This window comes from Paenibacillus sp. FSL H8-0457 (assembly GCF_038051935.1).
Taxonomy (GTDB): domain Bacteria; phylum Bacillota; class Bacilli; order Paenibacillales; family Paenibacillaceae; genus Paenibacillus_AQ; species Paenibacillus_AQ lautus_A.
In genome coordinates, this window is the sequence record NZ_CP150293.1 from 620,916 (window position 1) to 678,586 (window position 57,671).

At 52.9% G+C, this 57,671-nt stretch carries 55 protein-coding genes (2 of these 55 cut by a window edge); 42 read left to right on the forward strand and 13 right to left on the reverse strand.

Annotated elements, in window-relative coordinates:
* The 9 genes from MHI43_RS02685 to MHI43_RS02725 form a co-directional block, all read left to right on the forward strand.
* Positions 1-1,971, forward strand: the 3' portion of a protein-coding gene (locus MHI43_RS02685) for an AraC family transcriptional regulator (protein WP_012818724.1). 270 nt of this gene lie to the left of the window's left edge; only the last 1,971 of its 2,241 coding nucleotides appear in the window; its start codon lies off the left edge, out of view; it ends in the stop codon at positions 1,969-1,971.
* 20 nt (positions 1,972-1,991) lie between these two features.
* The gene (locus MHI43_RS02690; RefSeq protein WP_012818725.1) at positions 1,992-3,017 is read left to right on the forward strand and encodes a zinc-binding alcohol dehydrogenase; all 1,026 of its coding nucleotides are present in this window, start codon (positions 1,992-1,994) and stop codon (positions 3,015-3,017) included.
* A gap of 28 nt (positions 3,018-3,045) precedes the next feature.
* Positions 3,046-4,620: an FAD-dependent oxidoreductase gene (locus tag MHI43_RS02695; RefSeq protein WP_012818726.1), complete on the forward strand. Its 1,575-nt coding sequence runs from the start codon at positions 3,046-3,048 to the stop codon at positions 4,618-4,620.
* Between the two features lie 356 nt (positions 4,621-4,976).
* Positions 4,977-6,200, forward strand: coding sequence for a glycosyl hydrolase family 8 (locus tag MHI43_RS02700; protein WP_012818727.1), 1,224 nt, complete (start codon positions 4,977-4,979; stop codon positions 6,198-6,200).
* A gap of 274 nt (positions 6,201-6,474) precedes the next feature.
* Positions 6,475-8,880: a LamG-like jellyroll fold domain-containing protein gene (locus MHI43_RS02705; protein ID WP_036664705.1), complete on the forward strand. Its 2,406-nt coding sequence runs from the start codon at positions 6,475-6,477 to the stop codon at positions 8,878-8,880.
* Between the two features lie 34 nt (positions 8,881-8,914).
* Entirely contained in the window at positions 8,915-9,082 is a 168-nt protein-coding gene (locus MHI43_RS02710; RefSeq protein WP_341283218.1) for a sugar ABC transporter permease, read from the forward strand.
* A 390-nt stretch (positions 9,083-9,472) separates the two neighbouring features.
* On the forward strand, positions 9,473-9,877 hold the full coding sequence (locus MHI43_RS02715; RefSeq protein WP_012818730.1) for a DoxX family protein: 405 nt from the start codon (positions 9,473-9,475) through the stop codon (positions 9,875-9,877).
* 21 nt (positions 9,878-9,898) lie between these two features.
* Entirely contained in the window at positions 9,899-10,525 is a 627-nt protein-coding gene (locus tag MHI43_RS02720; RefSeq protein ID WP_012818731.1) for a nitroreductase family protein, read from the forward strand.
* A gap of 62 nt (positions 10,526-10,587) precedes the next feature.
* Positions 10,588-11,796 carry a hypothetical protein gene (locus tag MHI43_RS02725; protein WP_012818732.1) on the forward strand — a complete coding sequence of 403 codons (1,209 nt, stop codon included), beginning with the start codon at positions 10,588-10,590 and terminating at the stop codon, positions 11,794-11,796.
* A gap of 88 nt (positions 11,797-11,884) precedes the next feature.
* On the opposite strand, the gene MHI43_RS02730 is transcribed toward MHI43_RS02725, so the two are convergent.
* The 6 genes from MHI43_RS02730 to MHI43_RS02755 form a co-directional block, all read right to left on the reverse strand.
* Positions 11,885-12,319, reverse strand: coding sequence for a DUF6376 family protein (locus MHI43_RS02730; RefSeq protein ID WP_012818733.1), 435 nt, complete (start codon positions 12,317-12,319; stop codon positions 11,885-11,887).
* A 136-nt stretch (positions 12,320-12,455) separates the two neighbouring features.
* On the reverse strand, positions 12,456-12,953 hold the full coding sequence (locus MHI43_RS02735) for a hypothetical protein (RefSeq protein WP_012818734.1): 498 nt from the start codon (positions 12,951-12,953) through the stop codon (positions 12,456-12,458).
* A gap of 267 nt (positions 12,954-13,220) precedes the next feature.
* Positions 13,221-13,871 carry an amino acid ABC transporter permease gene (locus tag MHI43_RS02740; RefSeq protein ID WP_009595092.1) on the reverse strand — a complete coding sequence of 217 codons (651 nt, stop codon included), beginning with the start codon at positions 13,869-13,871 and terminating at the stop codon, positions 13,221-13,223.
* 43 nt (positions 13,872-13,914) lie between these two features.
* Positions 13,915-14,568 carry an amino acid ABC transporter permease gene (locus tag MHI43_RS02745; protein ID WP_036664979.1) on the reverse strand — a complete coding sequence of 218 codons (654 nt, stop codon included), beginning with the start codon at positions 14,566-14,568 and terminating at the stop codon, positions 13,915-13,917.
* A 141-nt stretch (positions 14,569-14,709) separates the two neighbouring features.
* Positions 14,710-15,519, reverse strand: coding sequence for an ABC transporter substrate-binding protein (locus MHI43_RS02750; RefSeq protein ID WP_009595086.1), 810 nt, complete (start codon positions 15,517-15,519; stop codon positions 14,710-14,712).
* 116 nt (positions 15,520-15,635) lie between these two features.
* Positions 15,636-16,409: an amino acid ABC transporter ATP-binding protein gene (locus tag MHI43_RS02755; protein ID WP_049788662.1), complete on the reverse strand. Its 774-nt coding sequence runs from the start codon at positions 16,407-16,409 to the stop codon at positions 15,636-15,638.
* A 147-nt stretch (positions 16,410-16,556) separates the two neighbouring features.
* On the opposite strand from MHI43_RS02755, the gene MHI43_RS02760 reads away from it, so the two are divergent.
* From MHI43_RS02760 to MHI43_RS02810, 11 genes are all read left to right on the forward strand, one after another.
* On the forward strand, positions 16,557-17,738 hold the full coding sequence (locus tag MHI43_RS02760; protein WP_012818736.1) for an acyltransferase: 1,182 nt from the start codon (positions 16,557-16,559) through the stop codon (positions 17,736-17,738).
* Between the two features lie 225 nt (positions 17,739-17,963).
* Positions 17,964-19,604: a cellulase family glycosylhydrolase gene (locus MHI43_RS02765; RefSeq protein WP_012818737.1), complete on the forward strand. Its 1,641-nt coding sequence runs from the start codon at positions 17,964-17,966 to the stop codon at positions 19,602-19,604.
* A gap of 28 nt (positions 19,605-19,632) precedes the next feature.
* The gene (locus MHI43_RS02770) at positions 19,633-20,097 is read left to right on the forward strand and encodes a pyridoxamine 5'-phosphate oxidase family protein (RefSeq protein ID WP_012818738.1); all 465 of its coding nucleotides are present in this window, start codon (positions 19,633-19,635) and stop codon (positions 20,095-20,097) included.
* A 305-nt stretch (positions 20,098-20,402) separates the two neighbouring features.
* A complete protein-coding gene (cspD, locus tag MHI43_RS02775) occupies positions 20,403-20,603 on the forward strand; it encodes a cold-shock protein CspD (RefSeq protein ID WP_006207896.1) in 201 nt (66 codons plus the stop codon).
* Between the two features lie 96 nt (positions 20,604-20,699).
* Complete coding sequence (locus MHI43_RS02780; RefSeq protein WP_012818739.1) at positions 20,700-20,936, forward strand: cold-shock protein; 237 nt, start codon at positions 20,700-20,702, stop codon at positions 20,934-20,936.
* A 188-nt stretch (positions 20,937-21,124) separates the two neighbouring features.
* Positions 21,125-21,298: a hypothetical protein gene (locus MHI43_RS02785; RefSeq protein ID WP_009591843.1), complete on the forward strand. Its 174-nt coding sequence runs from the start codon at positions 21,125-21,127 to the stop codon at positions 21,296-21,298.
* 336 nt (positions 21,299-21,634) lie between these two features.
* Positions 21,635-22,630 carry an ABC transporter permease subunit gene (locus tag MHI43_RS02790; RefSeq protein ID WP_012818741.1) on the forward strand — a complete coding sequence of 332 codons (996 nt, stop codon included), beginning with the start codon at positions 21,635-21,637 and terminating at the stop codon, positions 22,628-22,630.
* A gap of 22 nt (positions 22,631-22,652) precedes the next feature.
* Positions 22,653-23,534, forward strand: coding sequence for a carbohydrate ABC transporter permease (locus tag MHI43_RS02795; protein ID WP_012818742.1), 882 nt, complete (start codon positions 22,653-22,655; stop codon positions 23,532-23,534).
* Between the two features lie 140 nt (positions 23,535-23,674).
* The gene (locus MHI43_RS02800) at positions 23,675-25,339 is read left to right on the forward strand and encodes an extracellular solute-binding protein (protein WP_012818743.1); all 1,665 of its coding nucleotides are present in this window, start codon (positions 23,675-23,677) and stop codon (positions 25,337-25,339) included.
* A gap of 105 nt (positions 25,340-25,444) precedes the next feature.
* The gene (locus MHI43_RS02805; RefSeq protein ID WP_012818744.1) at positions 25,445-27,448 is read left to right on the forward strand and encodes a sensor histidine kinase; all 2,004 of its coding nucleotides are present in this window, start codon (positions 25,445-25,447) and stop codon (positions 27,446-27,448) included.
* The gene (locus tag MHI43_RS02810) at positions 27,423-29,006 is read left to right on the forward strand and encodes a response regulator (protein WP_012818745.1); all 1,584 of its coding nucleotides are present in this window, start codon (positions 27,423-27,425) and stop codon (positions 29,004-29,006) included. The genes MHI43_RS02805 and MHI43_RS02810 overlap by 26 nt, the downstream gene beginning before the upstream one ends.
* 146 nt (positions 29,007-29,152) lie before the next feature.
* On the opposite strand, the gene MHI43_RS02815 is transcribed toward MHI43_RS02810, so the two are convergent.
* Entirely contained in the window at positions 29,153-29,920 is a 768-nt protein-coding gene (locus tag MHI43_RS02815) for a metalloregulator ArsR/SmtB family transcription factor (protein ID WP_012818746.1), read from the reverse strand.
* Between the two features lie 264 nt (positions 29,921-30,184).
* Here MHI43_RS02815 and MHI43_RS02820 point away from each other — a divergent pair, with 264 nt between their 5' ends.
* The 5 genes from MHI43_RS02820 to MHI43_RS02840 all read left to right on the forward strand — a co-directional run bounded on the left by MHI43_RS02820 (position 30,185) and on the right by MHI43_RS02840 (position 33,586).
* Complete coding sequence (locus MHI43_RS02820) at positions 30,185-30,736, forward strand: NADPH-dependent FMN reductase (protein ID WP_012818747.1); 552 nt, start codon at positions 30,185-30,187, stop codon at positions 30,734-30,736.
* 127 nt (positions 30,737-30,863) lie between these two features.
* Entirely contained in the window at positions 30,864-32,060 is a 1,197-nt protein-coding gene (locus MHI43_RS02825; RefSeq protein WP_012818748.1) for an SGNH/GDSL hydrolase family protein, read from the forward strand.
* A 50-nt stretch (positions 32,061-32,110) separates the two neighbouring features.
* Positions 32,111-32,458 (forward strand): ester cyclase, encoded by a 348-nt coding sequence (locus tag MHI43_RS02830; RefSeq protein WP_012818749.1) that lies wholly within the window; start codon positions 32,111-32,113, stop codon positions 32,456-32,458.
* A 59-nt stretch (positions 32,459-32,517) separates the two neighbouring features.
* Positions 32,518-32,919, forward strand: coding sequence for an ester cyclase (locus MHI43_RS02835; RefSeq protein WP_036664974.1), 402 nt, complete (start codon positions 32,518-32,520; stop codon positions 32,917-32,919).
* Between the two features lie 115 nt (positions 32,920-33,034).
* Positions 33,035-33,586, forward strand: coding sequence for a hypothetical protein (locus tag MHI43_RS02840; protein ID WP_036664704.1), 552 nt, complete (start codon positions 33,035-33,037; stop codon positions 33,584-33,586).
* A gap of 134 nt (positions 33,587-33,720) precedes the next feature.
* Here MHI43_RS02840 and MHI43_RS02845 read toward each other — a convergent pair whose 3' ends face one another.
* Together MHI43_RS02845 and MHI43_RS02850 are read right to left on the reverse strand one after the other, a co-directional pair.
* Positions 33,721-33,873 carry a hypothetical protein gene (locus MHI43_RS02845; protein ID WP_009591875.1) on the reverse strand — a complete coding sequence of 51 codons (153 nt, stop codon included), beginning with the start codon at positions 33,871-33,873 and terminating at the stop codon, positions 33,721-33,723.
* Between the two features lie 187 nt (positions 33,874-34,060).
* The gene (locus MHI43_RS02850; RefSeq protein ID WP_012818752.1) at positions 34,061-34,930 is read right to left on the reverse strand and encodes an AraC family transcriptional regulator; all 870 of its coding nucleotides are present in this window, start codon (positions 34,928-34,930) and stop codon (positions 34,061-34,063) included.
* Positions 34,931-35,086: 156 nt separating this feature from the next.
* Here MHI43_RS02850 and MHI43_RS02855 point away from each other — a divergent pair, with 156 nt between their 5' ends.
* The 14 genes from MHI43_RS02855 to MHI43_RS02920 all read left to right on the forward strand — a co-directional run bounded on the left by MHI43_RS02855 (position 35,087) and on the right by MHI43_RS02920 (position 51,621).
* Positions 35,087-36,478, forward strand: coding sequence for an MATE family efflux transporter (locus tag MHI43_RS02855; RefSeq protein WP_012818753.1), 1,392 nt, complete (start codon positions 35,087-35,089; stop codon positions 36,476-36,478).
* A 154-nt stretch (positions 36,479-36,632) separates the two neighbouring features.
* Entirely contained in the window at positions 36,633-37,175 is a 543-nt protein-coding gene (locus MHI43_RS02860) for a sigma-70 family RNA polymerase sigma factor (protein WP_012818754.1), read from the forward strand.
* Complete coding sequence (locus MHI43_RS02865; protein ID WP_036664703.1) at positions 37,165-37,980, forward strand: hypothetical protein; 816 nt, start codon at positions 37,165-37,167, stop codon at positions 37,978-37,980. Before MHI43_RS02860 ends, MHI43_RS02865 begins: the two co-directional genes overlap by 11 nt.
* A 6-nt stretch (positions 37,981-37,986) precedes the next feature.
* Complete coding sequence (locus MHI43_RS02870; protein WP_012818756.1) at positions 37,987-38,625, forward strand: hypothetical protein; 639 nt, start codon at positions 37,987-37,989, stop codon at positions 38,623-38,625.
* 386 nt (positions 38,626-39,011) lie between these two features.
* Complete coding sequence (locus tag MHI43_RS02875) at positions 39,012-40,232, forward strand: asparaginase (RefSeq protein ID WP_012818757.1); 1,221 nt, start codon at positions 39,012-39,014, stop codon at positions 40,230-40,232.
* 355 nt (positions 40,233-40,587) lie between these two features.
* Positions 40,588-41,589: a LacI family DNA-binding transcriptional regulator gene (locus MHI43_RS02880; RefSeq protein ID WP_341283219.1), complete on the forward strand. Its 1,002-nt coding sequence runs from the start codon at positions 40,588-40,590 to the stop codon at positions 41,587-41,589.
* 332 nt (positions 41,590-41,921) lie between these two features.
* Positions 41,922-43,235: a sugar ABC transporter substrate-binding protein gene (locus MHI43_RS02885; RefSeq protein ID WP_012818759.1), complete on the forward strand. Its 1,314-nt coding sequence runs from the start codon at positions 41,922-41,924 to the stop codon at positions 43,233-43,235.
* Positions 43,236-43,316: 81 nt separating this feature from the next.
* Entirely contained in the window at positions 43,317-44,198 is an 882-nt protein-coding gene (locus tag MHI43_RS02890; protein ID WP_036664701.1) for a sugar ABC transporter permease, read from the forward strand.
* Positions 44,191-45,021, forward strand: coding sequence for a carbohydrate ABC transporter permease (locus tag MHI43_RS02895; protein WP_009591862.1), 831 nt, complete (start codon positions 44,191-44,193; stop codon positions 45,019-45,021). The genes MHI43_RS02890 and MHI43_RS02895 overlap by 8 nt, the downstream gene beginning before the upstream one ends.
* A gap of 16 nt (positions 45,022-45,037) precedes the next feature.
* Complete coding sequence (locus MHI43_RS02900; RefSeq protein ID WP_036664699.1) at positions 45,038-46,279, forward strand: Gfo/Idh/MocA family oxidoreductase; 1,242 nt, start codon at positions 45,038-45,040, stop codon at positions 46,277-46,279.
* Complete coding sequence (locus MHI43_RS02905; protein WP_036664697.1) at positions 46,276-48,396, forward strand: acetylxylan esterase; 2,121 nt, start codon at positions 46,276-46,278, stop codon at positions 48,394-48,396. The genes MHI43_RS02900 and MHI43_RS02905 overlap by 4 nt, the downstream gene beginning before the upstream one ends.
* The gene (locus tag MHI43_RS02910; RefSeq protein ID WP_036664696.1) at positions 48,389-49,663 is read left to right on the forward strand and encodes a Gfo/Idh/MocA family oxidoreductase; all 1,275 of its coding nucleotides are present in this window, start codon (positions 48,389-48,391) and stop codon (positions 49,661-49,663) included. The genes MHI43_RS02905 and MHI43_RS02910 overlap by 8 nt, the downstream gene beginning before the upstream one ends.
* A gap of 46 nt (positions 49,664-49,709) precedes the next feature.
* On the forward strand, positions 49,710-50,447 hold the full coding sequence (locus tag MHI43_RS02915; protein WP_036664695.1) for a glucosamine-6-phosphate deaminase: 738 nt from the start codon (positions 49,710-49,712) through the stop codon (positions 50,445-50,447).
* 16 nt (positions 50,448-50,463) lie between these two features.
* Positions 50,464-51,621, forward strand: a complete 1,158-nt coding sequence (locus MHI43_RS02920) for an amidohydrolase family protein (RefSeq protein ID WP_341283220.1) — start codon at positions 50,464-50,466, stop codon at positions 51,619-51,621.
* A 76-nt stretch (positions 51,622-51,697) separates the two neighbouring features.
* Here MHI43_RS02920 and MHI43_RS02925 read toward each other — a convergent pair whose 3' ends face one another.
* A complete protein-coding gene (locus tag MHI43_RS02925) occupies positions 51,698-53,698 on the reverse strand; it encodes a S9 family peptidase (RefSeq protein WP_036664693.1) in 2,001 nt (666 codons plus the stop codon).
* Positions 53,699-54,026: 328 nt separating this feature from the next.
* Here MHI43_RS02925 and MHI43_RS02930 point away from each other — a divergent pair, with 328 nt between their 5' ends.
* Positions 54,027-54,611: a nitroreductase gene (locus MHI43_RS02930; protein WP_036664692.1), complete on the forward strand. Its 585-nt coding sequence runs from the start codon at positions 54,027-54,029 to the stop codon at positions 54,609-54,611.
* Positions 54,612-54,711: 100 nt separating this feature from the next.
* Positions 54,712-55,083 carry a hypothetical protein gene (locus MHI43_RS02935; protein ID WP_012818768.1) on the forward strand — a complete coding sequence of 124 codons (372 nt, stop codon included), beginning with the start codon at positions 54,712-54,714 and terminating at the stop codon, positions 55,081-55,083.
* 101 nt (positions 55,084-55,184) lie between these two features.
* On the opposite strand, the gene MHI43_RS02940 is transcribed toward MHI43_RS02935, so the two are convergent.
* A complete protein-coding gene (locus MHI43_RS02940; protein ID WP_036664690.1) occupies positions 55,185-55,376 on the reverse strand; it encodes a hypothetical protein in 192 nt (63 codons plus the stop codon).
* 217 nt (positions 55,377-55,593) lie between these two features.
* Here MHI43_RS02940 and MHI43_RS02945 point away from each other — a divergent pair, with 217 nt between their 5' ends.
* On the forward strand, positions 55,594-56,424 hold the full coding sequence (locus MHI43_RS02945) for an aldo/keto reductase (RefSeq protein ID WP_009594154.1): 831 nt from the start codon (positions 55,594-55,596) through the stop codon (positions 56,422-56,424).
* A 99-nt stretch (positions 56,425-56,523) separates the two neighbouring features.
* Here the strand turns inward: MHI43_RS02945 and MHI43_RS02950 are convergent, their stop codons facing one another.
* Entirely contained in the window at positions 56,524-57,102 is a 579-nt protein-coding gene (locus MHI43_RS02950) for a PadR family transcriptional regulator (RefSeq protein WP_036664688.1), read from the reverse strand.
* Between the two features lie 4 nt (positions 57,103-57,106).
* Positions 57,107-57,671 carry the end of an MDR family MFS transporter gene (locus MHI43_RS02955; RefSeq protein WP_012818771.1) on the reverse strand. It continues 962 nt past the right edge of the window, so only the last 565 of its 1,527 coding nucleotides appear in the window; its start codon lies off the right edge, out of view; the stop codon is at positions 57,107-57,109.

Genomic DNA, 57,671 nt, shown 5'->3' on the forward strand with positions numbered 1-57,671 from the left:
AAAGTCATCACTCTGCAGGACAGCGTCACCAGCATCGTATCCAACGTGGATATCGTGGAAGATGTGGTCATTTCGTTCGACAATCACGATTTGGCCATTACGACACGCGGAACCAGCAATCTGGACGCATTGTTTGACAGGCGGTATAAATCCCAGAAGTTCAACTCGATGTTCTGGAAGACGTTTACCCGATCGGAGCACGAGCTTACGGTTTTTCCAGCGGAGGTTTATGCGGATCAGAGCAGCGGGTACGGCCGGAACCTGATGATTGCCGTAGACGGCAACAAGGTCAGAATGTCGAACAAAAACCTGATGATCCTGATTAACGTGAACCGGCTGCTTAAGGGGGTCGATTTGAATTCCATGATTCCCGGGGCCTCGCTTATCGTGCTGGATGCGAACCGGAACGTCATCTTGAGCACCGAGAAGGATCTGGATCTGGTGGGCATTCTGAACGACGTGTACTTTAACCCGTCGCAGGAAGCCTCCCTCACGCATGACGATTTTGAGTACAATTTCTACAAATCGGACTATAACGGATTTATATATATCAATAAAATGCCGTACAAGTTTCAAAATATCGATTCTGTCACCGATGCCAATACGTGGATTATGTACGGGGCGATTGCGTTAAACGTCATTCTGTCGGTGCTGCTCAGCATTTATCTGTACCGGCCGGTGAAGAACATCGTGCAGCTGCTCGGGGGCAGTTCTCTTCGAGGGAATGATTTCGTGAAAATCCAGAGCGGCATCGTCAAGGTGCAGCGGGAGAACGAATCCCTCAAGAAGCAGATGGATCTGGTGGATGAGGATATCCGCCGAAGCGTGTTCCTGCAAACGCTGGACGGCCATCACCATTCGCGCGAGCAGGAAATGCAGATGCAGAAGCACTACACGCATTTCTTCCAGTGCCGGCATTTCATGATGGCGGCCGTGTATTTGCAGCCTGCAGGCAAGGGGGCAACCAAGTCGGATTTTGTCCTGGAAGAGCTGACGTCTCAGATCCGGGGCGGCCTGGAGGAGCGCTATGGACATGTGGTGGTTTATCATGTCGAAGAGCTGAAATTCCTAGCGTTAATCGGTCTGGATCAGCCGTCCGAGCGCAAGCAGCTGGTCAGGAAATTCGAGGAGTATATTAGGCGGTGCAACGAGGATTATCATGATACGTTCACGGTGTGGGGCTGCGTTAGCCGCACGTACGAATCCAAAATCAGCAATTGCTCCGAAGCATACCGGAATATTAAGGATGGGCGGTTGTACCGGAATGTGAATGCGGACACGGACATGGTCGATGCGGAGCAGATTCGGTACGTCCCGGATATTTATTATCCGCTTCAGAAGATCGAGAAGCTGAGCAATTGCATGCTAAGCGGCAAGGTGGATGAGGGACTGCAGATCGTGAGCGATATTTTCCAGCAGAATGCGGATCTTCGCATCCATCACCATCAGATGGTGCATATTGCGAAGAGCATGTTCTTCCTCGTCATGAAGCAGGCGGATTCGCCGTCCGTTGACCGCAACGAGCTGTTCCGGCTGGAGAGTGATTTCATCCGCAAGGTCGATCAAGCCTTCACCTATGAAGAGATTCAGAAGGCGCTGATGGAAGTAATGCGCGTGGTGGCCAATACGCGGAACCACGATCCGCGAAGCAAGCTGAATCCCGCATTCATCTCCCAATACATCGAACTGCATTACATGGAGAACCTCTATTTGGACCATATGGCCGAAGTGCTGGACACCAGCTCGAAATACTTCTCCAATTATTTCAAGAAAACATTCGGCGTCAATTATGTGGAGTACTTGAACAAAGTCCGATTATCGCATGCGCGTGAATATCTGCGGAACACGGACCTCAGCATTGCCGAAATCGGAGAGAAAACGGGGTACTCGAACTCTTCCACATTTACGACGACCTTTAAGAAATACAGCGGCGTCTCGCCGAGCGAATATCGGAAAGCATCAGGAAAATAAGGTGGAGCAGGAGGGTCCATATGAAGGCTGTTGCCACGATTCATGGAAACGTGATCGTTGATCATATCGAGAGGCCGGCGGAATTGCCGGCAGGTCATGTGCGGATTCGCACCGAATACTCGGCGGTCAGTCCGGGTACGGAAATGATCTTTATACGAAAGGCTTCGGATCAAAAAGTCATTATGGGTTACAGCGCGGTGGGGATCGTCGAAGACTTGGGTGAAGGCGTGAAGGGGCTTGCCGTCGGTCAACGGGTGGCCTGTTATGGAGCACCATACGTGCGCCATGCCCAGTGGCTTACCGTGCCTTCGAACCTGACGGCCATCGTCCCGGACGGGGTGGATCCGCAGGAAGCCGCTTTTGCGGGGCTGGGAGCGATTGCGATCCATGCCCTGCGGGTTGCGGATCTGCGCTTCGGCGAATCGGCCGTGGTGGTCGGGCTGGGCATCCTGGGACAGATCATTGCCCAGATCGCGCATGCGGCGGCTTGCCCCGTTGCGGGATTTGACCTGAACCCGGAGCGGGTGCAGGGGATGAGGCAGCATATTGCCTATGCTTATGATAACCGGGAGCAGCTTGAGGAGCAGGTCGGGCGGATGACGGGCGGACATGGAGCCGACAGCGTCATCCTGTGCGCAAGCGGTCCCGGTGAAGAGCTTATCAACGCGTCCATGGGATGGATTCGGGATAAGGGGAAAATCGTCATCGTCGGCGATTTGTCTACAACCTACTCCAGAGGGCTGATGTTTGGCAAGGAAGCGCAGGTGCTCATATCACGGGCCGGCGGTCCGGGCCGGTACGACGCAAGCTATGAACTCAACAATACGGATTATCCGATCGGCTTTGTGCGCTGGACGGAAGGGCGCAACATTGCGGAATATATTCGTTTGCTGGCCGAAGGGAGAATCTCGATCAAACCGCTGATCTCGCATGTGGTTCCCGTAGATGAGGCGGGCAAGGCTTATGAGCGGTACGGCCCCGGGTCAACGACGCTCGGAACGATATTTAAATACGATCATGAGACGGTTGGTGCCAAAGCCGAATAGAATACAGCGATATCGAGGTGCGGTGCATATGGAGAATCATATAGAGGCGGATATCATCATTCTGGGCGGAGGACTCGGCGGCTGTGCCGCTGCGCTTGCGGCGGCGAAGGCGGGAAAACGCGTGGTTATGACCGAAGAGAGCGATTGGCTCGGCGGCCAGATTACAAGTCAGGGCGTACCGCCCGACGAGCATCCCTGGATCGAGCAGTTTGGCTGCACAGCCAGCTACCGTGAATTCCGGAATCGGATCCGCGATTATTATAAGGAGTTATTTCCGCTCCGGGCCGAATCGCGGCAAGAGCGTTACCTGAATCCAGGCAGCGCACTGGTCAGCGGCATTGCCCATGAGCCGAGAGCGGCGCTGGCCGTGCTGCAGGGGATGCTGGCACCTTACGTGCACAGCGGAAGGTTAACGATCCTTACGGAGCATGCGCTGATGGAAGCGGAGTCCGGCGGGGATCAGGTAACATCCGTCCGGTTGCGGGACAGCAGATCCGGCGACATCGTCAAGCTGACCGGCGCATTTTTCCTCGATGCTACCGAGGAGGGGGATTTGCTTCCGCTGGCCGGCATCGAATACGTGACGGGTTCCGAGTCGGCGGAAGAGACCGGTGAACCGCATGCTTTATCCGGTCCGGCGGACCGGGCGGACATGCAGGCTTTCACTTGGTGCTTCGCGATGGATTACCGGGAGGGCAAGGATCATACCATCCCGAAGCCGGATCGGTACGATTTCTGGAAGAGCTACCGGGCAGATTTCTGGCCCGATGCCATGCTGAGTTGGACGGGGCTAGTACCGCATACGCTGGAGCCGGTCACCTACAGCTTATTTCCGGATGGCCGATCGTTTTCCCTGTGGAAATACCGGCAGATCCTGAATCCGGAGCATTTCGAAGGCGGGTTGTTTGACAGCAGCGTCACGGTCGTGAACTGGCCGCAGAACGATTATTGGCTCGGCTCCATTATCGATGTCGGCCCGGAAGAGCGGGAACGGCATCTGGAGGAATCCAGGCAGCTGAGTTTGTCCCTGCTCTATTGGATGCAGACGGAAGCCCCGCGGCCCGATGGAGGAAAGGGGTATCCCGGACTCCGGCTTCGGCCGGACGTGATGGGAACGAAAGATGGCTTGGCAAAAGCCCCTTATATCCGTGAATCCCGCCGGATCCGCGCCGAATTTACCGTGAAGGAGCAGCATATTGCCGCCGAATGCCGTCCGGACGGGCGGGCGGAGACGTTCCACGATTCCGTTGGCATCGGCTGCTACCGGATCGATCTGCATCCTAGCACGGGATTGCGGACGTATATCGATATTTCGAGCCTGCCCTTCCAAATTCCGATGGGGAGCCTGATTCCTGTACGGGTAGCCAATGTGCTGGCAGCCTGCAAGAATATCGGCACGACGCATATCACGAATGGGTGTTATCGTCTGCATCCTGTGGAATGGAACATCGGCGAGGCAGCCGGTTTTTTAGCCGCTTACTGCATAGAGCATGGACTGAAGCCGCGGGAAGTACGGAATACCCCGGACCACTTGGAAGCTTTTCAGCGGCGACTGACGGAACAGGGGATCGAACGGTCATGGCCATCCATTCATGTCGTTTGACGTCTTGTCAGAGATAAGGGGAATGCCTACCGAAATAACGATAGCCGTCTTTCCGGGCAGTGGGATACTGCTTGCGGAAAGACGGCTATTCATGCTGGTAGACGAATCATGACCGGCAAACTATTAATTTACAATAATATACAATTCTATTATACTTGTAGTAGATATGGATCCTACCTTTTTGTATATGGAGGCAGTTGCATATCGGACATCAGCTAACTTCGTGGTACTTTACATACGGGCAGTCTCCTCGTTTCCATCGATCATGGGAAGGGTGGTGGTTTATACCGAAACCGGTTTACCAGGCTGTAGCGGTCATGGCTTTCCAATTCGAAAACCAAAGGAGCGAAACGTTGATGAAAGTATTCCGAAATTCGATTATCCGTAAGTCGGCGGCGTTGGTCTGCGCTGTTCTGCTGATCTTGCCGGCCGGGTTGTCCCTGGCGGCCAACAAGCCCTTCCCCCAGCATACGTCCTATACGAGCGGTTCGATTAAGCCGAACAACGTAACGCAGACCGCGATGGACAATGCGGTCAAGAGCAAATGGAACAGCTGGAAAGGGTCTTTTCTGAAGCCGGCTGCAACCGGGCAATATTACGTCAAATACAATTCCGCGGGCGAGACGGTATCCGAGGCTCACGGTTACGGAATGATTTTCACCGTTCTGATGGCGGGATACGACAGTAATGCGCAGTCGTATTTCGATGGGTTATATCGCTATTACAAGGCGCATCCGAGTGATAACAATCCATATCTGATGGCGTGGAAACAGAACAGCAGCTTCCAGAATATAGAGGGGGCCAACTCGGCAACGGACGGCGATATGGATATTGCTTACGCACTCCTGCTTGCGGACAAGCAGTGGGGAAGCAGCGGATCGATCAATTACCTGCAGGCCGCGAAGGATATCATCAATGCCATCATGAGCAATGACGTCAATCAGTCGCAATGGACGCTGCGTTTGGGCGATTGGGCTACCAGCGGCAACTACAATACCGCCACGCGGCCATCGGATTTCATGCTGAACCATATGAAGGCGTTCCGTGCGGCTACCGGCGATGCCCGTTGGGATAACGTCATTAACAAAACCTATACGATCATCAACTCCATCTATAACGGTTACAGCTCCAATACCGGTTTGCTTCCGGATTTCGTTGTCATGTCGGGCGGCAATTATCAGCCAGCGGCAGCGGGATTCCTGGAGGGGGCGAACGACGGAAAATATTACTACAACTCGGCCCGGACTCCATGGCGGATTACGACCGACTATCTGATGACCGGCGATACGCGCGCGCTGAATCAATTGAATAAAATGAACACGTTCATTAAGTCGGCTGCAAACAGCAATCCTGCCAATATCAAGGCAGGGTATAATCTGAACGGGACCGCGCTGGTGACTTATAACAGCGGAGCGTTCTATGCACCATTCGGCGTAAGCGCGATGACTTCGTCCAGTCACCAGAGCTGGCTGAATTCGGTATGGAATTATACGGCGAACGCATCTGCAGAGGGATATTATGAGGAGAGCATCAAGCTGTTCTCGATGATGGTCATGTCGGGAAATTGGTGGACATATTAACGCATAATGCCCTTTAACTTTATATAAATATAAAACAAAAACCTGATCCGTATTGGATCAGGTTTTTTTGGGTATTTCCTACCATTAATTGATTTATGGAGAAAAATATTAAAAATTAGCATTGATATTTCATAAGGCTCAGTGTTAATATCTTATCAAATATAAAATGTTTTATATTATTCTAAATTAAACAGCCAGAGGTATCGCCATAATGGACATCTTGTTTTTTTATTTATGAAAGGGTTTACAAAAAATCGAGGCGAGGGAGAATCGTATGAACAAGAACATGCTGCGTAAGACGGCTGCCGCAGGAATTGCCGCAATGTTAATGGCAGGAGGCTTAAGTACGGCAGGCCAAGGACCTGCGGCTGGCGTTCCTGACGTGTACGCCGAAGCGGCTCCGCTGAAGAAGGGGGAGAAGGCACCGGTATTCCGGGAGGCTTCCGTGCACGATCCGTCCGTGATCAAAACAGGGGATACCTACTATGTGTTCGGTTCCCATCTGGCCGCGGCCAAATCGAAGGACTTGATGAGCTGGGACATGGTCGCGTCCGGGGTCGCGACCGGCAATCCGCTGATTCCGAACGTAACGGAGGAATTGAGAGAAACGCTGGAATGGGCGCAAAGCGACACATTGTGGGCGGCCGACGTGATTCAGCTGGCAGACGGTAAATTCTATATGTACTATAACGCCTGCAAAGGGGATTCCCCGCGATCCGCCATGGGGATCGCCGTTGCCGATCAGATCGAAGGCCCGTATAAGGACACCGGCATCATTCTGAAATCCGGCATGTGGGACGAGATCAGTGAGGATGGAACCATCTATGATGCAACAAAGCACCCGAATGTCGTCGATCCGGATGTGTTCTTCGATAAGAACGGCAAGCTGTGGATGGTATACGGCTCCTATTCCGGCGGCATTTTCATTATGGAGATGGATCCCAAGACCGGAAAACCGCTGCCTTGGCAAGGATACGGGAAGAAGCTGCTGGGAGGCAATCACAGCCGGATCGAAGGGCCTTACATGGTTTATCACCCGGCCACGGACTATTACTACCTATACCTGTCGTACGGGGGGTTGGATGCGGTTGGCGGCTACAATATGCGGGTGGTCCGATCCAAAAATCCGGATGGTCCTTTCTACGATGCGGAGGGCAACGATATGAGAGAGGTGAAGGCTGATCCTTCCCTTCCGCTTTTTGACGACCGTTCGATTGAGCCGTATGGCGTGAAGCTGATGGGGAACTACCTGTTCAAGCGCCTGGTCGGCGATCCGGGAACGGGGATCGGCACCGGGGCCGTGTCGCCTGGCCATAACTCCGTCTATTACGATGAGCGGAGCAAACGAACATTCCTTATTTTTCACAGCCGCTTCCCGCAGCGCGGGGAAGAGCATGAGATCCGGGTGCATGAGTTGTATATGAATCAGGACGGCTGGCCGGTATCGGCTCCATACCGTTATGCAGGCGAGGAGGCCAAGGAGGCTAAGAAAATCACGCCGAAAGATGCGGCCGGAGACTATAAGCTGATCCAACACGGGAAAGATATTTCGTCCGTCGTCAAAGAATCGGTGCCGATCGAGCTTCATAAGAACGGTAAAGTAACAGGTGCAGCAGAGGGCGCATGGAAGATCAGCGGAAAGCGGGATGTGACGCTTACGCTGAATGGAGAGAGTTATAAGGGCGTAATGACTCCGCAATGGGACCCCGAAGCGAAGCGGCAGACGATGACCTTCACGGCCCTTTCGGCGGACGGTACCGCGGTGTGGGGCGCGCGTCAGCTTGATCGCAGCGACAGGGAACTCGTGGATGCCGTGAAGAGAGACCTTTCCCTCGGGGACGTGAGCCAAGTTTTCTACGATTTGGCTTTGCCGTCCGAGGCTTCCGGAGGTGCCGTCATTCGCTGGACCTCCTCTCATCCCGAAGTCATATCGGCGGAGGGAAAGCTGAATCGTCCTGCTGCCGGGGCGGGGGACGCGAGGGTTACGCTGACCGCTCAGATTACGAGCGGTAAAGCAAAGGCTGCCAAAGCGTTTGACGTAACCGTACTGCAGCAGTCCGCAGGGCCGCTTCTGCTGGGCTATCCGTTCAGCGAGAATAAAGAAGGCACGGCGTTCGACGTCTCGGATAACGGATTTCATGGAAAGATCCTTGGCGGAGTCCGGTGGAATGAGAAGAGCCGGCAGGGAGGCGGAATGGACTTTAATGGCTCGGACGGCTATATTGAACTGCCGAATCGGGTCACCGATACAGAGGACTTTACCTTTGCGGCCTGGGTGTATTGGAAGGGAGGAGCACCGTGGCAGCGGGTGCTGGATGCCGGCAGCGGGCTCGCCAGGCATATGTTCCTGACGCCATCCCAACACGCCGGTGTCCTTCAGTTTACGATTCACGGCAACGGCGGAGACCAGAGCCTCCTTGGCAGTGCCCCGCTTCCGGTGAATGCGTGGACGCATGTAGCCGTGACCCTTCAGGGGGATACGGGCAAATTATACGTGAACGGACAGATGGTTGCCTCTGGCGATCACATGAAGCTGAACCCAAGCGGGCTGCTGACAACGGAAGCTTATTTAGGGAAAAGCCGGTTCGCTGCCGATCCTTACTTTAACGGAAGCTTGGATGAGGTGCGGATGTACAGCAAGGCGCTGACCGACAGTGAAATCAAGAAGCTGGCCGAGTAATCGGCCGTCGTCATGAGGCTCCATCGCGGCAGCTGTGAAGACGCTGATGGTCGGGGGAGCCACCCTGATGCAGGATCTCAATCCGAACTTTGCCTACAAAATGGCCGGGGCTACGGTGGCGGCCATACCGATGCTCATCATCTTCATCATGTTCCAGAAATACTTCACGAGCGGCATCTCGATCGGCGCGGTGAAGGAATAATTCACCTGTGCTTGATGGAACGAAAGAAGGGGTCCCCAAAGATTCTTTGGCAGGGGATGCCCTCTTTTGCTGTTATAAGGCATTCCGCTATGTGACAGTGAGATAATAGACATACGAAGCATCCTTGCCGGAAAAATGGCAAGGATGTTTTTTTAGCGCTTATTTTTTAAAAATAACGGTTGACAGGAGAGCCCACATCATATATCTTGATATTAAGTTAAGTGACTATATAAAAGTTAGTCAATTGAAAGGAGTAAGTGAAAGTGCATAAACGTTAGCGAAGTAAAGCAGGTTAATCATTCTACACCTATATATCTTTATACTAAGATATTAATGAACTGGGTCGATGAATTTCTATAAATAATGAACATGAATATGGAGGCGTACAAAATGGCTATAGATATTGGATTGTTGATACTTCGTTTGGTGGTTGGGTTATCGTTCATGGCGCACGGCGCGCAGAAACTGTTTGGTTGGTTTGGCGGTTACGGGCCGAAAGGGACCGGCGGCTGGATGGAATCGGTGGGCATTAAACCCGGCGTCGCGATCGCGGTGTTGTCAGGTCTGATGGAGCTGGTTGGGGGGCTGCTGCTGGCAGCCGGATTTCTCACGGTGCTCGGTGCAGCGCTGATCACGCTGACGATGCTGGGCGCCATCGTGAAGGTGCATGGCCGGAACGGGTATTGGTCCACAGCGAATGGTTACGAGTATAATTTGCTGTTGATCGCAGTAGCCGTTGCATTGGCACTCACGAGTGCAGGCGCATATTCGCTGGATGCGGTAATCTTTAACTAATCATGATGGGGGCGCGCAGATATGAGTGATTTGACGACATTAATTAAGAGCCGGAGATCGGCTAATCTGTTTATGGAAGGGATTGAAATCCCGGATCAGGATTTAAACGATATCTTTAATGAGGTTAAATATGCTCCTTCGGCTTTTAATTTACAGCATACGCACTATGTGGTGGTTAAGGATCCCGATATCAAGCACACAGTTTACGAAGCCGCCAACAAGCAGCATAAGATACTCACCGCGTCGGCCGTCATCGTGGTGCTGGGGAATAAGCAGGCCTACGAGGATATCGGAAGAATGAACGAGGGCTTTCTGAATTTGGGCGTGATCGACAAGCTTGAATATGACATGACGGTTGAATCGGTCACGAACTTTTATGAAGCGGGCGGAGAAAGCTTTATGAGGGATGAAGCCATTCGGAATGCCAGCCTATCCGCGATGTTATTGATGATGGTGGCCAAGGACAAGGGATGGGATACCTGCCCGATGATCGGATTTGATCCCGATGCCCTGCAGAAGGAACTGAACATTCCGGACGCTTATGTGCCCGCCATGCTGATCGCGATCGGCAAGGAGGATGCGCGCAAACCGCGTCCCCGCGGCTACCGCAAGCCGGTACTGGAATTTGTGAGCTATAACCGATTTTAAGGGATGCAAGAGAGGAACAGAAGCTCTCGAACAGGTTTTTAAACCTGGCGGGAGCTTTTTTTATGTCCATGATAAACATTCCACTCCATAATGACGATGATGAATATAAAGAGGTCGGTGTCGGTGTTATGCCGGTTTTTCGTTATATAACGGGGGTGAACGAAATGAAAAGGGGGAAGCAGCCATATCGGCGGAATGGACAGCTCATGGTTCTGGCCGTCATCATGATGATGCTGACAGCTTGCGCGAAGGAGGCGCCGATAGCCGTACAGACAACGCCATCGACTGTCGCCGCACCGGGTGCAGGGGAAGCCGCGAAACCAGCGGAAATGCCGTCGGCGGCTAAGGAGAGTTTGCGTACGGCATTCCCGCAGGAAGATCCGGACCATCGCCAGGTCAAGCAAGAGGCTGAGCAGCCGGAGGGAGAGCCTAATCGCGATCCCGTCGAAGCGGTTCTCGACATGTACGAAGCGCTTCAGGCTAACGATTCCGCTTCGTATTTCCGTCATGCCGACATTCCGAGCGTCCGAATGTCCCCCGCCATGCTGAAGGTGCTGTTCGAAGAGGCGGGCAAACGTGAAGTGAGAGCGGAACGCTTCAAGCTGTTTGATAAAGAAGGGCTGGATGAGGTAAGCAGCCGGTTGTTATCCCTTACGTACGGGAGCCAGGCCGAAATCGTACTGGAGGAGCTCAGCCAGGGCGATCAGAATCTGTGGTTTGTGACGGCGTTCGCGGATGGGCTTAAAGTGGTGGAGCAATCCACGGTTTATCCGGGGGCTTACGAGCTTGGAAGGGAAGCGACGATGGAAGAGCTTATCGCGGTAGAAATCCAGCATACCGCTGAAGACAGGGCATTCTTTGCCGCGAAAGCGAAGCAGCCCGTATGGAACCCGGTGCAGACCGTTTCCTTGCTGTATCAGGCAGCGCAGGCGGAGGATGCAGAAACCTTTCACGCGATGTCGGGCGGGGTCGAGGGATATTTCTCAGGTCAGTATGACCGGGACATGGTGGAATTTACGGAATGGATGAAATCTTTTGAAAGTGTTCAGCATACGCCCATCGAATCGGTTTCGCGCGAGAATATCGCAGACGGTTATAGCCAAGAATACGATGAACGCTTTGGCGACGGTTGGCAGTTCATTGTGGCCTGGGACCCTCGGGATGAAGGAGGTTACCAAGGGACATCCTGGATTATGGCCCCAAGCGAAGACGGGACGCGATATGTCGTAAAGCAGACGCTTACCGCCAATCTGGAATCCTTCTTTAAGTGAGGAACGAAACACATACATAACAAAGCAAACATAGCAGCCCTGCTCCTGAAGAGCAGGGCTGCTATGCTGTCGGCAAGGGATTGCATGATTATGGCTGGAGATTCTGGAGCATATCCATCGTTTCGTTAATTTTATTGACGGTTTGAACGATGTTGGAATTCTGGAAGTCGGTCACTCCGTTCTGGATTTGATCCATGTAACCGTTGATGTCGGTCAGCAGCGTGTCGTTTAATCCGACCAGCTGTTCATGGATCGTCTGCGCAAAGGCAGGGGCCTCGATACCGTTAAACTCCGAGATCCGGGTTTTCATCGCTTCGAGTTGCTCGGTCAGCGTTTCCTTGGCATCCGTATTAGTGGCTGCCTGCTGGGCGAGCTCCGGGATGGACTCGGCAAATTGGGAAGCTTCATTGATAAAGGTTGTTGCTTCCTTCGTATAATCCAAGGAATTGTTCACGCTGTCCACCAAGGAACATCCGGAGAGAACTCCCAGTACAAGTGAAATCAGCAATAATCGTTTGATCATTTCTCCTCCTCCTGTCGTTTATAACGCAGTTCTTTTACGTTGTATACGGATGACATGGAGAATGGTTGTATTTTTTTCGCATGAGCGGGCAGGTACTTTCAGGCAGCTTCGAACAGAACGCCGGTTGCCGGCAGGATTAATATTTCCCCTGCAGGAAACGAATGAGTTCAATCAAACCTGCCAGGATGCCGCCATGCCTTGGGCTTTCGGCTGATGGAGCGGCCTTCTCGGGCTGGATGCCTTCTCCCAGGGAAGTTACGTCAACGGATGAGGAAGGACCCGTATTCCCGCATAGATGGGGTTTGAGCTTTTGCCCGCTTTTGTCGGCGAACACGATATATTCCTTGCCTGTTTCAAAGGATTCCCAGCCATTGGAATATAGGGTGACGGTAGGGGCATCCGATTCTCCCTTCCACCACTCGGAAACCTGGAATACATATTTGCTTTTGGATATATCGGCTTTAGGGTGGGATGAGGCCAACGTGCCCCTGAATACCGCATCCGAGGTTTTTAACTCCTCGGTAACCTTGCGAGGCTCCGCACATGACAAGGCGGATGCCGTGGAGTGATCTGTGCCAAGCCATAGTCCAAGCGTAAGGGAAAGAGCCATCATGGCGAGAAAGGCTTTTTTCATATCGGCGTCTCCTTTCGGGATGATTATGTATTTAGACGAGGAGAGTATCGCCATTGTTGCAGGTGCTAGCCAAAGAATGGCTGGGGGGCGGTAGAGCCTGGTATAGGATGCGCAGGGGGCTGGCTGCTTAAAAAAACGGCAAATACCCCGCAAGCCATAAATGGCTGCGGAGCAGATTGGACGTACACGCTTATGGTGGCAGGGCACCCATTTTGTAACATGATGGTGGCAGCCCATATAGAAAGTTGAGAACGCTTAGAGCAGGGGCTATATCTGCCTTGCTTCCAGCCGCTTGGCGATGATGGACAGCAGATAATTCAGCGTAAAGTACAGCAAGGATGCGAAGACAAGGGCCGGGATGACATAGGAATAGCTGGAACCGCTTAGGATTTGCACGTTGCGCATCAGCTCAGGCAGCGAAATGATCACGGCGAGCGACGTGTCTTTAATGAGCGAGATGAACTGGCTCACCATGGGCGGGGACATCCGGCGCAGCGCCAGCGGAAGAATGACGTGCCGCAGTGTCTGCATATAAGAGAGGCCCGAGGCCCGGGCCGCTTCGATTTGGCCTTTATCCACCGATACGAGGCCGCTGCGTACGATCTCGGCGATCATGGCCCCTTCAAAAATGCTCAGTCCGACAACAGCCGCCCAGAAGGTCGGGATTCGAATCCCGGTCTGGGGCAGCACCATGCCGATGAAGAATATGATCAGCAGCAGCGGCAGATTGCGGATAATATCCACCAAAAAAGCCGTGGTCCTCGACAGGAAGGGGGTCTTCGTATACCTCACGGTCCCGAGCACGGTTCCGATGATGAAGCTGAATATAATGGATAAGCCGGCAACCTGCACCGTGATCCAAAAGCCTTGAAGGAGATATCGCAGGTTTGGCCAGGAGTATGCACCGATAAAATCCATCTCATGCCACCTCCTGTATATTAGGCAAACTTCGAACGTAACATCAATTGCTTCTCGCGAATCGGCGCTCCATATAGTGGACCGCGAGACTGAGCGGAACGGTCAGGAGCAGGTAGAACAGGGCCACAAACGTATAGACGGGTATGCCTTTGAAGGTGCTCAGGTTAATGAGATCGGCATAATACATCAGGTCGAGTCCGGCGATAACGCCCAGGACCGAGGAGTTTTTGACCAGGTTGATCAATTGGTTGCCGATGGCCGGCAGTACGATTTTGACCGCCTGCGGAAGAATGATGTAGCGCATATTCTGGATATAACTCAGCCCGGAGGAGCGAGCCGCTTCCGACTGCCCTGACGGTACCGCCTGAATGCCTGCCCGAATGGCTTCGGCGATGAAGGCAGCCGTATACACCATCAGCCCGAGCGTGCCCGAGGTGAACGGGTCGACCGGTATGCCGAGGGCGGGCAGGCCCAGGAAAAAGAAAAAGACAACCACGAGGAGCGGGATATTGCGGATAAACTCGACATAAATGGTGCCGATCGCCTTCAAGACGCGGAATGGAGCAATCCGCATAATGGCGATGAAGGTGCCCAGCACCAAGCTGCCGATCAGTCCCAGCAGGCTGGCGAGAATGGTCTGGCCCAGGCCGGCCATGAATTGATCCCAATGCTCGACCAGAATGTTGAAATCCCACAAGGTCACAAGGCTTCACCTCCAATGGGGATGATGATCGTTCGGCCGGTCGAATGAAGGCCGGGCCATTCTGGGAGGAGAGCGGGATGGCTCCCGGTTAGGGGCACGCCTCCTTCGGCCCGGCCCGGCCAAGTCTTGCGGCGGTTATTCCGGCTTTACGCCCATCCATTGCTCATACAGTTTGTCGTATTCGCCGCTGTCTTTCAGCTCCTTCAACAGCTCGTTGACGGTCTTCACGAATTCCGGGTTTCCTTTCTTGATCGCCATGCCGTACGGCTCATCGGTAAAGTTGCCGCCGACCAGCTCGAAGCTCGGGTCCTGCTGCTGCATGCCGAGCAGGATGGAATTGTCGGTGGTCAGGGCATCCCCCTGTCCGGCTTTGAGCGCGGTGAAGGCATCCTGATAATTCTCGAATTCGAGAATGACCGCGTCGGGCGCTTTCTCGCGGATATTTTGCGCGGACGTGGAGCCTTTTACCGTGAGCACCTTCGTATCCTTGTTCAGGCTTTCCAGACCCGTGATCGGGCTGCCCTTCTTCACCAGCAGGGATTGGCCGGCCTCAAAATAGACATCGCTGAAATCCACCTGTTCTTTACGTTCCTCCGTAATGGTCATCGTGGCAATAATGATGTCGATGTCCCCGTTCTTCAGCATGTCGATCCGGGTCTTGGAGGTGACCTCCTTCAGCTCGACCTTGGTCTCGTCGCCGAGAATTTTTTTGGCGAGCGCTTTGGCGATGTCGATATCGAAGCCCTCTACATTGCCAGTGGCCGGGTCCTGCAGTCCGAACAGCTTCGTATCATATTTCACGCCGGCCACCAGCTTGCCCCGTTTTTTGATCGCCTCCAGGGTGTCCGTGCTGCCGGACCCCCCGCATCCGGATGCGATCAGCATGATGACGAGCGCCAGCAGGGCCGCGCTCCACCTGAAGGTCCCCGTAAATCTTCTCTTCATATCTTTCGCTTCCCCCTTAAAAAAGTTATTTTCTCTTCATGCGTTTGGCCCCGAAGGAGCAGCATTGGTGAAGTTTCATCTTCGTCCGTACATGCCATATCCGATTTCTTCACCGGCTAGTGATGCAGCAGGCGGCTCAGAAACGCCCGCGCTCTTTCTTCCTTCGGCTGATTGAAGAACTCGGCAGCCGGGGCGTCCTCGATGATCCGGCCTTCGTCCATAAAGACGATCCGGTCCGCGGCTTCGCGCGCGAAGCCCATCTCATGCGTAACGACGGCCATGGTCATGCCTTGGTGGGCGAGCGAGCGCATGACATCGAGCACCTCGCCGATCATCTCCGGGTCAAGCGCGGACGTTGGTTCGTCAAACAGCATGATCTTCGGATTCATCGTCAATCCGCGGGCAATCGCGACCCGCTGCTGCTGCCCGCCCGAGAGCTGGGAAGGGTAACTGTTCGCTTTGTCGGCGATCCCGACCCGCTGCAGGTACGTCATCGCTTTTTCCGTCGCCTCCGCTTTCGACATTCCCAGCACCTTCATGGGCGCGAGAATGATGTTGTCGATCACCTTTTTGTGCGGATACAGGTTAAAGTGCTGGAAGACCATCCCGATATTCCGCCTGAATGTATTGATGTCGATCTTTCTGTCATGCAGCTTGACGCCATTCACGACGAGCTCGCCATCCGTAATGCTTTCAAGCCGATTGATGCAGCGCAGGAGCGTGCTCTTGCCGGAGCCGGAAGGTCCAACGATGACAACGACTTCCCCCTGGGAAATGGTCAGGTCGATTTCTTTCAGAACATGGAAGGTTCCGAAAAATTTGTTGACGCGGCTAAATTCAATCAGTAGAAATCCCCTCCTATTCACTTCGAATTGGACGCCTGCATGCATGTAAGCTATTGTCCTGTTTGGGTGCCAGGCCCTTTTTACACTGGTATGGCAAAGGGAGCTTGTTCCATGCCACTTTTAGGAAAATTTAGTATCCAAGCGGTGGGGAGTGAGATATAATAGGGGGCGTAATCTTATGAAGGAGGCAACATGGAGAAACGTGCAAAATTAACCGAAATCGACCTGGTTCGGGGCTTTGCGATGATGGGTGTGCTGATGGTGCATGCGACGTCGTTCGCCACAGTTCAGATGCGCGGGGACGATTTTTTTGGCTTGTATAACTTCCTGAACATATTTTCGAAGGTTGGAACGACCACCTTCATATTTCTGAGCAGCTTCGTGCTGTTCTATAACTATTATCACCGCCCGTTCAAGGGCCGTGACCTTGGGCGCTTCTTCAAAAACCGGCTGATGTATATCCTGGTGCCGTATGTGCTGTTCTCGGTTTTGTTCTTTACGGTGGCCTGGTATCATCGCGGGGGCGAGTCCGATCTGGCGGCGATGCTGGAGAGCTTCTGGCCCAAGCTGGCGACGGGAAAATCCTACACGCACTTGTATTTCATTTTCATTAACATTCAGTTCTACGTGCTGTTCCCGCTCGTATTGATGCTGCTCAAGCGATTCCGCGGCTTCGCGGCGGTCTGCGTGCTGGTCGGCATTGTACTGCAGTGGTTGTTCTACATCGGCAATGATGCCTGGTGGGACGTAACGAACCGGAACAGCTGGTCGCTGTCGTTTCTGTCGTATTATTTTCTCGGGGCATGGATAGGGATCTACTATGACCGGGTTAAGAACTGGCTGACATCAGCGCAGCAGGCAGCAAGACCGGCGCTGCGCAAGCTGGGCTGGATCTTGCTCTGGGCGGTATGGCTGGGCGCCGCGCTGGTGCATATCGGCCTTCGATACAATCAGCGGCTGCTGGGGACGGAATATCACCCGTTGCTCTACGATGCCTTTTGGAATGTGCATACGTTAACCACCGCCCTGGTTATGCTCCAGGTCGCGCTGCTGTTCGGGAATAAGAGCGCTTGGTGGTTGAACGGGTTCAGACGGCTCGGGGTATATTCCTTCGGCGTTTATCTGGTGCATCCGCTGGTGCTGCTCTTTTACCGGGACTTTCCTCCGCGGACGGAGAACTCCTGGCTGCTGCTCGCGTGGTATGCCGGCGGGCTTGTCAGCGCGGTGGCGGTTTCGTATATAGCGGTCTACGGCATTAGCCGCCTGGGAGGCTGGACCTGGATCTTCTTCGGTAAGCTGCCGGGCAGCTTGCGGAAGGCAAAAGCATCCATTCCTTCGGTTCCAGTCAAGCCAGTGACGGAGGTATCATCCTAATTTTGGAATATGGGAAAGGCGTTATCCTCGATAGGAGGAGAGCGCCTTTTTCGGTTGGCCGGCGGCCGATATTTCAGGATGATTCCCTGATTTTCGGAATGAGGCTTATTGCCCTGCATGACATGTTATATTTTGTTTGATGTTTGGCCTATGGGTGGAATATCGTCGTTGATAGGTACAGGTCAATTACATTCGTTACAGACATGGAAGCGAGGGAATGCCAATATGAATGATAGCGGAAATCCTTTGGTAAGCGGTTTTGTTAAGGCGGACGGCAAACGCGTGGTGAACGGGGACGGGCAGGAAATTCTGCTGCAGGGGGTCGGGCTTGGTAGCTGGCTGCTGCCGGAAGGCTACATGTGGAAGATGCCGGACCAGGGAGACCGCCCGCGGCGCATCGAAGGCATGATCAGGGAGCTGATCGGCGAGGAGAAGGCGGCCGCGTTCTGGAAGACCTATTATGATCGGTATATCTCGGAAGCCGATATCCGGCAGATCGCCGCGGAAGGCTTCAATTCCATCCGGGTGCCGATCAATGCCAGGTTTATCATGGAGGAAGGGCAGCATCCGCCGTTTGCCTATCATGAAGGCCATCTGAGGCTCATCGATCGGGTGATCGATTGGTGCAGGACGTATTCGCTGTATGTTATTCTGGATTTGCATGGCGCGCCCGGCGGGCAGACCGGCGCCAATATCGACGATTCCGAGCGGGATTTGCCGGAGCTGTTCACGGATCGGCTGAACGCGGAGCGGACCGTGGCGCTGTGGCGTATGCTGGCGGAACGATATAAAGACGAGTGGATCGTTGCCGGTTACGACCTGCTTAACGAACCGCTGCCCGACTGGTTCAGCGAGTACAATGACCGGGTGATGCCGCTGTATAAGGAAATCACCGCGGCCATACGCGAAGTGGACAAGCGTCATATGATCATTCTGGAAGGCGTGCACTGGTCTACGGACTGGAGCATATTTGACGATAAATTCGATGATAACCTGATGCTGCAGTTCCATAAATATTGGAACAATCCCGACACGGAGAGCATTCAGAAGTATATCGATCTGCGCGAGGAGTGGAATGTGCCGATCTTCATGGGCGAAGGCGGGGAGAACAACCCGCAGTGGTATACGGGGGCCTTCCGGATGTTCGAGGACCATAACATATCCTGGAACTTCTGGACCTGGAAGAAGATGAACACCCGGAATTCGCCGTTCTCGATCCGCATGCCGGAAGGCTGGGATAAGCTGACGGGTTACCTGGAAGGCGGTGAGAAGCCGTCTCCAGCCGAAGCGGAAGCGATTCTTGGCGAATACCTGGACCGTCTTCCGCTGGAAGCCTGCGATGCCTACCCGAACGTAGCCCGGTCGCTGCTGCGTCGGCTGCCCATTCAGATTCCGGCGGAGTTTTACGGGTATCGGGGCGAGGGCGTTTCGTATCATGTCGAGAAGAAGGCCAGCCAGAATATCGGCTTCCGCATTTCTGACGGCGTTCCGATGCGGATGATGACGGGCAAGGCGGAGAAGCCGAGCTACGCTTCGGAAGGCGGCAAGCCGTGGGCAGAGGATAACCTGGTATGCGTGCAGCTCCGGGAGGGCGATTGGCTTGCTTATGATGCGCTTTGCGCTGGCGCAGGCATCTTTCATCTGGATGTTCGGGCCCTGATTCCGGAGGGTGCGGTGGATATTATGCTGCAGGTCGGGGATCGGGAGCCTGAAGCCATTTCCTTGTCGGGCACGGGCGAAGGACAGTGGCACGTTCATAGGCTGGCCGGGGGGATGCCGATTGAGGAAGGCCCCGTGGATCTGGTGTTCATGGTGAATAAGGGCCGCATCGAGCTGGATTGGCTGGAATTTACCGAAGCGCGTTAAATGGATAAGGTGAAGGAGAGATGGTGCTGTGACGGAACAGGCGGCAATATCAGAAGGATTGTGCCGATGGCTGGACGGCTCCGATCTGGAGTCGAAGCAATACGAAGCGATGCTGCTATTGAGCGTAACGGAAGATGGATGGCCGAATACGGCCATGCTCAGCGTAGGGGAGGTTCTGGCCTTGGACCGGAACCGGCTTCGGATTGCATTATGGCAGGGGACGGTTACGACGGGCAATCTCCTTCGGTCCGGACAGGCTACCTTGGTAGCCATTCATGATGGAGCGGCTCATTATGTTCGGCTGCGCCTCCAGGCGCTTCCCGATCTGCCCGATGCCCGGCATCCGCGGCAGCGTTTCGATGCCGAGGTCGTCGCCGTTCGCGAGGATATCGCGAAGTATGCGGATATTACGTCGGCTATCAGGTTTCAGCTTCACGAGCCGGATCAAGCGTTGGAACGGTGGAAGGAAACGCTTGAGGAATTGCGGAAGTAACGAGGGTTGTTCGTATAATTCCTGCTCCATATATAACTCCCGGGATATGACGGGAGTTATATATGCCTGCTCGTGCTTAATCGGAATGATGCCGAAGAAGACAACTTTAATTTTTCCGCAGAATCTTTTGCTTAGGTATTTGCTATCGTCGTTCAAATGTGTTAAGATATGAATATCGAAATCGACCTGAATTCACATATTGTAGAGGGTTGTCATTTCTGGTAACCTTGTGCAATATGTGAATTTTTTTATTCCGTCTGCGAAGAAAAAAGGTCATGTAAATATATATCAAGGAGGATTCCCCCATGCAAACAGGAACTGTTAAATGGTTTAATGCTGAAAAGGGCTTTGGTTTCATCGAAGTTGAAGGCGGTAACGATGTATTCGTTCACTTCAGCGCGATCCAAGGCGACGGCTTCAAAACGCTTGACGAAGGCCAACGCGTTGAATTCAACATCGTTGAAGGAAACCGTGGACCACAAGCTGAGAACGTTGTTAAATTGTAATTACAATTGAAGACTGCCCTTAATGTGCGACATTAAGGGCAGTTTTCTTTTATACGGCGTTTCTATTTTCTAAGACGAGAATAAGGAGGAGCGTTCATGTATTCGCGTAAAAACTCGATGGAGAGTATTCCTGAGGAAATAACGGAAGTGTGGGCATGCACGAAGGAAGACTGCAAAGGGTGGATGCGGGACGATTTTGCGTTCGACACGGAACCGGTATGCCATTTGTGTCATTCCCCTATGGTCAAGGAAACGAGAAGCCTGCCGCAGCTAGTTAATACCAATAAACAACAGAAATCTCTTGCTAAGGGGATTCAGATCGAGCGCAAATAGCAGCTAATACCTAGAGAAAGCGCTGGGCAAACACTAATTCTTCTTGAAGCTACCTTCGGATTTTATGGTAAATCCGTCTATTTCTGTTTCATTGGAAGGAGAATGGTTAGTAATACGTGTACCCTTACATTCTGGGTCAGAATGATTTCGCAGCATAAGGGACGCAAAATTCAAAGGAGTGAAATGTATTGAACACGCAAACCGAGGTACTGAAGCGTAACATCGACAACATGATCATTCAGGAGAACCAAGGCGGCTTGAACGATCAGGAGAAATTCATCATGCAGAAGCTGATGCGTGAGAAATACCAGCAGGAACACGAAAGCAAACAGGAACAGCGCGAGGAAGACAAAGAGGAATAACGGGGAAACCGTTTGATATACGTTAGAACAAGGATGACATGGAAGCCTTGCCGATCAGAGAATCGGCTTGGGGCAGTAAATCATCCAAGAGAGAAGGCATGAATGGCAGCTACTGAGGCGGCTGCTGTTCATGCCTTTTTTTTGTGTCCCGGTCAGGAATGGGAACGATATTTCGTTTGGGGGGCGCAATTTTCGTTCTTGCCGTTGTTTACCCGAAAAATGAGCCCCTTGATACGAAATCTGAAACCTTACATGCAGACCATGTACGATTTACAATAGAAATATAGAGAATGTAAGGGTTTTCAAAATGATAGGATCAACTTGGAGGTCATAACCATGCAAAATCAACTTCATGCCGACGTTTCCGAAACCGGTGTCGGTCCCTCGATGGAGCCTTCTGTGCAGGATAAGAGGAAGCTTGACAGAAAAAGGTGGCTCAGAAAGCTCTACGGCCAACGACATCTTCAAATTATGGCGCTGCTCGGCGTTGTGTGGATGATCATCTTCAACTACATTCCCATGTACGGTGTCATCATTGCATTCAAAGAATTCAACATCGTCAAATCCATCGGCGAAGCTCCCTGGGTAGGGCTTGCGCATTTTAAGGAATTTTTCTCGGACGAGGACTTTACCAACGTCATGCGGAACACGCTCGGGATCAGCTTGCTGAAGCTGTTCATCGGATTTCCGCTTCCGATTATCTTTGCGCTCTTCCTGAACGAGATCCGGTCGGTTCGCTACAAGCGAACGATCCAGACGATCTCTTATCTGCCTCACTTCTTGTCATGGGTCATCCTGGGCGGCATTCTGATGACCTGGCTTGCGGATATCGGGATCATCAACAATATCTTGCTGGCCCTGCATATTATCGATGAGCCGATCACGTATTTGGCCGAGCCGAAATACTTCTGGGGAATCATTATCACTTCGGATATCTGGAAGGAGCTCGGGTGGTCTGCAATCATCTATCTGGCGGCCATTGCCAGCATTTCGCCGGAAATGTACGAGGCCTCCACGATTGACGGCGCCGGCCGGTTTCAGAAAATGTGGTATATCACGCTGCCAAGCATCAAGTCGACCATATCCATCCTCTTCATCCTTGCGGTCGGCGGTGTGCTGAACTCCAACTTCGATCAGATTTTGGTGCTCCGGAATTCGCTGAACGAAAGCGCGAGCAACGTCATCGATATTTTTGTGTACCACACCGGGATGCAGAACGGACGTTATTCCTACGCGCAAGCCGTCGCATTGTTCAAGTCCGTCATTGCGATCATCCTGCTGTTGATTGCGAACAGGGTGACCAAAAAACTGAACGACACCTCGCTGTTCTAACGAGAAGGGAGAATGATATACCATGCTTAAACGCAGAACCAAAGGCGAAGCCTTCTTTGATATATTCAACAACTTCGGCATGCTGATCGTATGCTTCCTGACGATCTACCCGATCTGGTACGTGCTGGTAAATGCCTTCAATGACGGGCAGGACGCCATGCGCGGAGGAATCTACTGGTGGCCGCGGATGTTCAGCCTCGAGAATTTCAGCGCGGTGTTCCAGAGCTCCGGCATCATGACGGCGATGGGCATTACCGTAGCCAAAACCGTCATTGGTGTGTTCATCCATGTCCTCTTCACCGCCATGGTGGCTTATGCATTCTCGCGGAAGGGTCTGATCGGCGGCAAATTCTATATTTTGCTCGGAACGGTGACGATGTTTTTCACCGGCGGACTAATTCCGACTTATCTGTTGATCAAGGATTTGAATATGCTCGACAGCTTCCTGGTGTACATTATTCCGTTCATGTTCAGTTTCTTCGACCTCATCATTTTCATGACCTTCTTCAGGGAAATTCCGGACGGTCTGGAGGAGGCGGCGAAGATTGACGGGGCTAATGACTGGTCCATCTTCCTCCGGGTTGTGCTGCCGGTATCCATGCCGGTTATCGCGACGATTGCCTTGTTTCATGGGGTGTTCCAGTGGAATGACTATTTCACCGGCGTCATTTATATCAACAATACGGATCTGCAGCCGATCCAGACGTATCTGTATAAAGTCGTCGCACAATCCAGCTCCAATCAGATGATGGCACAGGTTCCGGGCGGCGTTGCCAAGACGGTCACCTCCCAATCGATCAAAATGGCGACCATGGTCGTAACGACGGCGCCGATTGTCTTCGTCTATCCGTTTCTGCAGCGGTACTTCGTCAAAGGGATGATGATTGGCTCCATTAAAGGTTAATTCACAGGATGTTCGTAGATGTTTCCTTCCCATCTCCCGGAGAGAACCGGGGGAGGCGAAATCTTACCGGTAGCTTCTCTTGCCTAATATGGCGGGAGTTCTATATAATCATATTTTTAAATAAGAAAAGGGGTAAACACATGAGCAAGATGCTTAAGCCAAAGAGCCTTCTGTTGTTGATGTTCGCACTGGTCATGGCCTTTACAACAGCATGCTCGTCCGGCGGTGATAATAGCGCGTCGGAAAAAGAGGAAGACAAACCGGCAGAGGAAGTAAAACTGACTCAGGACCAGCCGGGATGGGAAGTCGATACCTCCCCGATTACGTTTGATTGGTACATCAACTTCGCCTGGTTCCCGAACAAATGGGGCGAGGACATTACGTCGCAATACGTAACGAAGAAGACGGGGGTTAACGTCAACTTCATCGTGCCGGCAGGGAACGAAGCCGAGAAGATGAATACGATGATCGCTTCCGGCACACTGCCTGATTTTATTACGCTGGGATGGTATGAAGACGCTGTCAAAAAAATGATCGAAGGCGACCTCGTTCTGCCGCTGAACGAACTGGCCGACCAATACGATCCGTATTTCTATAAAGTAACCGACCCTGCGAAGGTGTCGTGGTACACCAAGGATGACGGCAATATTTACGGTTATCCGAATGCCTCCTCTTCACCGAAGGACTATGAGAAGTTTGGCGATAACATTACCTCCAACCAAACGTTCCTGGTCCGCAAAGACATGTATGAGGCACTCGGAAGCCCGGATATGCGCACGCCGGAAGGTTTCCTGAAAGCGCTTGAGGACGCCAAGAAAATGTTCCCGGACGTGAACGGACAGCCGCTCATTCCGTTTGGATTGCATGATTTCCATGAAAAAGGCAACAGCTCCCTTGAGGGCTACCTGCAGAACTTCCTCGCCATTCCGCAGGATAAAGACGGAAAGCTGTATGACCGCAGCACCGATCCGGAATATGTAAGATGGTTGAAGACGTTTCGGATGGCGAATGAAAAAGGTCTGATGTCCAAGGATATTTTCGTGGATAAACGCCCGCAGATGGAAGAAAAAATCGCACAGGGTCGCTATTTCGCGATGCTGTACCAACGCAGCGATATGGCGAACCAGCAGAACGCGCTGTATGCAAACGATCCGAACTCCGTCTACATCGCAGTGGACGGACCGGCTAACTCCAACCTGGATCAGCCGACCTTGTCGGGTCCTTCGATCTCCGGCTGGACGGTAACCTTGATCTCCAAGAACGTAAAAGACAAAGCGCGTGCCATTCGCTTCCTGGATTACCTGATCTCCGAAGAAGGCCAGCGTGATACCTACTTGGGCGAAAAAGGCGTGACATGGGATACGATTGACGGCAAAGACCAATTCCTGCCTGAGGTTGCAGAGCTGCTGAACAGCGACCGCGGCGCATTCGACAAAAAGTACGGAGCATCCCACACCTTCTGGATGATGATGGATAATAACGTTACGCAGCCTTGGATGCCTGCTGCAGTCGAGCCGTTTAAGCAAATGGAAGACTGGACCCGCGGCAAGACCCAGAGCTTCTCGCAATTCGATCAGCTGGATCCGGATGCCGGCTCTGAGGAAGGCATCATTAACGACAAGGTCATGAGCGAGTGGGGCAAAATTCTGCCGAAGCTGATCTTTGCCAAAACGGATGCCGAATTCGATCAAATCTGGAACGATTACCAAGCGAAACGCGAATCGCTCGGATTCGCGAAGGTTCAGGAATACAGACAGAAAGAATACGAAGAGAACGTCAAGAAGCTTGAGGAATTCTTGAAGTAAGGATTTTCTCTAGAGCGCGAAAAAAACAGAATGCAGGCGCAAGGTACCCTATGATCGATTTTGTCGAAATAGGGTGCCTTTTGTCGCATCACGAGCTAATATAGGATGGTATCCGATCGGCTGTTGCTGCCTTTCCATCCAGGACTCGGTTACGGTTATTTCATGAAACGGGATGTGACAGTCATGATGAAACGAATGGCATCGCTTATACAATCGTTTACCTATTGGATTGGCCGCAGGTCGATGCAGAGCCGTTTGGTTGCTGCCTATATTTTGATTTTGCTGATTCCGAGCATGATCGTGTCGAATTATTTTTTCAAGCAGATTCGGGATACCTATATCAGCGATGCGCTTAACCAGAACTCGTTCCTGCTGGAGATCGAGAAGATGAACATGCTGAACCAGATCGAGGCGATCGAAATGGCCGCACAGCTGGCGATTTCGGACGACGGGATCAAGGATTATCTTCGGATCAATGAAGAGCCCGAGCCGGCATGGCTGATCGATTTGGCATGGGGGCCCTTCAAGGATATACAACGGATCCAAACGAACAATCCGAATATTACGCATCTTCGGTTATACACCAACAACTCGTACGTGACGGAGATGTGGCCGATCATTTTCCATGAGAAACGGATCGCAAGCGAGCCGTGGTTTCCCAAGGTCAAGGAGTTGGATGGCGGGGAGATGTGGGTATTCAACCACCGCGATCCCGATATTCTGCAGCGCTACGCCGCCGACGTGTCCGAAGAGCAGCCGAAGGTGTCCTTGATCCGCCAAGTCCATAACGGGAATTACAGCGGCGTGATTCAGGTGGATATGCTGCTCAAGTATTTTGCTCCGAAGACCTTTGCCGGTATCGTGGATAACAGCTCGCAGATGGTCATCGTGGATCAGGAAGGGAAGCTGTTCATGGATCGAAGCCAATCGTTCATGACCAGTCACGAGGGACTCCGGGACGAGGTGGAGCTTCAATTCGCTAAGCTGAAGCTGCAGACGGGCGACTCCGAGGAGACCATGCATGCCAGGTTCAGCCTGGACGGTTCCTCGTTCCTGCTGATTGCGACGCCGATGGAGCGGCTTCATGCCCACGTGCTGAATGTCGTTTCCCTGGAAGGGGCGCTGAATAACGTATCCAAGGCCCAGGGACAGATTATAGCCGCGAACGTCGTGCTGATCATTCTGTTGTCGATTATTACGTATTACTTAAATTCCATTATCCTGAAGAGCCTGCGTCGTTTAACGGAAACGATGAAGAGAGTCCGCAAGGGAGAGGTTACCGCGGCCATTGCGATCCGGGGCGGCGGCGAGGTGGGCGAACTGGCGCATCATTTTAACAAATTGATCCGCACCATCAATGAACTGATTGCCCAAGGGGTTCGCAAGCAGGCGGTGACCAAGGAGGCGGAGCTGCGCACGCTGCACAGCCAGATCGATTCCCATTTCCTGTACAACACGCTCGAAAATATTAAAATGCTGGCCGAAATCGAGGGACAGCGGACGATTTCGGACGCGCTGACCTCCCTAGGCGGAATGATGCGTTATAACTTCAAATGGTCGGGAGAGTACGTCAAGCTGAGGGATGAGATTCGCCATATCCGCAACTATATCGATGTAATGAATATCCGGTTCGACGAGCCGATCCGACTTGAACTCAACATTCCATCCGAATTCATGGAGCTCGAGGTATTGAAAATGTCGCTGCAGCCCATCGTGGAAAATGCCGTCAAGCATGCCTGGCCGGAGTTCCCGGATCAGGAGAAGCAGATCAAGATCGATGTCATCGCATGGGAAGAGGACCAGATTACGATTAACGTCACGGACAATGGAATCGGGATCGAGCCTTATCGGCTGGGCAGGCTGGGCGAGATTCTGCGAACGGCGGACGACGAGGAGCTCCCTTCGGGAGATTATGGGCGCGGCGGCGTGCAGGCCGGTGGAATCGGGCTTCGAAACGTGCACCAGCGAATCCGGTTGTTCTATGGGAATGAATATGGAATCGAATTGAAGAGCGAAAAGGGGAAGTTTACGCAGGTGACCATGACATTCCCTAAAGTGCTGTTAACAGGAGGAGGCAGTGGACATGAGAAGTCTGATGATCGTGGATGATGAGAAGAATATCCGGTATGGCCTGAAAACGATGATTGAACGGGAGTTCCCGGATCAATACGAGATCCGTTTGGCTGCCCAAGGGCAGGAAGCGCTGGAAGCCTACAACGAACAACCGGCCGATATCGTCATTACGGACATCCGGATGCCGGTCATGGACGGAATACGCCTGATCGAGGCACTGGCCGAACGGGAGGGTCCGCTGGGCGTTAAACCCGTCTTTCTGATTCTTAGCGGGTATGACGATTTTGAATATGCGAAGGCGGCGATCCGGTACCAGGTGAAAGAGTACCTTCTTAAGCCGATTCGACGGGACGAACTGTTCGCTGCCCTCCGAAAGACAGAAGAAGTTTTGATCCGGCAAGCGGACTTGCATGACCGCATGGCGGCCAGTGACGCATATCTTCAACAGCTGCAGACCCATCGGCTGAAGGAACTCCTGGAGCGGCCCCAAGGTGTGAATGGGGAGCCGGAGGCTGCCGCGGCTGAAATCGGATTTGATTCCTTCGTAAAGCCATTTCGGGTAGCGGTGATGAAATACAAATACGAAGACGGCAACTCCATGAACAAAGATGAGCTGAAGCAGCTGATTGATAACATGACGGCTTCGGTGGAAGGGCGGATCAATGCGTGTTTCCTGGACGGTAAGGGGAGGGTCGTGCTCATCGGCAGTCCGGACGGACAATTCGAGAAGCTGGCACGGCAGTTTACCGAGCGGGAGATGGACGGGCTCTTCGTCGGAATTAGCCGGAAAGGCTTCCGGTTCGAGGATATTCGGAGCTGTTACAACCAGGCGCTGACCGCTTTGAGTTATACGTTCATTCACCCCAACGTCAAACTGATGAGCCATGATGACATTCAAGGGGAGCTGAACACGTACCCGGTGCCGGAAGAGAATATCCGCAAGCTCGGCAACATGCTCGGCACGGAACGGGAACGGGAGATCAAGGCGCTGCTGCTGGACATTTTCCATATCGATGACATGCCCCATGTGGCCATCGATTATTTGGAGTTTGTCAGCAAACGGATTAATGAACGGGTGCTGGACGAAGTGTTCCGCGTGTACGGAGACTCCATGGTGGAAGTGTTGAAGCTGTACCGCAAGGTTGGGACGATGGACAATTACCGTCATTTCCATACGTATTTCAGGAATCTGGAGCATCTGCTGCTGCACGTGAACGAATATGTGAAAGGGATCCGTTCCGCCCACAGCGAGCATTCCGAGATCAAGGCAGCGGTCAGCTACATGGAGGAGAATTATCACAGGCCGCTGAACATGGCAATGGTCAGCAATTATGTATCGTTGAATTATTCGTATTTCAGCGAAGCGTTTAAGGCACATACGGGCGAAAATTTCGTGGTTTATCTCAAAAAGCTGCGAATAACGAAAGCCAAGGACCTGCTTCAGGACGGTGACATGAAACTTGCCGACATCGGCAAAGCGGTCGGGTTTGAGAACACCAAGCAATTCTCGCGCGTCTTCAAAGAGCTGGAAGGCATCTCGCCGCATGAATACCGGATCAAGGTGCAGACGGATGCAGGCTTGCAGCAGGAATGATTTCAAAAAAACGCTGGGAGGACCAGTCGCCAAAATGGTATTGTCTATGAAGGGAGAACCTTGTCCGTCAAGCGGCAGGGTTCTCCCTCTTATATGAACCGGGGACTGTTATTTTACATCCGATCCCCTTTTCACGGTTGACGCCACTATTGACTAGTGAGCGTTGAGCCCGTTTCAAGTAAGGTCTTCAATCCCGACAGTACGATCGGCAAGCCTAACTTCAGCGTGTTAGCCGTATGCAGCGCCTGATCAAACTCATCATGGATAACCGTTACCAGGGTTACGCCGTTAAGCTCGGCATGGGGATCGATTTCCCACGTAATGCGCGAGGGCTTTTCGCCGGCAGTATCATCGGTTATTAACATCCTCCAACTCAGAACCAGCTTATGCGGCGGATCTATACTTATTATGGTCCCCTCTGCTTGAACCTTGCCCTCGGGGTTCTTTAGGTTGAATGGCGAACCGATTTCCCAGTTGGATTGGATCGAGCAGTTGTACCAGAACTTTGATGTCTTGGCTGGATCGGTTATGGCGCGCCATACTTGCTCGGGTGCTGCTTTAATAGCAATCTGGTTTACATGACGGGGTTTCTGTTCCATATCCGGTTCACGCTCCAATTCATTTTTAAGGGATGTTAATTCCAGCGCCCAGGGCTCAGCGTATTTGCTGACCCACCGGTCGTATATTTGACGGATCGGCACGGAATTCAGATAATGCAGCTTCTCCCGGCCTACCTTTCTCGTTGTGACAAGGCCGGCTTCCTCCAGTATATGAAGATGCTTCATGACGCCGAATCGGGTCATCGCAAGGGGAACGCACAGCTCGCTTAAACTTTGCCCATCTGATTTATACAGCAGATCCAAGAGAGTTCGCCGGCTGGGATCCGCCAGTGCTTTAAATATTTCATTTTCCAATCGTGACATCTCCTTCTTAACAGCATGCTAAGAAAATTCAAATGGCTATTGACACGTGACCTAATGGTAACGTATTATAAACGTGACAGTATAGTCACATATTATCATACAACGAATCGTTTGTCAGCTTACGGCATTTTGAATGGACGAATGGGGAGGTATGAAAGTGACGAAGCAGCATAGTAAAGAGCATAGTAAACAGCATAGGTCTGGATGATTAAGAATCCATAGTGGTTAAAAAGTACAGGGAGGATGAGGAAACATATGAAAATTGTTATGATCGCGGGCAGTAATCGTCAAGGAGCTACAAGTACGTTATTGCTTCGCTATATCGGGAGGCTGCTGCAAGGTCATCAAATTTCAGCCGCATGTATCGAATTGAATGAATTGGAATTACCGCTTTATTCGCCTGACAACGAGGAACTGAGCCCGAATGTCCAGTATGTATTGGATATAGTCAAAGGTGCGGACGGATTGATCTTCGCGACACCGGAATATCATGGTTCGATTTCAGGGGTGCTCAAAAATGCCCTGGATTACATGAATGTAAGTCATATATCGGGGAAACCGGTGCTTTCCGTGAGCTCTGCAGGCGGACCGGTCGGGGTGAGCTCGCTGACCCATCTTCAGAGTATTATGCGCAACTTGCATGGGGTTAACAGCCCGGAGTGGATTTCTATCGGAGCGGGATCGCAAGGCTTTGATGCGGAGGGTGTTCCATTAGATGCTGGGCTGAGGGAGAGGGTTGATGCTGCTGTAGAGAAGTTTCTCGTTCTGACCCGGTCGCTTTCTGTTGGCGTCATGTCATTACGGTAACAGGACTTCACGGATTTCTAAACTGCGATCCATCCTATGGGTAACTGTGCATTTTACGGATGACTGTATAACGATGCGCCTAATACGTGACCATTTAGTTACGTATTAGGTGGAAAGGAGAATACATGTGAAAGCAATTCAGCCAGGTATAAAGAAGACGGCAGGAACAACTGTAGAGGCAGGCGAACGTTGGTTGGGTTCCTGGTTTGCAAGCCAGACTTACTACGATGCAAGATTCGCCGCCTTCGATACATTGGATAACCAGACGATTCGCATGATCGTACACCCCCATACCGCCGGCTCTACCATACGATTGAAGTTATCCAATCTGTATGGTTCCGAACAGGTAGTATTCGGCAGCGTAAACTTAGCGCTTTCCAATAAAGATGGGTATACGATTCCAGGAAGCGATAGACATGTCACATTCGAACGGATATCAATCATCATCATTCCTGCCGGACGAGAAATCTATACTGATCCCGTGGATCTTAACGTGAGTGGAGCTGTGGATGTAGCCATAAGCATATATGTTCCTCAATCAACTAAAACATCTACTTGGCATTTTTCCCCACCCCAAATCAGCTATATCGCCGATGGGGATCACGCTTCGGATAACAGTGCAGAATTTTTCAAGCAAAAGACCCACTCCTGCTGTTGGGTATCCGGTATGGAGGTATTATCCCAGGGAAGAAATTCACGAGTGATTGTTGCTCTAGGCGACTCGATTACAGAGGGGAGTACGTCTACCGCAGGCTCTAACCACCGGTGGCCAGACTTGTTTTATGATCGTCTTGTCCGGGAAAAGACAGACCGGGAAATTTCAGTCCTTAATTCCGGCATCGTCGGGAATCAGATTCTAAAGAGCGGTCCAGACGTTGGTCTGCCCGTAGCCGGAGAAAATGTGCTTTCGCGTTTAGATCGCGACGTTTTCTCTCACCCTGGAATTACAGACGTGATTTTTTTTGAAGGTATCAACGATATCGGCCTTGGGAATGCGACCGCGAATCAAATCATCGCGGGCATGAAGAAGGTGGCTGTCGAAGCGCATACCAAAGGAGTACGCATATGTATAGGCACCCTCACCCCGTTCGGCAATGCAAATTATTACTCGGAGGAAAGGGAACGAGTTCGCCAAGAAGTGAACCAGTGGATTCGTACTCAACATGTATTCGATGGAATGATTGACTTTGACAAGGCCTTAGCTAATCCCGAAGCTCCAAACGAACTGCTTCCCGCCTATGATTTTGGCGATCATCTGCATCTTAGCGATGCAGGATATAAGGCATTAGCTGATAGTATCCCATTGTCTCTATTTGAGAGATAGGAATCAGCCTGCTTTCCTAATGCAAATAACCAACAAAGGAGATGTTTTTCATGAAGACCATAGAGCAGAACAATATCGAAATGGTGACCGCAAAGATCGAGGAGTTGTGGAATAAAGGGGATATTTATCAGACGGATCAGTTTTTTGCCGAACAGATCGCAGAAGCCTTCGAGGATCAACACTATATGCTAGCTGATACCTTAGCCCAAGGGGAGAAGGTCATAGCAAGAATTGTTATTACAGGAACGCATAATGCCAGCTTTGCAGGAAATCCGCCGACGGGCAAATCCGTTCAGATTACCCAGTTCCGGGAATTTCATATCGTAGATGGCGAAATTACGAATCACAGTGGTTGGTTCGATACAGGGACGCTGCTGCCCCAAATCCAGGCAAAGTAGCTGCGGATGTTAACGGTAAAGCAATCGGAAAACCCAACGAACAAAGGAGATGTTTTATGATGAAAACAATAGAACAGAACAATATGGAAACGGTATCCGCGTTTATCGAGAGTTTCTGGAATCAGAGTGATATGGACAGCACGGATCAATTTTTATCGCCCGGTTATCAAGAGTATTCTTATCAATCCAAAGAAGGCCTGAAACAATTTGCCTTAACCATACTGGGGGCATTTCCAGATAAACACTATACCGTGGAACAGATGATCGCCCAAGGGGATAAGGTATTAGTAAGAATGGGGGTAAAAGGCACGCATACCGGCATGTTTTTTGGAAACTCTCCAACAGGCAATACCATTGATGTGACACTGTACCGTCAATATCGGGTAACCGATGGTAAAATAACCGAACATCGCGGTTGGATCGACATGGTGACGATGTGGCGCCAAATTCGAGGCGGCTAAAGACTCGGCACGATCCAGTCTTATTGACTGGGTCGTTTATTTTGCCCTCAGACTATGATATATTCCATCTCATTTTATCCCTTATATGGTAAAATAGAGGAGTCGGAGGTGCGTTATGACGAATTCAGCGAAATGGATCTGGGTATGGATGGTAGCATTGGTGCTGGCCTGCACCGTGTTTCTGATTGAACATCAGAAGAAAATCGAACAGGGAACGAAAATGACCTTGCAAAGCATTTTGGGCACATCTTTATTTCAAATATGGAGCCATTACACCGACATTCTGGCTCTGAAATCCATGCCCCTTCATGAAGCGCGCCTTGCGGAAGTGCGGCTGAAGCTGGCGGCCATCGAAGCGTATTCCAAGACAGCGGATGAAGCCGTCCGTTCGCAGCTGCTTAACCCCATCGCGGGAAAGTTCCTGACTCTGTCCGACAGCATACGGGAAAGCTATGCGGAGAACGGGGAGTTCTCGGAGGAAGACGTCAAGAAATACGCGATCATCATGAAGGATTCGGAAGCATTGATTTCCCTGATGTACAAGGTGTATTACGATTCGGATTCGTTTGAGGGGGGAGAAGTCAATCTGGACATCTCCGATTACGACGAATTGGTAGCGCTTAACAACCGGTTGAAGCATGATTTGGATGGTTTTGCGATGAAGTAGTTTAGAGTGCCGGAACCCGGAGAAGAAACGATAGTAGACGGAAAAAAGACACCTGATCGGCTTTCCAAGGACATGCCTCGGAATAGCGATGGGGTGTCTTTCCTATATGCAGGATTATGTAATCCCTGTGTTATTTATTGAGCTGCGGTCTCTAATGTGGACAGCGTCATTTCCATTTTGCGGGTGATTTCTTTCTGCCACTTCACGTCTCCAAGCTGGATCGCGAGGTTCAGCAGGTCCAAGTAATCATCCATTTGCAGAGAACAGCGGCGGGAAGTCGTTTTCATAAGTCAATCGGCTCTCCTTTGTATATAAACTCTTCAAGCGAAAAGCGTGTAAACCTGAGTGTAAATACATTCTCAACACATTCTCACTTGTCCGGTAATGATAATCATTATCATGTGGTTAATTCTCATTATAAAGGCTTCCCGCCCAGGTTGCAAGCCACTTTCTTGGATTTCGCGTAAAAATGAATTAATTCATGAAGAACCGCTGCCTGTATTTGCGCGGCGAGATCCCTTCCTGCTTCGTGAAACAGGAGGTGAAGTAGGCCGCATGATTGAAACCGACCTCTTCCGCGACCCGGCTGATGCTGAAATCCGTCTGCATCAGCAGCATCTTGGCCTGTTCGATCCGATAGCGCTGCAAATATTCAACCGGCGAGCAGCCGAATTCCTTCTGCATGCAGCGTGCGATATAGACAGGGTGGAAGTTAATGCGGTCGCCGAGCTCCTGTACCTTGAACTCCTCGCGATAATGCTTCCGCAGATAAGCTGCGGCCCGTTCGGCACAAGCGGAGGAGGGCGAGGAGAGTGGCGTATCCAGTGCGGCGGCCAGCAACTCGATGAGCTCTTGGAACACCACCTGCTGCCGCCACAGGATTTTGGCCTGGTGACCGTACTGAACCAGCGAAGACAGGGTAGCCAGGAGCTCCATGGCCTTTTCCGGCTGAGGCAGGGTGCCGAACTGGGGAATGTTAACGGAAAAATAGTTCGGTGTCATCGCCTTCAGCTCCGGAACTTCCTCTCTTCTAGGCGCTTGGCAAGCCTCGTCCGGGTGCCAATCCCCGGAGGTCTGGAAATGGAGCCAGTAATAATCGGTCTCCTCGGTGCATCCCCTCGTGCCGAAATGATGTGTATCGGGACGCAGGATCAGGAACATGCCGGGTTTGATCTCATAAGGACTTCCGTTCTCGGTGACATACAGCTGTCCCTTCCTAACGACGAGCAGATCAAAGATGCCGATGTTTTTGCGGTTGGGGTGTCCACTGTGAATCGGAGCCCGGGTAAGCCCGCTATTGATGTATTCCGGCAGCGGCGGAACGGTAAAATTCAGGATCGTCATAAGAAAGCCCTTTCGTGGTTCGCGAGGTTTGAATTTTGAAAGTTTTCGTTCGGAAAATGATATTATAACTCCAGTATACCATCTATAATTTGAAAAGGTTAAAGACCGTTTCATCATGAATTGTGTTTAACCCTTACATCATGGGTGGAGGTTGGAATGTTGGATAAAAACACAAACAAATTTACATTATGGGTTCTCGCATGGCCCATATTTATCGAGCTGTTCCTGCAGTTTCTGCTGGGAGCGGTGGATACATTGATGGTGAGCCGGATTTCCGACGATGCGGTGGCCGTGGTCGGCTTCTCCAATCAGCTGTTTCAGGCGATGACGACGCTGTTCATGACGGTCGCCAGCGGTGCCGGCATTCTCATTGCCCAGAAGATCGGGTCGCATCGGACGGGGGATGCCCGAACGATCGGCATCATGGCGGTAAGCGCCACCACCATCATCGGCTTGGCGTGCAGCTTGATATTGTTTGCAATGCCGGAGGCTATCGCCTCGGTGCTGCAGCTGCCGGAGCGTCTGCTTCCGCTTGCGGGAACGTATATCTCCATTGTCGGCGGCGGAATGATATTGATTGCCATGATGGCTACGATGAGCACGGTCATCCGCAATACCGGCAACACGCGCGGGCCGATGTACGTGGCCATCGGGATGAATATCATCCACGTCATTATGAACTATGGGTTTATATTCGGGGCTTTCGGCTTCCCGCAGTGGGGGCTTACCGGCGTTGCGGTTTCGACGGTGGTCAGCCGATTGCTTGCCGTTCTCTTGCTGCTGTACATGTTCCTTCGTTCCTTTGAATACCGAATCAAATGGAAGGAATTCCGGGTGTTCGACCGCCCGCTGTTCGGCGAAATCCTGAAGATCGGATGGCCGCTCGGCATCAATATGTCCTGCTGGGTTTTTACGCAGCTGATCATCTACTCCTTCATTGCAACGCTGGGTGCCGCCGAGCTGGCAGCCCGTACGTACATGAATACGCTGGAGTCCTTCTGCTTCCTGCTAGGCTCGTCGATCGCGATGGCGGCCCAGATCCAGATCGCGCATCTGTTCGGCGCAGGCCGGATCCGGGAGGCATACCGAAGCGCGTACCGCGCACTGGGTATCGGGGCAATTTACGTGGTCGTCAATGCATTCATCCTGTATGTTTTCGGAAAACAGCTACTGGGGCTGTTTACGGACGATAAGACGATCGTTGCGATCGGGGCATCGCTTCTTGGGATGAACCTGATTCTCCAGCCCGGCAAAATGCTCAACATGGCGCTCGGCAACTCGCTCAATGCCGTCGGAGATACCAGGTTCACCATGTACATTTCCCTTGGCTCGATGTGGCTTGTCGCCACCGGGCTGTCCTATGTGCTTGGCATACACATGGGATGGGGTCTTATCGGCATCTACTCCTGCATGATTGCCGACGAGTATTTGCGCGGCGTGTTGTCTTTCTTCCGCTGGCGGGGGCAGAAGCACCTCCGCAAGGCAGAGCAAGTCGAACCGGTGAGCCATCAGGCACACTCAATGGAACCGATCCCGGCGCAAGCTTAATGATTGGTTATAATATAGAAAAAGGATACTTCGGCCGTGCGGCATCGGGGTATCCTTTTTTTTACATACTAAAAAAATAACGTACTCGAAAACTTTTTGCCTGCATGCCGGGGTATTGTAAGTGATTGGCCAAGTGAAAGGAGGCAAGCACGGTTTGGTACACGACCTTATACAACGATTAAAGACGGAGTACAGCGATGAACTGTTTGAACAGCTGTATCGGTTATATGCGGATCGGGCGATTCGAACGGCAGCCGCAGTCACCGGAAGTTCGGCAGGCGCCGCCGACGTGGTCCAGGAAACGTTTATCCGGGTTTACCGCAATCTGGGGTCCTATGATTTGAGCAGGCCCTTTGAGCCGTGGTTCAACCGGATTCTCTATAACGAGTGCAACCGGTATTTGAAGAAACATGCGAAGATGGTGCCTTCGGAAATTTCCGAGGAGAGGGATCTTCCCTCCGAGAGCGACACCTATGAATTTGACCGGCACGGCGAGGTATATGAGCTGGTGCAGCGGCTGGATGATCCGCACCGGATTCCCGTTATTTTGAAATATTTGAATGATGTAGCCGAGAAGGATATCGCGGACATGATGGAGCTGAACGTCAACACGGTGAAGTCCAGGCTGTTCAAAGCGAGAAAGAAATTAAAGGAATGGATGCTGCAGAATAGGGGAGGGAATCAGCATGGGACGTGATCCATGGGATCAAGAGATTGCAGACGGCCTGAAAAAGGGGACGGATGACGCGATGCGACATAAAGACGAGATTTGGATGGCGATCAAGGAGCGGATTCATAGCGAGCAAGCCCAGCAGCCTGCAGAGTCGGAGACTTCCTTTGCGCCGCGGGAGTCGAAAGGACGCCGCCGTTCGGGACGAAGAGCGGCCGGATGGATTGCGGGCACCGCCGCTGCGGCAGCCATCGTGCTGACCGTCAGCTTTCAGACGGCGCCTGTCCAAGCGTTCATTGATCAGGTGAAGGAATGGTTCGCTCCTCAGAAGACGGTTGAACAGGAGCTGGAGGGCATGCCGGAAACAAGCGTGGATCAGCTGCATGAGGGAGCGGATTACGTGATTTATATGGATGAGAGCCGGTTTAAGATGGTTCATGAATCGGGCGTGGACCGCATTGAATTGAAGGAGAAGCCAACAGATGACCGCTATCCGGAGGTGTTCATGGAAATTTCGCAGGAGGGCATTGATCCAAAGAGCGCAGCGGAGCAGCTTCAGAAAGAGCTGCAAACGTATCCGAAGGTCGAGGCGAACCTCGTGGATGAACCGATTCAAGGCTGGGAGGTGCGTGCGGTAGGCGGCACCGGCGGCAAAGAGTGGGATGATCCGGTCATACGGTATTATGTGTTCGATAACGGGCAGGGCGGCAGCTTTGTCGTGAAGCAGCAGTATTTCCTGGAGGCCTCCGAAGGCTTCGGTGCACGCTTCCATAACATGATGAAGGAATTCCATATTACCTCCAATCATAATGGAGAGACAACGAAGGAGTAGTGAGCAATGAACAAGATTAGCATGATATGGGTTGCAGTGGTGGCCGTGCTGGTGATCGGAGGCTGCAGCAACGAAACTCCCCTGGTGGAGAACGAGCCGGTGAACACATCCGTGCAAGGGCTTGAATTAACCAAGCAGCCGCAGCCGGAAGAGAAGAAAGAGGCAACTCCTGCCGGAGAGAGTGACGAGGCTTCAGAAGATCAATCGGTAGCGAAGGTAGCCGATCCGTCGCCGTCTGTTCCGGCCCCTTCCGCGGAAAATGCAACCTCTCAAGCAGACGCTTCAACCTCGAAAGAGCAGGGAGAAGATGTTGTTTCTTCCCTGAAAGAGCTGTCACTGATAAGCAAGACGATGGAAGAAGTCCGGCAACAGCTTGGGGAGGCGAAGACGACGGCTAAAGGCGGGGGATTCACTTCGTGGCAGTATGATCATCCAGGCAAGGAAGGCTACCATTACCCCGAAACCGCCGTTTCGGTAGATGTTCAGGGCCTCGATAGCGGAAGCATGAAGGCGCAGCTCATGATTAGCTTTAACGAGAACAACTTGGTGGACTCTTATTCCATCTATCACGTGGTGGATGGTGAAATTATGGTGTACCGTGTCACCGAAGCAGGGGCTGTGGAGGAACCGGGACAGGCGGATTAAGCAGAAGGCGTTTATACAAGATAATCGCCAGCAAGCGCAATGAATGATAACAAGTGCAAGGGATAGTCCGACCGGAAGGTGATGGACTATCCCTTGTTATTGTTTATAGTTCGGATAGAATCGTTTGCAGATGGCTTCATATGTTAATTTATATAACATTAATTGATTTTATTCTCATGATGTGCTCTTTTTATTTCTGGATTATATTTATTTAAATCTATTAAAAATGGCAAGAAAAGAGGGGTTATCATTCATAAACTATCATTGTTAACGTTTTCTCTACTGCATGTAATATTTGTTATATTAAATAACATTAAATAGAATAACTCTAACGAATACATAGATTTATGTTAGATAATATCACATACACATCAGAGGAGAGTGCCATGATGAAACCGAAGTCGAAACGCCCGTTAGCAGTTTGGAGTACCGCTGCATTTACCGCTTTTGTGATTACTTTATCGCCTGTTGGGACGTATGCGGCACATGCTGCAACGGTAACGGAAGTGAAAGGGACGGTTAGTGCGGTTTCACCCGTGCAAACCCCTGCGGCGCCAGGAAGGAATACGACGGTTCCTCCCCTGTCGGAGGCCTCTAAACAATCGGCGAAGCCGAACGTGCTGGTGGTTGCGACTGGCGGCACTTTGGCGGGCCAATCGACGGATGCTACCAGCTTTCAATCCTATCGGGCAGGAACGCTGAAGATTGAAGATATGGTAGGCGAGCTTCCGAATACGGACAAGATTGCGGATATCAGCACGCTTCAGTTCGGCAACTCCGGGTCGAGCGCCTATACCATGGCCGATTTATACGATCTTTCCCGGACCGTCGACAAGGCGCTGGAGGTGTACGATAGCGTCGTCGTGACAACAGGGACGGATACGATGGAAGAGATTGCGTACTTCCTCGATCTGACGGTGCAAAGCGATAAACCCGTCGTTATCACCGGTTCCATGAGACCTTGGACGGTGATCGGTTCCGATGCCCAAGCGAACTTGTACAACGCCATCAAACTTGCCGGGAGCGGCCGCACGGAATCCTTCGGCACGGTGCTGATGCTGAATGACACGATTCATCTGGCACGCGGCGTAACCAAGACCAATGACTACCGCACCGACACGTTCGAAACGCCTATGCTGGGCGCGGTCGGATATATCGATGACGAGAATATCCGTATCTACCGGGCTCCCCTCCGTGCAATGAAAGACGAAGGCCAGGGTAAACCAGTGTTTGATCTGAGCAAAATCACGAAAGGGGATCTGGCGAAGGTCGAAATTGCGGTTTCTTATCAGGAGGCCGGCGGCGGGGCGATCAAAGGCTTTGTGGCAGACGGAGCTAAAGGCATCGTCACCTCCGGTACCGGCGCAGGCGGCATCTCGAGAGAGATGAGTGCCGCCCGCAAAGAAGCCATCGAAAAGGGGGTGGTCTTCGTAACTACGACCCGTACAGGCTCTGGCAGCGTATACGGCGGCGGAGAGGGCATCATTTCAGGCGACAACCTGAGTCCTCAACAAGCCCGCGTTCTGCTGCTGCTCTCCCTGTCCTTTACGGATGATTTCGATACGATCAAGGGTTGGTTCGCAACCTACGGAACGCCTGAAGTGTAATCTCAGACTCAGTCATTTTTTAGCTGCTCCTTATTCCTACTGAACGATGAAATTCCTTCCACCAATATATTTGCCGCCGGGGATGACCCGGCGGTCTCTTTTTTTGTTCGCAAGCACGTAAGGCAAATCGATAGCGGGATTCGTCACATTCAGCGGCTGAACATAACGTTTCGGGCAATGGGATTTAGCCGAGAAATGCGGGATCTAAGGATATAACGGGGGCATGAACGTTTAGGATATTTTCATCGGTTTATTGCTTTCTATGTCAGCTATTTGTATACTTTACAATAGTAAACGATTACTATAAGTGAGGGATCCTATGAAGAAGCCGACCACAATACATGATATAGCAAAGATGGCGAATGTTTCTTCGGCAACGGTTTCGCGCGTGTTAAGCAACAGCAGTTATCCTGTCAGCAAGGAGCTTAAAGAGCGCATCCAGCAAATCGCGAAGGAGTCCAATTATATTCCGAATATGCTCGGCAAACAGCTGAAGAAGAATAGCAGCAATACGATCGGAGTCATCATTCCTTCTATTGTGAACCCGTTTTATTCTTCCGTCATTTTCGGGATCGAAGAGGTGGCTCGGCAGAATAGCTTTACGGTTATCGTATGCAACTCCCTGCAAGATCCGGCCCTGGAAGACGAATATTTAAGGACGATCATGGAGAAGCAGGTCAAAGGCCTGATCATCTCCTCGATCTCCAAGGATAAGAGCCAGTTGACCCAGTTGATGAAACTTGGCCTGAACGTCATCGCCATCGATCAGAAGATCGATGAGGACAACATTAACCAGATCGAGTTCGACTACCACAAGGCCGGTTACATCGCAACCAAGCATCTGCAGGAGAAGGGGCATGCGCGCATCGGTTACGTCACTTCCAAGCTGGATCGCCCAAGCCGCCGAAGCATTCATCAGGGCTATATGTCGGCGATGAAGGACGCGGGTCTCAAGCCGCTGGTGGTCGAGTCCCCGACCGAGGAAGTGTATAATGCGGTCACCGAATTCGATACGGGCAAGCAGCTCACGCAGAGACTGCTGGAACATTCGCCGCAGCCGACGGCGATATTTGCGTGCAACGACATGATGGCCTTTGGGGTGATCAACGAATTGTCGCAGCGCGACATTCAGGTGCCGGAGCAGATTTCGGTGATGGGCTTTGACGGCATTGACGTGGGACAGATGATTCATCCGCCGCTCACAACCATTAAGCAGCCCGATTACGAGATGGGGAAGATGGCCTGCAAAATGCTGCTGGATATGATGCAGGGCGAGGATAGCCCGATGTTCGATTTGATGCTGCAGCCTAAATTGCTGGAGCGAAAATCGGTCCGGGATATCCGGGAGAACAAGTGAATACAAGGATGGTTTAAAGCCCGGGCATAACAACAACGCTCGGGCTTTATTAGTTGTTATAAAAGATATCGATTACTAACTTTTTTCTATTCGTTTCTTGATTCAGCATGTGGAAAACAATCCCTGTTAAACCTTGGAATACCTTATACAACGCTCAAAGTCAGACTTATATTATAAAAATAATCGATGGGAGCATAGAAAACTCTATTCAAGAAAGGGCTTCCATGCTATACTCGTTACAGAAATCGATTACTATAGAATCAATACCATTGGAATGAGCTGGAGCAGAAAACACGCAATCTCTATTTGCAACTCAAAAAGGAGGGTTTTCAATGTCTAAAAAGGTAAAGGTAATCTCTTTGATGCTGGCGTTTATGATGATGTTCACCGCTTGCTCCTCATCCGGCGGGTCAACCGATGGGGAGGTCTCGCCGGGGGAAGCGGAAGGCAGCAAAGAGAAGGTGACGCTCAAGATTGGGCTCCCTGGCAGCTATGAGGTGACGAGTAAAGAAATTATCGACGGTTTTATTGCGTCCCACCCCCACATCAACGTTGAAATCCAAGAAGCGCCTTGGGGGGACTTTACGTCCAAGATCGCCACGCAGATTGCAGGCAACACGATGCCGGACGTCTGGTTCCAAGAGAACGCCACCATACTTAGCTACGGGGAACGAGGCGTGGCAGAGGACTTGTCCTCCTACATTGAAGCCGACCTGAAAGCGGACGAATACATCGACGGCCTGTTCTCCGCCAAAACGCCTGAAGGCAAGATCTGGGGCGTGCCTCACGGCATTAACCCGATTGCGCTCGCGTATAACCAGGATGTCTTCGAGAAGGCGGGCGTACCTGTACCAACCGACGACTGGACCTATGACGACCTGATTGAGGCCTCCAAGAAGCTGACGGTCAAGGATGGAGACAACACGAGCCAATTCGGATTCATCGGTTCCTTTTCCATCACCAACGGCTGGTTTCCTTGGATCAAGCAGGCAGGCGGCTCGGCCTTGGACGACACCCTGACGAAATCGCGGTTTGACGATCCCAAAACCGCGGCCGGATTACAGCAGCTGTATGACGGTTTGGATCAAGGCTATTTTGCCGATATCGATTACCTGAAAGCGAACGGCGGCGAGCTCGAAGTATTCGCGAGCGGCAAGGCCGCGATGTATTTCCTTCAATACAGCCTGCAGGTGAATATGAACGAGAGCTTTGCCGACACGAACTGGGATGTCGTCAAAATTCCGAAAGGGGTTGACGGCAAGCGCTATGTTCCGATGGTAGCCAACACGTGGCTGGTCTCCTCCAGAGCCAAGCAGGAATCGAAGGATGCCGCCTGGGAGTTCCTGAAATATTATCTCGGCGATGAAGTGCAGGATATCGTCGTCAAGACGGGATCCACGCTGCCCGTTAAAAAGTCGGCGCTGGATCAATTGAAGGACAGCACAACCAAACCGCTGAACAAAGCGGCTTTCACGGACGGCATTAACGAAGGCGGCGTTACCCTTGACGAGAATGCTACCTGGAGCGAATGGCGCATTCTGGTGCAGCAGGTGGTCAATGAAATCATGGTGGGCAACGTTTCGGTGGAAGACGGCGTGAAGGATATTCATGCCAAGGTTCAGGATGTGCTGGACTCCGGTAAATAACTTTCATGGGATCAGGGCGATGCAGTCTTGGCGACGTGTCGGATTGCATCCCTTGCTTCGTTAACGAAAGGCAGGTGTGTCATGCAGAAACAAGGATACTGGGGTTATATCTTCACATTGCCGTTTGTCATCAATGTCGTGGTTTTTCTCTTATTTCCGATCCTCTTCTCCACGTATATTTCCTTCACGGAGTGGGATTTGTTTAACCCCCCGCGGTGGATCGGACTGGACAACTGGGTGCGCGTCCTGAACAAGCACGAGTTCTGGGTGTCCATTCGGAACGTGTTTGTGTTTGCGCTCATCTTCGTGCCGATTCAGACGATAATGGCGTTCGTGATCGCATTCATGCTGAATCAGGCCATCCGGGCCAAGGGCTTGTTCCGGCTGTTCTATTTCCTGCCCGTCGTGACTCCGTGGATCGCCGGCGGTGTGGTCTGGGTGTGGATGTTCAACTATCAATACGGCGTGATTAACTGGGTGCTGGAGTCTGTCGGCCTTGCCCCCGTCAAATGGATTGACAGCAGCCATTGGCTGATGGTCATCTCCAGCATCGCGATCGTTCAGGTATGGAAGGGCGTGGGCCAATCCATGATCATGATTCTGGCCGGCATGCAGAACGTTCCGAAAGAGGTGCTGGAAGCCTCGCAGATCGATGGCGCCAATGGCTGGAAGCAGCTGACGAAGGTGGTGTTCCCGATGGTAACGCCGATGGTGTATCTCGTCATGATTTTGTCTACCATCTCGGCATTCCAGGCATTCGACGTGTTCCTCGGTCTGTTCGGCTCCATCACCACGGGCATACCGGAGAGAAATATGGTGCCGAATCTGCTGGTGTACCGGGATGCGTTCCTGCTCTTCAAAATGGGACCGGCATCGGCAACGGCCTGGCTGCTGTTTGTCATCATCCTGGGCTTCACGTTGTTTCAGAAGTATTTCGAGAAAAAGTGGGTGCACTATGACTAAGACGACTCACCCCTTGCTTAAGGTGCTGATGTACCTGCTGCTGATTGCCGGTGCGGTTTTCATGGTGTTCCCGTTCATATGGATGCTGTCCACGTCGCTGAAGACGGTTGGCGCCATCTCGCAGATGCCGCCGCAGCTCATCCCGAATCCGCTGAATTGGGATAACTATGTGACGATATGGAATAAAGTCGACTTCGGTCGATATACCTTGAACAGCTTTTTCATCGTTTCGATCGAGATGGTGGGATCCTTGGTCTCCAGCGCTTTCGTGGCCTTCGGGCTGGCGATGTTTACCTTTCGGCTGCGGGGGCTCATCTATATGATCATGCTGGCTACCCTAATGATTCCGTCGCAAGTGACCATGATCCCGACCTATTTCATCTGGAAGGAATTCGGGGCGTTGAATTCGTACTACCCTTTGATCGTGCCCAGCTTCCTGGGCGGGGCGTTCGGTATTTTCTTAATGCATCAGTTCATTAAATCCTTGCCCAAAGAGCTGTATGAATCGGCTACGATCGACGGCTGCAGCCCGCCGGGCATATTCTTCAAAATTTATTTGCCGCTGTGCAAGCCGGCGCTGGCCGCGCTGGGCGTATTCACCTTCATGGGCGCGTGGAACAACACGCTGGGCCCGCTGATTTACCTGCAAGACAAGGAATTGTACACATTGCCGCTCGGCTTGCTCTACCTGAAATCGGAGAACGTCAATCAAGCGCTGCTGATGGCGGGGGCCGTTATTACGACGCTGCCGGTCGTCATCGTCTATCTGTTCGCGCAGAAGCAATTTGTTCAAGGCATCGCTTCGACAGGGATGAAAGGCTGAAGGAGGAACTTACGATATGAAGAAGTACGTGCTGGTCGGCGCTGGATCGAGAGCGCTGTATATGTTTGCTAAGCCGATGGTTACCGACTGGAGAGGCGTCCTTGCCTTTGAAGGCGTGTATGATGCCAATCCGGTGCGGGCGCGCTTTCTGAGCGAGGAGTGCGGGGGGATCCCCGTCTACGATGATTTTGACGGAATGATCGCCGCCGCGAAGCCGGATGTCGTGATCGTGGCGAGTACGGATTACACGCATCATACCTACATCGTGCAAGCCTTGAGGGCAGGCTGCGACGTCATTAGCGAGAAGCCGATGACGATTGACGAAGACAAGTGCCGAGAGATTCTGCAGGCGGAGTCGGAGAGCGGCAAGAAGGTGACGGTCACGTTCAACCTTCGGTTTGCGCCTTATTTTGCGACCGTGAAGGAACTGCTGCTGCAAGGAGCCATCGGAGATGTTTACCATATTGATCTGGAGTGGTTTCTGGACCGCCGGCATGGCGCGGACTATTTCCGCAGATGGCACGCCGAGATGAAGAACAGCGGCGGGCTGCTGGTTCACAAGTCCACGCATCACTTCGACATCGTGAACTGGTGGATGAACAGCCGTCCCGCGGAAGTTCATGCGTTTGGGACGAGACGGGTGTACGGGGACGACCGGCAGGACCATGGAGAACGATGCCTGACTTGCCACCGGAAAGACGAGTGCGAGTTCTATATGGATATCGAAAAGGATCCGTTTCTTGAAAAATACTATCGCCAGGCGGAAGAAGCCGACGGCTATTTGCGGGACCGCTGCCTGTTTGACGGCCGGATCGACATTTATGACACGATGTCGGTCAATGTCCGGTACGACAATGATGCGATGCTGACCTATTCCCTCGTCGCCTATAGCCCGTATGAGGGCTGGCGCGCCGCGATCAACGGCAGCAAAGGCCGGATTGAGGTCTCGAATGTATACAGCAACGCGGATATGAAGCAAGGGGAAGCGAGCCGGATTCATATTTTCAGAGCCGATGGCACGGAAGAGCTGGTCGAGGTCAATACATCGGCCGCCGGTCACGGCGGCGGGGATGCAAAGCTGCGCAAGGCGCTGTTCGAAGGCGGGATCGAAGATCCGCTAGGTCAACAAGCCGACAGCTCGGTAGGCGCCGAATCCCTTCTGATCGGCGCCACGGCCAATCGCTCCATTGCCGAAGGCCGGGCGATGAAGCTGCCGGACGTATCGCCGACGCTCGTCAACAGGAGTTCATCGAGATGAACAGCGTTCAGGAACTGGAGCAGTATGTTTGCACGCTATACGACACGCGGGATCAGTTGAAAGCGCATGTGTTCGAGCGTTCCGATGCCGCATTTGCCGCCGGGGATGCTATCCGCGATTCCATCGTCACGGCCGAGGCGGCAAGAGAGCGGCAGGAGGCCATAAGGGCGGCCTTCCTGAGGTCCATCGGCGGTCTTCCCGATGCATTCGCGAACCCGGGACGGGAGGAAGGGGCGGCATTCGGAGAGGAAACATCGCCTGACAGGTCTCCGCTTAAGGAACGTTCGCGCTGGTCCACGGGGAACGCCGGCAACATGTCAAATGGTAGAACCGATACCCTTCTTAACGGACGCACAACGGGAAGTATTCGCGGAACCGGCTTTCATATAGAGAAGGTGATGTTCGAGTCCCTTCCGGGGTATGCCGTCACGTCGAATCTGTATCTGCCCGATCACCGGGAAGAACGCTCCGCGGCCGTCCTGTTTCTGAGCGGGCACGAGCTGGGGGCGAAGCATGATGCCTATTATCAGCGCGTCATCCAGCACTTCGTCCGGGCGGGCATCATCGTGCTGGCCATCGATCCGATCGGGCAGGGCGAGCGCCTTAGCCTTCATGATTTCGAGCATCGGGAAGGGAGCGTCCTATGGGGAACGAAGGAGCATCAGCAGTACGGCGTTCAGTGCCATATGCTCGGCGACAGCGTAGCCCGATATTTCGTTCACGATGCCATGCGTGCCATCGACTACTTGTGCGAACGGCCCGAGGTCGATCCGTCGCGGATCGGCGTAACGGGAAATTCCGGCGGCGGAACGCAGACGGCCATGATGATGGTCTGCGATGAACGCATAGCGGCGGCGGCTCCCGCCACCTTCATCATGAATCGGCAGCTGTACATGCATGCCGGCGGCGTGCAGGATGCCGAGCAGGTATGGCCGGGCCTGTCCGGGCTGGGTTACGACCATGAGGATCTGCTTATCGCTTTTGCGCCGAAGCCGCTGATCGTGTTGGCGGCAGAATACGATTTCTTCCCGATTGAAGGCACGCGGCGCACCGTTGATCGCTGCAGGCGCTTCTGGGAGCTGCTCGGTCACCCGGGCGACCTGCAGCTTGTGACCGACGCCTCGACGCACCGCTATACGGATCGGCTGGCCGCGGCGGCCGCGGCATTTTTCGTCCGGCATCTCGAGGTGAAGGTTGTTCCCAACGATGCCATGAAGATCGAGGCGCTGCCTCCGGAACAACTGTGGTGCAGTCCCAGCGGTCAGGTGTACCGGGATAAGGCGGACGGAAGGACGATCCGGGACTTCAATGCCGATCGCTGCGACCAGCTGGCAGCAGCCCGTTCGCTGCTGCCGACGCAGCAAAGACAGGATCAAGCAAGGCAGTGGCTGCAGGAGAAGATTTACGCCTCCCGGAAGCCTTGCGAATTGAACCCGCGCATCATTGGGCTGGGCACAGTGGAGGGCCTTGAGGTCGATTATCGCTTGTGGTGGTCGCAGCAGGGCATCATGAACAGCGGTTATGTATTCCGACTGGCCGAGGATACAGCCGAACGAAGGCGGCTGCTGACCGTTGCCGTTTGGCGGGGAGGGACCCGCCATCTGAAAGCGCATTGGGCCTGGATTCAGGAAACCTGCCGATCCGGCCGCGCCGTGCTGGTGCTGAACACGTCCGGGGTCGGTCCTCATGAGCCCTATCCGATCTATGGTAAGCCCGCGCGTTCTTATTTTGGGGTGCTGCATAAGCTTGCCGATGATTTGATCTGGCTCGGGGACAGTTTGGCTGCGCTGCGCACGTACGATGTCATCCGGTGCATGGAGGTTATCTCCCACTTTGATGAGTGGCAGGCGGGAGCGATCCCGTTCTATACGGTAGGTCGGGAAGGGTTGTATGTGCAGCTTGCCGCGGAGGTTGACCACAGAATCGGCACGATTACGGCCATTCATCCTGTGTGTAGTGCAGCCGATCTGGTCAGGGCGCGGCAGCTTGAGGAGGAGGAAGCGATGAGCGTCGTGTTTCCCGGCATTTTCAAGATGCTTGATCCCTCCGAGCTGAACGAACCAAGGGTAGAATATCGCGGGCAACTAGAGGGAAAGGATGTGGAAGGACATGAGTAAACCAAAACCACTAACGGTCACGCTGGTCGGAGCCGGCCTTCGCGGCATGATTTACAGCGGATATGCGCTCCAGCGACCGGAGGAGATGCAGATTGTTGCCGTTGCCGATCCGGATGAGGTGCGGCGCAGCCGCTGCCAAGCGAAGTTCGGGATAGCGGATGAGCAATGCTTTGCAAGCTGGGATGAGCTGTTTGCCGGACCCCGTCAATCGGATGCGGTCTTCATCTGCACGAGGGACCGGGACCACTATGAGCCGACCATGAAGGCGTTGGCAGCCGGGTATCATGTGCTGCTGGAAAAGCCGATGTCCCCGGAGTGGCAGGAATGCATCGATATGGGCCGGCAGGCGGAAGCCTTCGACCGTACGTTAACGATTTGCCATGTTCTCCGGTATGCGCCTTTTTTCCAAGAGCTTAAACGGCTGCTCAATGAAGGACGAATCGGCCGCCTGATGTCGATCCAGCACAACGAGAACGTCGGCTATTGGCACCAGGCCCACTCGTATGTGCGGGGATATTTCAATAACAGCGAGTCATCCAGCCCGATGATTTTGGCCAAATCCTGCCATGACTTGGACATCATGCAATGGCTGGCGGGAGGCCGATGTCTAAGCGTGGCCTCCTATGGCCACCTGTCGCATTTCCGTCCGGAATCGGCTCCGCCCGGCGCGCCGAAGCGCTGCCTGGATGGATGCCCGGTATCGCACGAATGCCAGTACTATGCGCCGAATACGTATTTGATCGAGAATGCAGGCTGGAAAGGCGAGGCTGCGAGCAACGACCCGAGTTACGAAGCGCGTTACCAAGCGATGCTGGAGGGTCCTTTTGGCCGGTGCGTGTACCATTGTGATAACGACGTCGTGGATCATCAGGTCGTCAGCATGGAGTTCGAGCATGACATTACGGCGGTGTTCACGATGAGCGCGTTCACGGAGAAATGCAACCGTACCATCAAGCTAATGGGCACCGAAGGCGAAATACGGGCCACGATGGAGACTAATGAGATCGAGATCCGCCGTTTCGGCAGCGGCAAGCAGGAAGTGATCCAGCTCGTCGATCCGGAAGGCCATGTAGGCCATGGCGGCGGGGATATGCGTTTGATCGCCGATTTTGTGAAGTCGGTTCAATCCAAGGGACAGCATAACAGCACAACCTCTGCCCAAGCATCGATCCAGAGTCATCTGATGGCGTTTGCCGCCGAGCGTTCCCGCGTAGAAAAACGCATGGTGAGGCTGGAGGAATTTATGAATAGCGGCGTTCTGGCCTAATGGCTTACATTTCTACAATGTTGTACAACAAGGAGGAATTATCATTATGCAGTTGAACATCTTGGAACATGCGGATCAGGCAGGCTTGGAGGCGGCCCGCGCTTGCGAGGCGATTCTTCGCGATACAATCGCGGATAAAGGAAAAGCGCGAATCGTCCTGTCGACGGGCGCGTCGCAGTTTGAGTTTTTGTCGCATTTCGTGAAGCTGAATCTGGAATGGGAACGAATCGAAATGTTCCATTTGGACGAATACATTGCGCTGCCGGAATCCCATCCGGCGAGCTTTCGCAAGTACTTGAAGGAGCGCTTCCTGAAATATGTGAGCGTCGGTCAAGCTTGGCTCATCAACGGGGAGGGCGATCCCGAGGAAACGGTGAAGCGGCTGAACGAGGAAATCGTCAAAGCGCCCGTGGATTTGGCCCTGATCGGGATCGGGGAGAATGCGCATATTGCCTTTAATGATCCGCCGGCCGATTTTGATAACGATTCGCCTTATACGATCGTGAATCTCAGCGATACCTGCAAGAGCCAGCAGGTAAGGGAAGGCTGGTTTGCAACGAATGAGGAAGTGCCCAAACAGGCGATTACGATGACGGTCAAGCAGATTTTGAAGAGCCGCCATATCGTATCGGTCGTGCCTCATCAGGCGAAAGCGGCAGCCATTCAAAATACGATTCAAGGCGGGGTCGATAACCGGGTGCCGGCTACCATCCTGAAGACGCATTCCAGCTGGATGCTGTATCTGGATAAAGCATCGGCAGCGCCGATATATCAATGGGCTTAGGCAGGGGGCACCTATGATGTGGCGTGGAAAGCTCCCGCACACCGGCGAGCCGGTTGAGGTAGAGTCGTCAGACGGACGGATCGCGGCTATACGACGGTTAGGTCAGGGGGATAAGACGGCGTTGCTGCCCTGGATCAGCAGCGGCTGGATCGATGTGCAGGTCAACGGCTTCGGCGGATACGATTTGAATGGAACCGTGACGTCGCAAAGCGACATTGAAGGTGTGACGCGGGCGCTGCATCGGTGCGGGGTCGCCGCCTACTTGCCAACGGTCATCACGGGCAGCTACGACCGGATGCGTCAAGCATTTCAGGCATTATCCAAGTATGCCGGGTCCAAGCAGTTCGGGAGCGCCTCGATAGTCGGCATTCATATGGAAGGCCCCTATCTATCCGATGAAGACGGCAGTCGCGGGGCGCATCCGAGGGAGTATATCCGGAATCCGGATTGGGATGAGTTTCAACGGCTTCAGGATGCGGCTGACGGGCTTATCCGGATGGTGACACTCGCGCCGGAGCGCGAAGGCTCGGTTCCATTTATAGAGAAGGTAGTCAAGGCAGGTGTTATCGTCGCGATCGGGCATACGATGGCAACCGGCGAGCAGATCGATCGGGCAGTGCAGGCAGGGGCGACGGTTTCGACGCATCTGGGGAACGGCTCGCAGCCCGTTTTGCCGCGCCACCCCAACTATATCTGGCACCAGCTGGCGGACGACCGTTTATGGGCCACCTTTATACCGGACGGCCACCATCTGGCGCCCCCTGTGCTGAAAGCGATGCTGCGGGCAAAACGGAACAAAGCGGTGCTTGTCAGCGATGCCGTCATGTTCGGCGGCATGGCTCCCGGAAGGTACAGCAGCCTCATCGGAGGCGAAGTCGAGCTGACGGCGGACGGGCGCCTGCATACGGTAGCGAATCCGGCGATACTGGCCGGATCCGCTTCTTCGCTGGAGGTTGGCATTGCGAATGCGATTCGCTATACGGATATGACGTTGGCGGAAGCAGTAAGCGCGGTCACGGTCCGCCCGGCTATGGTGCTGGATATGCCGCAGTTGGGCGAGCTTGCGCTCGGGAGCCCGGCGAACCTGACGCTGTTCGACTGCGATACGGACGGATCGGGCATGGTGGTCCGGGAGACTGTTGTAGCGGGCGAGAGGGTGTACGGTCCTGTTTGATGAACCAACACAAAAAAACCATCCCTGTCGAGCGTTCATTGCGCCAGCTCGCACGGGGATGGTTTTTCTTTTGATGTTATTTTTCGATATGCTCCACGAACCAGCGCACGATGTGCCTGAGGCGCCGGACCCGCAGGTGCGGCTTGCCGCTGCGGGACAGGTTATGGTCCGCGCCGGGGAAGCGAATCAGCTGGGTTTCACGGCCCAGTCGCTTCAAGGCGATAAACAGCTGTTCTCCCTGCTCGATCGGGCAGCGGAGGTCCTGTTCGCCGTGAAGGATAAGCAGCGGCGTGCTGACATTCTTCACGTAAGCGAGCGGGGAGTGCTTCCACAGCTTGTCGAGATCGTCCCAAGGATTGCCCCAGATTTGATCCTGGGTAAAGGTATAGCCGATATCGCTGACGCCGTAGAAGGAAATCCAGTTCGATATCGAGCGCTGGGTTACCGCAGCTTGGAATCGGTCGGTATGACCGATGATCCAGTTGGTCATGAAGCCGCCGTAACTGCCGCCGGTCACGCCGAGACGGGAAGCGTCGATATAAGTGTAGGTATTCACAACATAATCCACGGCTTCCATCAGATCCTGGTAATCCCGCCCGCCGTAATCGCCTCTGACGGTATTGACGTGGACTTGACCGTATCCATGGCCGCCCCGCGGGTTGGTATAGAAAACGGCATAGCCGGCTGCCGCCAGCAGCTGGAACTCATGCATGAACGTGTGTCCGTACATGGCTTGCGGACCGCCATGAATCTCCAGCACGGCCGGGACCTTGGAGCCTTCCGCGAAGCCGGCAGGCTTCATGATCCAGCCTTGGATCGGCCAGCCGTCCGACGTACGGAACGTAAAGGACTCCGGCGTGCTTAACGTAAGCTCGTTCCACAGCTCCTCATTGCAGTTCGTCAGACGGCGTTCCTCGTTGCTGCCTGTAGTGAAGCTGAACAGATCGCCTGGCTGCAGCGGGTCGGCAGCGGCAAATACCACGTTTTCTTCCGGTGTCAGTGCGAATTGGTACACCTCGCGTTCACCTGCCACCACCAGCTCGAAGGAGGAGCCGTCCAAGCCAAAACGTCCAATATGGACGCCCCCATCCTGGCTGAGCTGAACGTAAACCGATCGGCCGTCCTTGCTGAACAGGGGAGGCGTTCCCGCCCCAGCTCTCATGTCGCTGACAGCGGCGTGCCCGAGCTGAACGTCCATGTCCGTGAAGAGGACGCGGGCTTCTCCGCCCGAGAGCGGAACCAGGTGGATTTTGGTCAGCGTGGCAAACCCGCAGCTGAGATCGCTGGCAAGCATGAGTACATGCTGCCCGTCCGGGGTGAACGCAATGGAACCGATCGAGAGGGTTCCGTCCGTGATTTCGGTTACCGATCCGCTGGACAGGTCCATGACAAACACATCGTTCGTCAAGCGAAGATCCGGGTCCGGGAAATGCTCCGTGGCGAGGGTGCTGCTGTATGCGATGCTACCGCCGTCGGGTGACCAGGCAAAGGCATATACGTCAAAATCGCCTTCGGTGATTGGTTTGCATTCTTCCGTAGCCGGATTCACGATAAATAGATGATGTCGGCGGTCATTCCATAATCCGGGGCCATCGGCTTTATATTTAATGCGGTTAATGATTTTTTCTTCCGGCAGCTTGTGCTTGTCGTCTTCGTCTTTCTCTTCGCTTTCGGTAGATTCAGCCGCTTCGGCTTCGCTCCGAACCAGCAGACGCGAGATGTCCGGCGACCATTTAAATGCGCTGACGCCGTGCTTTAGGTCGGTAGCGGGGCGGGCTTCCCCTCCGTTGGCAGGCATGATCCATACCTGTGGCTTATCGCCCTTTTTGCGCAAGAAGGCAAGCTCAGACCCGTCGGGGGACCAAGCGGGTGCTGCATCGGCCTCGCCGGAAGTGAAGGGAATATCCTGATCGCCCCCTGCGGGAAGCAGGCGGATATGGGAACGGTAACCGTCGTGCTTTTCGCTGACGGACTTATGTACATAGGCTATGGCCCCGCTTGCGGGGGATACGACAGGGTCATTCACCCAGTGCATCCGGTACAAATCCTCGGGCGTTATAAGTCGCTTATCAGTCATGAATCATCCTCCTAATCTTCTTGTGTGAGTTAAACCCCATTATCCCAGATAATGGCATGGAAATCTAGATAAAATAGAGGAGAAGGATGTGAACGTTTCGATCCAAATGCTAGTAAAACAGAGGAGGATTTACAATAATTCTAGGCTGTAATCGAGGATTTGGAGACAGAGAAGAGCTTGTTATTCTTCAACTGGTCAATTTATGACATGAACCGTACCCGAGAATCTCGATAGGTGTCCCCTTCTCTTTTTGTTATAATTGAGATAGACTCTCAATTAGGAGTATGCAAATAAGACCAACTATATATAGCTCGGGAGGAAATCAAATATGAACGTAAGTGAAGCTATCCGCACGCGCCGCAGCCTTGGCAAGGTCAAGCCTGACGCCGTACCGCAGGAGTTGATCGAACAGATCGTCGAAGCAGGAACCTGGGCGCCGAACCACAAGCTGACGGAGCCGTGGAAATTCTTTGTCATGCAAGGGGAAGGCCGCGACGTGCTCGGCAATGCCCTGGGTGATATTCAGGTGGCCGGCGGCGACGATACGAGCGAAGAGGCCGTGAACGCAGCGCGCGAATCGGGACGTACGAAGGCGTACCGCGCTCCGGTCGTCATCGGTGTGGCGGTTGAGCCGTCGACGGATCCGAAGGTGATTGAGCTGGAAGAGTACGGAGCGGTATTCGCCGGCATCCAGAACATGCTGCTGCAAATTCATGAGCTGGGTCTTGGCGCCGTGTGGAGAACCGGCGAGCCGTGTTTCCATGCGCTGATGAACCAAGCGTTCGGATTGAAGCCTGACGATAAAATGCTGGGTTTCCTGTACATCGGGTATCCGGACATGGAGCCGAAGCAGGGGAAACGTCAACCGGCCACGAACAAGACGGTATGGCTGAATAGTGCTGCAGACCTGTAGTTGATCTATCCCCGGCCGCAAAAATCCGGTATAATGGACCCTAAGTTTATCGAAGGGTGCTGGGCATCCGGGGGGATTGACACTAGGGGAGTGTACATGGATGAAATTTCGGTTTAAACAGTGGGATCTGGGGAGCAAATTTATTTTTATCGCAACCTGTTTGGCGATAGCCTCTTTCTTTTTTAAATGGCTGGATATCGGCGTGGCTGCGGAGAACGGCTTTATGCAGGGTGGCGTGTTGTTCATCGTATGTTTCATCTATCCGTTTTTGAAAGTGGTTCGCGAGAAGAAGATGAACAAGCTGATTGCCTACGCCTTTGCGCTGGTCGCTATTTTCCTGACCATGATGTATGTGTCGTCCAAGACCATTGATTTTTTTGGAGAGACGATCAGAGGAGCGGCCGCTGGGCCGTATCTGTTTCTGGCGGCATGCGGGCTGCTGACCTTCGGTATTTTTAGACGCAAGGTTTAAAACGATAGGTTACATGCAAATGCCGTAACGATTAATAAAGGGCCGAGCCTATAGCAGCATGCTGCCCATAGGACGGCCCTTTTTGGCGATGAATGATGGGATTAGCTATGGTGGAGAAGCGCGAATCCGCTGATCGAAACGGCGTAGACGATGATCAGCACGACGGCAAGCCTCTTGGCGCGGCTGTTCAGTTTGAAGGCGGCGGACAGTCCGTTATTCACGATATTTCCGACGAAGAGAACGAATGTAATGGCAAGCGCGGTTAAGGCAACGATAAGCATGAGTTTTTCCATGGGGTATTAATTCCTCCTGATTAAACGGCCGCAAAGCCTGTTTTTCCTGTATCTGTTCCCATTGTATCCGACGAAGTTTAAACCCCGTTTAAATGGAGTTAAAAAATGTCCGCAGCCCTCGCAAGGGCTGTAACGTTGAGCGGGATACTGGGATTTTGATATACTGGAGAAAGCGGCCAAATATCCGCTGCATTACATAAACAGGAGGGATTTCAGAATGGCCAATCAAACTTTTACCGATGGACCTACTTTGAATGACGGCGTAAAAATGCCGTGGCTGGGCCTTGGCGTATGGAAGACCAAAGAAGGCGAAGAGGTTATTCAGTCCGTAAAATCAGCAATCGCTGCAGGGTACCGCAGCATCGATACCGCTGCCATCTACGGCAATGAAGAGGGCGTAGGGCAAGCCATTCGCGAATCCGGCGTTTCGCGGGACGAGCTGTTCATCACCACCAAGGTATGGAACGATGACCAGGGTTATGAGAAGACGCTGCAAGCTTTTGAGACGAGCCGCAAGAAGCTGGGGCTGGATATCGTTGATTTATATCTCGTGCACTGGCCGGGTAAAGATAAATACCTCGAGACGTGGAAGGCATTGATTCATTTGCAAAAAGAAGGCCTCGTTCGTTCCATCGGCGTCAGCAATTTCCAAATCCGCCACCTGCAGCATATCATTGAGGATACCGGCGTGGTACCTGTCGTCAACCAAGTGGAATTGCATCCGCTGCTTTCCCAGAAGGAATTGCTGGGCTATGCACGCGAGAATCATATCGTTCTGGAAGCGTGGAGCCCGTTGATGCAGGGCAACCTCGATCAACCGGCGCTCGCGCAGATCGCGGAGAAATACGGAAAAACCACGGCGCAAGTCATTCTGCGCTGGGACATTCAGAACGGCGTCATCGTCATTCCGAAATCGATTAAAGATCATCGGATCCGTGAAAACGCCGGCATCTTCGACTTCGAGCTTTCCGCAGAAGATATGGCGGCCATTGACGGCTTGAACCAAAACAAACGTTTCGGCTCCAACCCGGATGAGTTCCTGTTCTAAATTTCGTTTTCATATAAAAAAGCGAGCACCAACCCTGAGTGAGGGAAGTGCTCGCTTTTTTTGCGTATTCAAGGAAGTGGGCGATAGAATCCCCCGGAATTACCTGTTCCGGTCGTCCTCCGGAAACAACGGCTCGCCGATCGTGCCGAGCTTCCCATGCACCAGGTCCTCATGCAGCCGTCTTAACCAGTTCAGGTCGGTCTTGGCGTGCTCATACATCCCGATCATCAGGTGCTGCGTGCTGCGGGGGACGATATGCTGGTGCTCCACGTATAGTTGGTACGCCTGGTTCACCCGGTGTTCGGCTTCCCGGATCCGGGTCTGCAGGATGGGGGCCAGAACGGCGGGGTCTGCGTGGCGAGAGAAGGGCAGCGCCATATACAGCGGGTGGTGCACGGGCTCGATGTCCCTGAATTTCTTGAGCAGCAGCTGTTCAAAAAGCTTGCGTCCGGATTCCGTGATCCTGTAGATGGTTTTATCCGGACGGCTGTCGCTTTGGATGGTTTCCACGGCCTCGATGTATCCTTCCTCGACGAGCCGGTCTACCGCGTAATAGAGGGAGCCCATCTGGAGCTTGGTATATTGATCCATGCCCCGGTCCTTCATCTTGATCCGGATCTCGTACGGATGATGGTCTCCTTCCAGCAGCAAGCCCAGGATGGCCAGCTTCATGGACATGCCATCAGGCTCCCTTGGCTTTGGCGGGAACGGTCACCCGTTCGTTGCCCATCATAAGGACGAACACGAGAGCCAGCACCGCCGGCACAAGCGCCCACATGAACGTGTTCGCGATGGAATCGGCCAATGAAGCCGTGATCTGTTCGCGCACGTTCGGCGGGAGCTGCCCCATCACTTCAGGCGAAAGGACGGCATCCGCGTTTAACTCGGCACCGGCCGGCGCGTTTAACTCGGCACCGGCCGGCGCGTTTCCTCCGGCTTCCGCGAGCCGATTGTTCAGGCCGTTGCGCTGGATGATCCCGAAGATTGTAATCCCCACCGTCATGCCAAAGGAACGAAGGAAGGAGTTCGTCGATGTTGCCGCGCCGCGCTGTCTGGCATCAAAGTTATGGATGGAGGCCATGCTGAGCGTGGAGAACGAGAACCCGACGCCAAAGCCGGTCAGGACCATGAAGAGCGTTAACAGGTAGCGCGGCGTATCCGGGCTTATCGTGCTTAGGCAGAAAATGCCTGTGATAAAGCACAAGACGGACAGGATCATGATGTTTCTAAACGAAGTCCGGGTCGTC

What these genes read in the sequence shown, in the direction of transcription:
- MHI43_RS02690 (WP_012818725.1), top strand. Translation starts at nt 1,992, where the DNA reads ATGAAGGCTGTTGCCACGATTCATGGAAACGTGATCGTTGATCATATC.
- MHI43_RS02765 (WP_012818737.1), top strand. Translation starts at nt 17,964, where the DNA reads ATGAATGATAGCGGAAATCCTTTGGTAAGCGGTTTTGTTAAGGCGGAC.
- MHI43_RS02755 (WP_049788662.1), bottom strand. Translation starts at nt 16,409, where the DNA reads ATGCATGCAGGCGTCCAATTCGAAGTGAATAGGAGGGGATTTCTACTG.
- MHI43_RS02870 (WP_012818756.1), top strand. Translation starts at nt 37,987, where the DNA reads ATGAACAAGATTAGCATGATATGGGTTGCAGTGGTGGCCGTGCTGGTG.
- cspD (WP_006207896.1), top strand. Translation starts at nt 20,403, where the DNA reads ATGCAAACAGGAACTGTTAAATGGTTTAATGCTGAAAAGGGCTTTGGT.
- MHI43_RS02940 (WP_036664690.1), bottom strand. Translation starts at nt 55,376, where the DNA reads ATGGAAAAACTCATGCTTATCGTTGCCTTAACCGCGCTTGCCATTACA.
- MHI43_RS02695 (WP_012818726.1), top strand. Translation starts at nt 3,046, where the DNA reads ATGGAGAATCATATAGAGGCGGATATCATCATTCTGGGCGGAGGACTC.
- MHI43_RS02735 (WP_012818734.1), bottom strand. Translation starts at nt 12,953, where the DNA reads ATGAAAAAAGCCTTTCTCGCCATGATGGCTCTTTCCCTTACGCTTGGA.
- MHI43_RS02880 (WP_341283219.1), top strand. Translation starts at nt 40,588, where the DNA reads ATGGCGAATGTTTCTTCGGCAACGGTTTCGCGCGTGTTAAGCAACAGC.
- MHI43_RS02915 (WP_036664695.1), top strand. Translation starts at nt 49,710, where the DNA reads ATGCAGTTGAACATCTTGGAACATGCGGATCAGGCAGGCTTGGAGGCG.
- MHI43_RS02850 (WP_012818752.1), bottom strand. Translation starts at nt 34,930, where the DNA reads ATGACGATCCTGAATTTTACCGTTCCGCCGCTGCCGGAATACATCAAT.
- MHI43_RS02910 (WP_036664696.1), top strand. Translation starts at nt 48,389, where the DNA reads ATGAGTAAACCAAAACCACTAACGGTCACGCTGGTCGGAGCCGGCCTT.
- MHI43_RS02700 (WP_012818727.1), top strand. Translation starts at nt 4,977, where the DNA reads ATGAAAGTATTCCGAAATTCGATTATCCGTAAGTCGGCGGCGTTGGTC.
- MHI43_RS02900 (WP_036664699.1), top strand. Translation starts at nt 45,038, where the DNA reads ATGAAGAAGTACGTGCTGGTCGGCGCTGGATCGAGAGCGCTGTATATG.
- MHI43_RS02935 (WP_012818768.1), top strand. Translation starts at nt 54,712, where the DNA reads ATGAAATTTCGGTTTAAACAGTGGGATCTGGGGAGCAAATTTATTTTT.
- MHI43_RS02800 (WP_012818743.1), top strand. Translation starts at nt 23,675, where the DNA reads ATGAGCAAGATGCTTAAGCCAAAGAGCCTTCTGTTGTTGATGTTCGCA.
- MHI43_RS02835 (WP_036664974.1), top strand. Translation starts at nt 32,518, where the DNA reads ATGAAAACAATAGAACAGAACAATATGGAAACGGTATCCGCGTTTATC.
- MHI43_RS02705 (WP_036664705.1), top strand. Translation starts at nt 6,475, where the DNA reads ATGAACAAGAACATGCTGCGTAAGACGGCTGCCGCAGGAATTGCCGCA.
- MHI43_RS02790 (WP_012818741.1), top strand. Translation starts at nt 21,635, where the DNA reads ATGCAAAATCAACTTCATGCCGACGTTTCCGAAACCGGTGTCGGTCCC.
- MHI43_RS02875 (WP_012818757.1), top strand. Translation starts at nt 39,012, where the DNA reads ATGATGAAACCGAAGTCGAAACGCCCGTTAGCAGTTTGGAGTACCGCT.
- MHI43_RS02810 (WP_012818745.1), top strand. Translation starts at nt 27,423, where the DNA reads ATGAGAAGTCTGATGATCGTGGATGATGAGAAGAATATCCGGTATGGC.
- MHI43_RS02945 (WP_009594154.1), top strand. Translation starts at nt 55,594, where the DNA reads ATGGCCAATCAAACTTTTACCGATGGACCTACTTTGAATGACGGCGTA.
- MHI43_RS02885 (WP_012818759.1), top strand. Translation starts at nt 41,922, where the DNA reads ATGTCTAAAAAGGTAAAGGTAATCTCTTTGATGCTGGCGTTTATGATG.
- MHI43_RS02830 (WP_012818749.1), top strand. Translation starts at nt 32,111, where the DNA reads ATGAAGACCATAGAGCAGAACAATATCGAAATGGTGACCGCAAAGATC.
- MHI43_RS02760 (WP_012818736.1), top strand. Translation starts at nt 16,557, where the DNA reads ATGGAGAAACGTGCAAAATTAACCGAAATCGACCTGGTTCGGGGCTTT.
- MHI43_RS02905 (WP_036664697.1), top strand. Translation starts at nt 46,276, where the DNA reads ATGAACAGCGTTCAGGAACTGGAGCAGTATGTTTGCACGCTATACGAC.
- MHI43_RS02715 (WP_012818730.1), top strand. Translation starts at nt 9,473, where the DNA reads ATGGCTATAGATATTGGATTGTTGATACTTCGTTTGGTGGTTGGGTTA.
- MHI43_RS02725 (WP_012818732.1), top strand. Translation starts at nt 10,588, where the DNA reads ATGTCCATGATAAACATTCCACTCCATAATGACGATGATGAATATAAA.
- MHI43_RS02925 (WP_036664693.1), bottom strand. Translation starts at nt 53,698, where the DNA reads ATGACTGATAAGCGACTTATAACGCCCGAGGATTTGTACCGGATGCAC.
- MHI43_RS02740 (WP_009595092.1), bottom strand. Translation starts at nt 13,871, where the DNA reads ATGGATTTTATCGGTGCATACTCCTGGCCAAACCTGCGATATCTCCTT.
- MHI43_RS02750 (WP_009595086.1), bottom strand. Translation starts at nt 15,519, where the DNA reads ATGAAGAGAAGATTTACGGGGACCTTCAGGTGGAGCGCGGCCCTGCTG.
- MHI43_RS02855 (WP_012818753.1), top strand. Translation starts at nt 35,087, where the DNA reads ATGTTGGATAAAAACACAAACAAATTTACATTATGGGTTCTCGCATGG.
- MHI43_RS02795 (WP_012818742.1), top strand. Translation starts at nt 22,653, where the DNA reads ATGCTTAAACGCAGAACCAAAGGCGAAGCCTTCTTTGATATATTCAAC.
- MHI43_RS02780 (WP_012818739.1), top strand. Translation starts at nt 20,700, where the DNA reads ATGTATTCGCGTAAAAACTCGATGGAGAGTATTCCTGAGGAAATAACG.
- MHI43_RS02930 (WP_036664692.1), top strand. Translation starts at nt 54,027, where the DNA reads ATGAACGTAAGTGAAGCTATCCGCACGCGCCGCAGCCTTGGCAAGGTC.
- MHI43_RS02820 (WP_012818747.1), top strand. Translation starts at nt 30,185, where the DNA reads ATGAAAATTGTTATGATCGCGGGCAGTAATCGTCAAGGAGCTACAAGT.
- MHI43_RS02805 (WP_012818744.1), top strand. Translation starts at nt 25,445, where the DNA reads ATGGTATCCGATCGGCTGTTGCTGCCTTTCCATCCAGGACTCGGTTAC.
- MHI43_RS02950 (WP_036664688.1), bottom strand. Translation starts at nt 57,102, where the DNA reads ATGTCCATGAAGCTGGCCATCCTGGGCTTGCTGCTGGAAGGAGACCAT.
- MHI43_RS02845 (WP_009591875.1), bottom strand. Translation starts at nt 33,873, where the DNA reads ATGAAAACGACTTCCCGCCGCTGTTCTCTGCAAATGGATGATTACTTG.
- MHI43_RS02890 (WP_036664701.1), top strand. Translation starts at nt 43,317, where the DNA reads ATGCAGAAACAAGGATACTGGGGTTATATCTTCACATTGCCGTTTGTC.
- MHI43_RS02920 (WP_341283220.1), top strand. Translation starts at nt 50,464, where the DNA reads ATGTGGCGTGGAAAGCTCCCGCACACCGGCGAGCCGGTTGAGGTAGAG.
- MHI43_RS02730 (WP_012818733.1), bottom strand. Translation starts at nt 12,319, where the DNA reads ATGATCAAACGATTATTGCTGATTTCACTTGTACTGGGAGTTCTCTCC.
- MHI43_RS02895 (WP_009591862.1), top strand. Translation starts at nt 44,191, where the DNA reads ATGACTAAGACGACTCACCCCTTGCTTAAGGTGCTGATGTACCTGCTG.
- MHI43_RS02840 (WP_036664704.1), top strand. Translation starts at nt 33,035, where the DNA reads ATGACGAATTCAGCGAAATGGATCTGGGTATGGATGGTAGCATTGGTG.
- MHI43_RS02720 (WP_012818731.1), top strand. Translation starts at nt 9,899, where the DNA reads ATGAGTGATTTGACGACATTAATTAAGAGCCGGAGATCGGCTAATCTG.
- MHI43_RS02865 (WP_036664703.1), top strand. Translation starts at nt 37,165, where the DNA reads ATGGGACGTGATCCATGGGATCAAGAGATTGCAGACGGCCTGAAAAAG.